The organism is Actinosynnema sp. NPDC002837 (genome assembly GCF_040295345.1).
Lineage (GTDB): Bacteria > Actinomycetota > Actinomycetes > Mycobacteriales > Pseudonocardiaceae > Actinosynnema.
In genome coordinates, this window is sequence record NZ_JBEOVG010000059.1 from 1 (window position 1) to 56,495 (window position 56,495).

The 56,495-nt window shown below is 71.4% G+C and carries 49 protein-coding genes; 31 read left to right on the forward strand and 18 right to left on the reverse strand.

The genetic code is table 11. The features are described 5' to 3' along the window. Nucleotides 1-129 precede the first annotated feature (129 nt). Nucleotides 130-1,560 (reverse strand): LVIVD repeat-containing protein, encoded by a 1,431-nt coding sequence (locus ABTZ99_RS30625; RefSeq protein WP_498778939.1) that lies wholly within the window; start codon nucleotides 1,558-1,560, stop codon nucleotides 130-132. 223 nt (nucleotides 1,561-1,783) lie between these two features. Between ABTZ99_RS30625 and ABTZ99_RS30630 the strand changes: the two genes are divergently transcribed. Further along, nucleotides 1,784-2,407, forward strand: a complete 624-nt coding sequence (locus tag ABTZ99_RS30630) for a DUF305 domain-containing protein (RefSeq protein WP_499616160.1) — start codon at nucleotides 1,784-1,786, stop codon at nucleotides 2,405-2,407. A 6-nt stretch (nucleotides 2,408-2,413) separates the two neighbouring features. Here ABTZ99_RS30630 and ABTZ99_RS30635 read toward each other — a convergent pair whose 3' ends face one another. Beyond that, entirely contained in the window at nucleotides 2,414-2,728 is a 315-nt protein-coding gene (locus tag ABTZ99_RS30635) for an antibiotic biosynthesis monooxygenase family protein (RefSeq protein WP_499616163.1), read from the reverse strand. Between the two features lie 81 nt (nucleotides 2,729-2,809). Here ABTZ99_RS30635 and ABTZ99_RS30640 point away from each other — a divergent pair, with 81 nt between their 5' ends. From ABTZ99_RS30640 to ABTZ99_RS30660, 5 genes are all read left to right on the forward strand, one after another. Continuing rightward, nucleotides 2,810-3,391: a TetR/AcrR family transcriptional regulator gene (locus ABTZ99_RS30640; RefSeq protein WP_498778874.1), complete on the forward strand. Its 582-nt coding sequence runs from the start codon at nucleotides 2,810-2,812 to the stop codon at nucleotides 3,389-3,391. Between the two features lie 148 nt (nucleotides 3,392-3,539). Next, on the forward strand, nucleotides 3,540-4,448 hold the full coding sequence (locus ABTZ99_RS30645) for an ABC transporter ATP-binding protein (RefSeq protein WP_498778872.1): 909 nt from the start codon (nucleotides 3,540-3,542) through the stop codon (nucleotides 4,446-4,448). A 4-nt stretch (nucleotides 4,449-4,452) separates the two neighbouring features. Further along, the gene (locus tag ABTZ99_RS30650) at nucleotides 4,453-5,178 is read left to right on the forward strand and encodes an ABC transporter permease (RefSeq protein ID WP_498778871.1); all 726 of its coding nucleotides are present in this window, start codon (nucleotides 4,453-4,455) and stop codon (nucleotides 5,176-5,178) included. A gap of 12 nt (nucleotides 5,179-5,190) precedes the next feature. Next, nucleotides 5,191-6,387: a sensor histidine kinase gene (locus tag ABTZ99_RS30655; protein ID WP_498778870.1), complete on the forward strand. Its 1,197-nt coding sequence runs from the start codon at nucleotides 5,191-5,193 to the stop codon at nucleotides 6,385-6,387. Beyond that, nucleotides 6,384-7,001, forward strand: coding sequence for a response regulator (locus ABTZ99_RS30660; RefSeq protein ID WP_498778869.1), 618 nt, complete (start codon nucleotides 6,384-6,386; stop codon nucleotides 6,999-7,001). The genes ABTZ99_RS30655 and ABTZ99_RS30660 overlap by 4 nt, the downstream gene beginning before the upstream one ends. Here ABTZ99_RS30660 and ABTZ99_RS30665 read toward each other — a convergent pair. The 7 genes from ABTZ99_RS30665 to ABTZ99_RS30695 all read right to left on the reverse strand — a co-directional run bounded on the left by ABTZ99_RS30665 (nucleotide 6,974) and on the right by ABTZ99_RS30695 (nucleotide 14,838). After that, complete coding sequence (locus tag ABTZ99_RS30665) at nucleotides 6,974-7,369, reverse strand: allophanate hydrolase-related protein (RefSeq protein WP_498778866.1); 396 nt, start codon at nucleotides 7,367-7,369, stop codon at nucleotides 6,974-6,976. The two genes, ABTZ99_RS30660 and ABTZ99_RS30665, sit on opposite strands and share 28 nt — an antisense overlap. A 362-nt stretch (nucleotides 7,370-7,731) precedes the next feature. Continuing rightward, nucleotides 7,732-9,156: an NCS2 family permease gene (locus ABTZ99_RS30670; protein ID WP_498778865.1), complete on the reverse strand. Its 1,425-nt coding sequence runs from the start codon at nucleotides 9,154-9,156 to the stop codon at nucleotides 7,732-7,734. Nucleotides 9,157-9,324: 168 nt separating this feature from the next. Further along, the gene (locus ABTZ99_RS30675) at nucleotides 9,325-9,807 is read right to left on the reverse strand and encodes a nucleoside deaminase (protein WP_498778863.1); all 483 of its coding nucleotides are present in this window, start codon (nucleotides 9,805-9,807) and stop codon (nucleotides 9,325-9,327) included. An 81-nt stretch (nucleotides 9,808-9,888) separates the two neighbouring features. Then, a complete protein-coding gene (locus ABTZ99_RS30680) occupies nucleotides 9,889-12,114 on the reverse strand; it encodes a xanthine dehydrogenase family protein molybdopterin-binding subunit (RefSeq protein ID WP_498778861.1) in 2,226 nt (741 codons plus the stop codon). Continuing rightward, on the reverse strand, nucleotides 12,111-13,466 hold the full coding sequence (locus ABTZ99_RS30685) for an 8-oxoguanine deaminase (RefSeq protein WP_498778859.1): 1,356 nt from the start codon (nucleotides 13,464-13,466) through the stop codon (nucleotides 12,111-12,113). The genes ABTZ99_RS30680 and ABTZ99_RS30685 overlap by 4 nt, the downstream gene beginning before the upstream one ends. Further along, entirely contained in the window at nucleotides 13,463-13,948 is a 486-nt protein-coding gene (locus ABTZ99_RS30690; RefSeq protein WP_498778857.1) for a (2Fe-2S)-binding protein, read from the reverse strand. The genes ABTZ99_RS30685 and ABTZ99_RS30690 overlap by 4 nt, the downstream gene beginning before the upstream one ends. Nucleotides 13,949-13,950: 2 nt before the next feature. Beyond that, a complete protein-coding gene (locus tag ABTZ99_RS30695; protein ID WP_499616170.1) occupies nucleotides 13,951-14,838 on the reverse strand; it encodes an FAD binding domain-containing protein in 888 nt (295 codons plus the stop codon). 174 nt (nucleotides 14,839-15,012) lie between these two features. Here ABTZ99_RS30695 and ABTZ99_RS30700 point away from each other — a divergent pair, with 174 nt between their 5' ends. Continuing rightward, on the forward strand, nucleotides 15,013-16,491 hold the full coding sequence (locus tag ABTZ99_RS30700) for a PucR family transcriptional regulator (protein ID WP_499616173.1): 1,479 nt from the start codon (nucleotides 15,013-15,015) through the stop codon (nucleotides 16,489-16,491). Nucleotides 16,492-16,555: 64 nt separating this feature from the next. Here ABTZ99_RS30700 and ABTZ99_RS30705 read toward each other — a convergent pair whose 3' ends face one another. Beyond that, nucleotides 16,556-16,909, reverse strand: coding sequence for an Imm1 family immunity protein (locus tag ABTZ99_RS30705; protein ID WP_499616176.1), 354 nt, complete (start codon nucleotides 16,907-16,909; stop codon nucleotides 16,556-16,558). A 2-nt stretch (nucleotides 16,910-16,911) separates the two neighbouring features. Further along, nucleotides 16,912-18,324 (reverse strand): DUF1996 domain-containing protein, encoded by a 1,413-nt coding sequence (locus ABTZ99_RS30710; RefSeq protein ID WP_498778849.1) that lies wholly within the window; start codon nucleotides 18,322-18,324, stop codon nucleotides 16,912-16,914. A 265-nt stretch (nucleotides 18,325-18,589) separates the two neighbouring features. Here ABTZ99_RS30710 and ABTZ99_RS30715 point away from each other — a divergent pair, with 265 nt between their 5' ends. Further along, a complete protein-coding gene (locus tag ABTZ99_RS30715) occupies nucleotides 18,590-20,662 on the forward strand; it encodes a tetratricopeptide repeat protein (protein WP_499616179.1) in 2,073 nt (690 codons plus the stop codon). A 117-nt stretch (nucleotides 20,663-20,779) separates the two neighbouring features. Here ABTZ99_RS30715 and ABTZ99_RS30720 read toward each other — a convergent pair whose 3' ends face one another. Further along, nucleotides 20,780-21,928, reverse strand: a complete 1,149-nt coding sequence (locus tag ABTZ99_RS30720; protein ID WP_499616181.1) for a hypothetical protein — start codon at nucleotides 21,926-21,928, stop codon at nucleotides 20,780-20,782. A 353-nt stretch (nucleotides 21,929-22,281) separates the two neighbouring features. On the opposite strand from ABTZ99_RS30720, the gene ABTZ99_RS30725 reads away from it, so the two are divergent. From ABTZ99_RS30725 to ABTZ99_RS30750, 6 genes are all read left to right on the forward strand, one after another. Next, nucleotides 22,282-25,173, forward strand: coding sequence for an ATP-binding protein (locus ABTZ99_RS30725; protein ID WP_499616184.1), 2,892 nt, complete (start codon nucleotides 22,282-22,284; stop codon nucleotides 25,171-25,173). A 723-nt stretch (nucleotides 25,174-25,896) separates the two neighbouring features. Continuing rightward, on the forward strand, nucleotides 25,897-26,826 hold the full coding sequence (locus ABTZ99_RS30730; protein ID WP_499616187.1) for an SMP-30/gluconolactonase/LRE family protein: 930 nt from the start codon (nucleotides 25,897-25,899) through the stop codon (nucleotides 26,824-26,826). 211 nt (nucleotides 26,827-27,037) lie between these two features. Continuing rightward, nucleotides 27,038-29,458, forward strand: coding sequence for a sensor histidine kinase (locus ABTZ99_RS30735; RefSeq protein WP_498778841.1), 2,421 nt, complete (start codon nucleotides 27,038-27,040; stop codon nucleotides 29,456-29,458). 41 nt (nucleotides 29,459-29,499) lie between these two features. Continuing rightward, nucleotides 29,500-29,937 (forward strand): roadblock/LC7 domain-containing protein, encoded by a 438-nt coding sequence (locus ABTZ99_RS30740; protein WP_230565585.1) that lies wholly within the window; start codon nucleotides 29,500-29,502, stop codon nucleotides 29,935-29,937. After that, nucleotides 29,937-30,308, forward strand: coding sequence for a DUF742 domain-containing protein (locus tag ABTZ99_RS30745; protein WP_498778839.1), 372 nt, complete (start codon nucleotides 29,937-29,939; stop codon nucleotides 30,306-30,308). Before ABTZ99_RS30740 ends, ABTZ99_RS30745 begins: the two co-directional genes overlap by 1 nt. Then, nucleotides 30,289-30,882, forward strand: coding sequence for a GTP-binding protein (locus ABTZ99_RS30750; protein WP_499616191.1), 594 nt, complete (start codon nucleotides 30,289-30,291; stop codon nucleotides 30,880-30,882). Before ABTZ99_RS30745 ends, ABTZ99_RS30750 begins: the two co-directional genes overlap by 20 nt. Before the next feature lie 58 nt (nucleotides 30,883-30,940). Here the strand turns inward: ABTZ99_RS30750 and ABTZ99_RS30755 are convergent, their stop codons facing one another. The 3 genes from ABTZ99_RS30755 to ABTZ99_RS30765 form a co-directional block, all read right to left on the reverse strand. Further along, nucleotides 30,941-32,308 carry a tryptophanase gene (locus ABTZ99_RS30755; protein ID WP_498778838.1) on the reverse strand — a complete coding sequence of 456 codons (1,368 nt, stop codon included), beginning with the start codon at nucleotides 32,306-32,308 and terminating at the stop codon, nucleotides 30,941-30,943. A 9-nt stretch (nucleotides 32,309-32,317) separates the two neighbouring features. Continuing rightward, nucleotides 32,318-33,412, reverse strand: a complete 1,095-nt coding sequence (locus ABTZ99_RS30760; RefSeq protein WP_498778836.1) for a tryptophan dimethylallyltransferase family protein — start codon at nucleotides 33,410-33,412, stop codon at nucleotides 32,318-32,320. Between the two features lie 431 nt (nucleotides 33,413-33,843). Beyond that, nucleotides 33,844-34,707, reverse strand: a complete 864-nt coding sequence (locus ABTZ99_RS30765; RefSeq protein WP_498778834.1) for a 3-hydroxybutyryl-CoA dehydrogenase — start codon at nucleotides 34,705-34,707, stop codon at nucleotides 33,844-33,846. Between the two features lie 118 nt (nucleotides 34,708-34,825). Here ABTZ99_RS30765 and ABTZ99_RS30770 point away from each other — a divergent pair, with 118 nt between their 5' ends. Continuing rightward, nucleotides 34,826-35,848 (forward strand): serine hydrolase domain-containing protein, encoded by a 1,023-nt coding sequence (locus tag ABTZ99_RS30770; protein ID WP_499616224.1) that lies wholly within the window; start codon nucleotides 34,826-34,828, stop codon nucleotides 35,846-35,848. Between the two features lie 50 nt (nucleotides 35,849-35,898). Then, nucleotides 35,899-39,078 (forward strand): NACHT domain-containing protein, encoded by a 3,180-nt coding sequence (locus ABTZ99_RS30775; RefSeq protein WP_498778832.1) that lies wholly within the window; start codon nucleotides 35,899-35,901, stop codon nucleotides 39,076-39,078. A 50-nt stretch (nucleotides 39,079-39,128) separates the two neighbouring features. Here ABTZ99_RS30775 and ABTZ99_RS30780 read toward each other — a convergent pair whose 3' ends face one another. Next, the gene (locus tag ABTZ99_RS30780) at nucleotides 39,129-39,590 is read right to left on the reverse strand and encodes a CAP domain-containing protein (RefSeq protein ID WP_498778830.1); all 462 of its coding nucleotides are present in this window, start codon (nucleotides 39,588-39,590) and stop codon (nucleotides 39,129-39,131) included. Between the two features lie 94 nt (nucleotides 39,591-39,684). Further along, complete coding sequence (gene eat / locus ABTZ99_RS30785) at nucleotides 39,685-41,100, reverse strand: ethanolamine permease (protein WP_498778828.1); 1,416 nt, start codon at nucleotides 41,098-41,100, stop codon at nucleotides 39,685-39,687. A gap of 178 nt (nucleotides 41,101-41,278) precedes the next feature. Here eat and ABTZ99_RS30790 point away from each other — a divergent pair, with 178 nt between their 5' ends. From ABTZ99_RS30790 to ABTZ99_RS30810, 5 genes are read left to right on the forward strand one after another with little or no spacing between them, the layout of a single operon-like run. Further along, nucleotides 41,279-42,619, forward strand: a complete 1,341-nt coding sequence (locus ABTZ99_RS30790) for a glutamine synthetase family protein (protein WP_499616195.1) — start codon at nucleotides 41,279-41,281, stop codon at nucleotides 42,617-42,619. Then, complete coding sequence (locus ABTZ99_RS30795; RefSeq protein ID WP_499616198.1) at nucleotides 42,600-43,325, forward strand: gamma-glutamyl-gamma-aminobutyrate hydrolase family protein; 726 nt, start codon at nucleotides 42,600-42,602, stop codon at nucleotides 43,323-43,325. The genes ABTZ99_RS30790 and ABTZ99_RS30795 overlap by 20 nt, the downstream gene beginning before the upstream one ends. Continuing rightward, nucleotides 43,322-44,680: an aldehyde dehydrogenase family protein gene (locus tag ABTZ99_RS30800; RefSeq protein ID WP_498778824.1), complete on the forward strand. Its 1,359-nt coding sequence runs from the start codon at nucleotides 43,322-43,324 to the stop codon at nucleotides 44,678-44,680. Before ABTZ99_RS30795 ends, ABTZ99_RS30800 begins: the two co-directional genes overlap by 4 nt. A gap of 11 nt (nucleotides 44,681-44,691) precedes the next feature. After that, the gene (locus ABTZ99_RS30805; protein ID WP_498778822.1) at nucleotides 44,692-45,459 is read left to right on the forward strand and encodes a 3-oxoacyl-ACP reductase; all 768 of its coding nucleotides are present in this window, start codon (nucleotides 44,692-44,694) and stop codon (nucleotides 45,457-45,459) included. After that, complete coding sequence (locus ABTZ99_RS30810) at nucleotides 45,459-46,157, forward strand: FadR/GntR family transcriptional regulator (protein WP_499616201.1); 699 nt, start codon at nucleotides 45,459-45,461, stop codon at nucleotides 46,155-46,157. The genes ABTZ99_RS30805 and ABTZ99_RS30810 overlap by 1 nt, the downstream gene beginning before the upstream one ends. Nucleotides 46,158-46,159: 2 nt before the next feature. On the opposite strand, the gene ABTZ99_RS30815 is transcribed toward ABTZ99_RS30810, so the two are convergent. Then, entirely contained in the window at nucleotides 46,160-46,834 is a 675-nt protein-coding gene (locus ABTZ99_RS30815; RefSeq protein ID WP_499616204.1) for a hypothetical protein, read from the reverse strand. A 144-nt stretch (nucleotides 46,835-46,978) separates the two neighbouring features. On the opposite strand from ABTZ99_RS30815, the gene ABTZ99_RS30820 reads away from it, so the two are divergent. From ABTZ99_RS30820 to ABTZ99_RS30865, 10 genes are all read left to right on the forward strand, one after another. Continuing rightward, nucleotides 46,979-47,191 (forward strand): helix-turn-helix domain-containing protein, encoded by a 213-nt coding sequence (locus tag ABTZ99_RS30820; protein ID WP_498778818.1) that lies wholly within the window; start codon nucleotides 46,979-46,981, stop codon nucleotides 47,189-47,191. Nucleotides 47,192-47,194: 3 nt separating this feature from the next. Further along, nucleotides 47,195-48,175: a hypothetical protein gene (locus ABTZ99_RS30825; protein ID WP_498778817.1), complete on the forward strand. Its 981-nt coding sequence runs from the start codon at nucleotides 47,195-47,197 to the stop codon at nucleotides 48,173-48,175. A gap of 121 nt (nucleotides 48,176-48,296) precedes the next feature. Further along, nucleotides 48,297-50,345, forward strand: a complete 2,049-nt coding sequence (gene thrS, locus ABTZ99_RS30830; RefSeq protein WP_499616208.1) for a threonine--tRNA ligase — start codon at nucleotides 48,297-48,299, stop codon at nucleotides 50,343-50,345. After that, nucleotides 50,342-50,890, forward strand: coding sequence for an HIT family protein (locus ABTZ99_RS30835; protein WP_498778814.1), 549 nt, complete (start codon nucleotides 50,342-50,344; stop codon nucleotides 50,888-50,890). The genes thrS and ABTZ99_RS30835 overlap by 4 nt, the downstream gene beginning before the upstream one ends. Nucleotides 50,891-50,982: 92 nt before the next feature. Then, complete coding sequence (locus tag ABTZ99_RS30840; protein ID WP_499616212.1) at nucleotides 50,983-51,843, forward strand: alpha/beta fold hydrolase; 861 nt, start codon at nucleotides 50,983-50,985, stop codon at nucleotides 51,841-51,843. Between the two features lie 230 nt (nucleotides 51,844-52,073). Then, entirely contained in the window at nucleotides 52,074-53,585 is a 1,512-nt protein-coding gene (locus tag ABTZ99_RS30845) for an amino acid adenylation domain-containing protein (protein ID WP_499616215.1), read from the forward strand. After that, the gene (locus ABTZ99_RS30850) at nucleotides 53,582-54,796 is read left to right on the forward strand and encodes a hypothetical protein (RefSeq protein WP_498778808.1); all 1,215 of its coding nucleotides are present in this window, start codon (nucleotides 53,582-53,584) and stop codon (nucleotides 54,794-54,796) included. The genes ABTZ99_RS30845 and ABTZ99_RS30850 overlap by 4 nt, the downstream gene beginning before the upstream one ends. Before the next feature lie 9 nt (nucleotides 54,797-54,805). Further along, nucleotides 54,806-55,630 carry an enoyl-CoA hydratase/isomerase family protein gene (locus tag ABTZ99_RS30855; protein ID WP_499616218.1) on the forward strand — a complete coding sequence of 275 codons (825 nt, stop codon included), beginning with the start codon at nucleotides 54,806-54,808 and terminating at the stop codon, nucleotides 55,628-55,630. A 15-nt stretch (nucleotides 55,631-55,645) separates the two neighbouring features. Further along, nucleotides 55,646-56,155 (forward strand): sigma-70 family RNA polymerase sigma factor, encoded by a 510-nt coding sequence (locus ABTZ99_RS30860; protein ID WP_498778937.1) that lies wholly within the window; start codon nucleotides 55,646-55,648, stop codon nucleotides 56,153-56,155. Beyond that, on the forward strand, nucleotides 56,152-56,495 hold a 344-nt coding region (locus ABTZ99_RS30865; RefSeq protein ID WP_499616221.1), incomplete at its 3' end, for a zf-HC2 domain-containing protein. The genes ABTZ99_RS30860 and ABTZ99_RS30865, both read left to right, overlap by 4 nt.

Sequence of the window (56,495 nt, forward strand, 5' to 3'; positions counted from 1 at the left end):
CGCCGTGATTGCGGTTTTGTATGTTGCTTATATGGGGGTTATTTGCTGGGGGCGCCCCGCGGGGTGTCCGACGCGCCCGCCGGGGGCGCGCGGGGCCCTCCTGGTGTCACGACGGTCGGACCGTCCGGGCTAGCGCGGGAACAGGTCCCGGTAGGAGCCCTGCGTCTGCACGTTCAACTCGCCGACCCGGACGAGCTTCGCCGTCGCCGTCCGCGGGTCGCGGATGTCGAGGACGTCGAAGCCCTTGGCCATGTCGGACGAGAAGATGTAGCCGTTGTAGTAGTACGCCGACCACGAGCCGCCGCCCGCGCCGTTGGGCAGCGGACCGCGCTCGAACCAGCCGATCTCCTTGGGGTTGCGGGAGTCGGTGAAGTCCCAGATCGAGATGCCGCCCTGGTACCACGCCTGGACCATGATGTCGCGGCCCTGGACCGGGATCAGCGAACCGTTGTGCGCCACGCAGTTCTCCGTGTCGCCCTGGGTCCGGGAGATCTTGTAGTACGAGCGGAACTCCAGCTCGCGATCGTCACCGCGACCGGTGATGTCGTAGATGCCGTCCGCGCCGCGGGTCGGGCCGATCTTCTCGTTGCAGGTCGGCGCGCCGCCGCCACCGAGCTCGTCGGTGAAGACGACCTTGGTGCCCTCGTTGTTGAAGGTGGCCGAGTGCCAGAACGCGAAGTTCACGTTGTCCTGGACGCGGCTGATCTCGCGGGGCTTCTCCCGGTCGGAGATGTCCCACAGCACGCCGTCGCCCATGCAGGCGCCGGCCGCGAGGTCCTTCGACGGGTACACGGTGATGTCGTGGCAGCCCGAGGTGGCGCGGACGTAGCCGTCCTCGATGGTGCCGTCACGGCCGGGGTTGCCGCCGTCCGGGAACAGCACGGTCTCCGACAGCACGGAGGCCGACGCCGGGTCCTTCAGCGGCACCTTGACGATGCTGATCAGGTCGTGCGGCGTCTTGCAGTCGGGGAAGGTGTCGTTGGGGCCGTACGACGAGACGTACAGGTAGGCGTTCTTGCCCTTCTTGTCCGGCACCAGCGTGTGCGTGTGCGAACCGCACTTGGTCTCGACCGCGGCGACGTACTTCGGGTTCTTCTTGTCGCTGATGTCGAAGATCTTGATGCCCTCCCACGCGTCCTTGTTGGTCGCGGAGAGCGGCGTGCTGGCGCAGGAGTTGTCGCTGCGCGACGAGTCCGTGGACAGGAAGAGCAGGTTGTCCTTGACCGAGATGTCGTTCTGCGAGCCCGGGCACCAGACCGTGCTCACGATGGACGGCTTGTGCGGCTGGCGCACGTCGTAGATGACGAAGCCGTCGTAGTTGCCGTCGAACGCGTAGCCGTTCTGGAACGCCAGGTCGGACCACGTGGACGAGGCGGTGAACGGGGCCGGCTTCGGCAGGTTCGCCAGGTGCTTGACGTTGCGGCTGTTGCGGATCTCGTCGACGCCGGGGATGCCGGTGGCCGGCTGCTCCTGGCTCGACAGCTGGGTCTCGGACAGTCCGGCCAGGTCGGCGTCGTCCGGCGCGGCGGTCGCCTGAGGCGCCCAGGCCACGACCGACAGGCTCAGCGCGAACGCCCCCAAGACCGCGGCCGGCGTTCTGCGCCGGCGGGTCAAATCGCGTACTTCCACTTCAGGTTCCCCTTCCAACCCACTGCAGGGCCCGCAGTATCACCCCTTCGCATGGCTAAGGACCAGACCCGATCGTCGGAAACTTTCTCCGCTTCCGGCCGGTGGAACGGCCGGGTACGTTGACGGCCGACCGGAGGTTCTAGGGGGTAGCGGGATGCGGATGGTGTTCGTCGCGGTGTTGGTGGCCGTCCTCGCGGGCTGTACGTCCCAGTCGGACGACCAAGCTCCGATCATTGCGCCGCAAGGGCCGGGCGAGCAAGCGAAAACCCTGGCCCCGGAGGATTTCGGCACGGATCGGTGGGTCGCGCCGAGCGAGGCGGACCTGAAGTACGTCGCCGGCATGATCGTCCACCACAAGCAGGCGCTGGAGATGACCGCGCTGGCGCCGGAACGCGCGCAGCACGAGACGGTGCGCGGCCTGGCGTCGCGGATCCACGACACGCAGGGCCCCGAGATCGCGGCGATGGAGCAGTGGCAGCGGCAGTACGCGGAGAGCGCGCCCGCGCACGGCCACACCGCCGACCTGCCGGAGGTCGACCACGGCTCGATGCCCGGCATGGCGACCGACGAGCAGCTGGCCGCCCTGAAGGCCGCCCGTGGCGCGGACTTCGACCGGCTCTTCCTCCAGTTGATGATCGCCCACCACGAGGGCGCCGTGCGGATGGCGGTCGAGGTGCTGTCCTCGGGCAGCGACGTGCGGGTCGAGGAGATGGCCAACGACGTCTCCGTCACCCAGACCGACGAGATCGAGCGGATGAGGGCGATCACGATCCCCTGACCGCGGTCACGGGCTGAGCAGCAGGTCTTCCGACGGTCGGAAGGTCTCCGCCGCGTTGCCCGTCACGTGGCGGGCGATGCCGGCGTTGCGCCGGTGCGCCTCCTTGAAGGAGTCCGACGCGACCCAGGCGCGGAAGTCGTCCTCGGTGTCGAACTCGTTGACCGACACGTACGGCTGGTCGGGGCGCGTGGGGCGCAGCAGCGTGCTGCGACGCAGGCCCGGCACGCCGGGCAGGTGCTCGCGCATGGAGCTCCGGAAGTGCGCCTCGAACTCCTCGGCGCGTTCGGCGGGGACGAACAAGCGGTTGGTCGCGATGAACACCCGGCACCTCCGTGGTTCCCGACGCTGCGTAGGGAACTATTCCAACGGTGCGTAGGCAAGGCAAGGGCTAGGATCGGGCGAGTGCCCAGGATCAGCGCCGACACGCTCGCGGAGCACCGCGCGAACCGGCTGCGGGCCCTGCTGGACGCGGGGCGCGACATCGTCGCGTCGGAGGGCGCGGACGCGCTGACCCTCGCGTCGCTGGCCCGTCGCGTCGGTCTGTCGCGGCCGAGCCTGTACGAGTACTTCCGCTCCCGCGAGGAGCTGGTCGCCGCGATCGTGTCCGACGAGCTGCCCGAGTGGGGCCGCAGGCTGGCCGAGGCGGTGCGCTCGGCCCACGGGCTCGAGGCCAAGGTCGAGGCCTACCTCCGCACCGAGCTGGAGATCATCGCCGACGGTCGCCACGGCGCGGTCGTCGCCCTCTCCGCCCACGCGCTGCCCGACGCCGCCCGCAGCGCGATCCGCGCCGAGCACGACAAGCTGCTCGCCCCCTTGGCGGACGTCCTCGCCGAGGCCGGCATCCCCTCACCGGGGTTGCGGGCCGTCCTGGTCCACGGCGCCGTCGAGGCCGCCTCCCGCACCCTCCGCCCCGGCGACACCGCCCACAACGACCAGGTCGTCACGGCCCTCGTCACCCAGGTCCTCCACGGCCTCCACCCCTGACCCCTGTCTCGGACCCCCGGGCTCAACGCTCAGGGTGCGTCCCTGAGGGTGGATCAGGGTGGTCTACGGGAAGATCAACCGATCGGTTGATGCGAGGTGTGGCCCGCCGTGTGATCCGGTCGAACGCCCCGGCGACGACGCTGGTGGCATGGCAATCATCGAGGTGGTCGACCTCGTCAAGACCTACGACCGGAAGGTCGCGGTGGACGGTGTCTCGTTCTCCGTCGACGAAGGGGAGATCTTCGGGATCCTCGGCCCGAACGGGGCCGGGAAGACCACGACCGTCGAGTGCATGGAGGGTTTGCGCTCCCCGGACGGCGGCACGATCCGGGTCGACGGGCTGGACCCGCGACGTGACCGGGCGGAGTTGCGCACGCGACTCGGCGTCCAGCTCCAGCAGAGCGAGCTGCCCGACCGCATCCGGGTCGGCGAGGCCCTGGACCTGTACGCGTCGTTCTACCGCGACCCGGCCGACTGGCGGGAGCTGCTGGCACGCCTGGGCCTGGCCGACCGCGCCAAGACCGAGTACCGCAAGCTCTCCGGCGGCCAGAAGCAGCGCGTCTCCATCGCGCTGGCGCTGATCGGCAAGCCCAAGGTCGCCGTGCTGGACGAGCTCACCACGGGCCTGGACCCGCAGGCGCGCCGCGACACGTGGAGCCTGGTCGAGCAGGTCCGCGACGCCGGCGTCACGGTCGTCCTGGTCACCCACTTCATGGAAGAGGCCGAGCGGCTGTGCGACCGGATCGCGGTGATCGACGCGGGCAAGCTCGTCGCGGTCGACAGCCCCGCCGGGCTCGTGTCCCGCGTGGACGGTGAGCAGCGGGTTCGGTTCCGGCCGACCGCGCCGCTGGACGTGAAGCTGCTCGAAGAGCTGCCCGAGGTCTCGGACGTCGAGCAGCACGGTCCGCAGCTCGTCGTGACCGGCACGGGCAACCTGCTGCACGCCGTCACGTCCGTCCTCGCCCGCAACCAGATCGTCGCCGCCGACCTGCGCATCGAGCAGGCCGGCCTGGACGACGCCTTCATCCGCCTCACCGGCCGCGCGCTCACGGAGTAGCAGAATGCTGAAGATCGTCAACACCGAGTGGAAGCTGTTCCTGCGCGAGCCGAGCATGGTCGTGTTCGCGGTTCTCTTCCCCACCATCCTGCTCCTGGTGCTCGGCGCGATCCCCGCGCTGCGCACCCCCGACCCGAACTTCGGCAACCAGCGGTTCATCGACGCCTTCATGTCGTCGCTGGTCGTGACCACGCTGGCGTTCCTCGGCCTGAACAAGCTGCCCGCCACGGTCGCCACCTACCGCGAGAAGGGCGTGCTGCGCCGCTTCTCCACCACCCCGGTCCACCCGGCGCGCCTGCTGGTGGCGCAGGTGCTCGTCAACCTGGTCGCGGGCGTGATCGCGATCGTGCTGCTCGTGGTCGTGGCCCGGGCGGTGTTCGACATCGACCTGCCGCACCACCCGCTCTGGTTCCTGGTGACGTTCCTGCTGGGCATGCTGTCGCTGTCGGCCATCGGCCTGCTGGTCGCGGCCTGGGCGCCGAGCGCGCGGTCCGCCGGCGGGTGGGCGACCGTCGTGTTCATGCTGGTCATGTTCTTCGGCGGCGTGTACCTGCCCCGGTTCCTGCTGCCGGACTTCCTCAACGTCATCGGCGCGTACCTGCCGCCGGGCGTCGAGGCGTTGCAGCAGTCGTGGCTGGGCGCCGCCCCGGACCCCGTCCACCTCGGCGTGCTGACGCTGGTCACGGTGGTGGCGGGTACCGTCGCGGCGAAGTCGTTCCGCTGGGAGTAGGAGTTGCGCGCGATGGACGTGCTGGACGCGTGGGAACGGCGGCTGGACGTCGCCGGGCACGTCATCCCGTACTTCGTGCTCGTGCTGACGACCGGCATGTACCTGGTGGTCGGGACGGACTCCGGCTCGACCACGGCGGTCAACGTGGGGATCGCGGCGGCGACCGGCCTGTGGATGCTGTGGTGGCACACCCTGCACCCGGGCTGGCGCTCCCGGACCGGCCTGATGGCGCTGTTCTTCGTCGGGATCCTGGTCTCGTACGCGTTGCTGGGGCTGCGCGACCCGATGTTCGGCTTCTTCTCCTTCGCCGGGTACATCTACGCCATCGACGTGCTGCCCGGCCGGTGGAAGCTCGTCGGGGTGTCGGCCACCGGTGTCCTCGCGGCGACGTCGCTGTACGGCGGCTTCCCGCCGGCGGAGCTCGGGCCGATCGTGGTGTACCTGTTCATCGTGGTGTTCATCGTCGTCATCGCCTGCACGTTCACCGCGTTCGGCCACATCACCTCCGAGCAGTCCCGGCGCCGCAAGGAGCTGGTCGCCGAGATGGCGGCGATGATGAAGGAGAACGCCGGCCTGCACGCCCAGCTGCTGATCCAGGCCCACGAGGCGGGCGTGCTGGACGAGCGGCAGCGGCTGGCGCGGGAGATCCACGACACCCTCGCCCAGGGCTTCGCCGGCATCATCACGCAGCTCCAGGCGGACGAGGACCCGCCGCGGCACGTCGAGACGGCGTTGCGGCTGGCGCGGGAGAACCTGGCCGAGGCCCGTCGCTCGGTGCACGCCCTGCGCCCGCCCGCGCTGGTGGACGCGAACCTGCCGGACGCGCTGGCCGAGGTCGCGGCGGGGTGGACGGACCAGACGGGCGTGGCGGCGTCGATCAGCACGACGGGCGCGGCACGGCCCCTGCACCCCGAGGTTGAGGTGACGTTGCTGCGCGCCGCGCAGGAGGCCTTGTCGAACGTCGCCAAGCACGCGCGCGCGTCGCGGGTCGGGCTGACGTTGTCGTACATGGAGGACGTGGTGACGTTGGACGTGCGGGACGACGGCGCGGGGTTCGACCCGGAGGCGAGGACGGACGGGTTCGGGCTGGTCGGCATGCGCCAGCGGGTGTCACGCCTGGCGGGCGCGCTGGTGGTGGAGTCCGAGCCGGGCGGCGGCACGGCGGTGTCCGCGTCGGTGCCCGCGATCCCCGCCGAGGTGGCGCCGTGATCCGCGTGGTGATCGTGGACGACCACCCCGTCGTGCGCGACGGGCTGCGCGGGATGCTCGCGAGCGCCGGTGACGTGGACGTGGTGGGCGAGGCGGCGGACGGCGCGGAGGCGGTCACCGTGGTGCGGGCACTGCGGCCGGACGTCGTGCTGATGGACCTGCGGATGCCCGGCGTGGACGGCGTCACGGCCATAGAGCGGCTGCGCGGCTGTCCGACGAAGGTGCTGGTGCTGACGACGTACGACACGGACAGTGACGTGCTGCCCGCGATCAAGGCCGGCGCCACGGGGTACCTGCTGAAGGACACCCCGCGTGACGAGCTGTTCCGGGCGGTGCGTTCGGCGGCCAGGGGAGAGGCGGTGCTGTCGCCGTCCGTGGCGACCCGGCTCGTGGGCCAGGTGCGGCAGCCGATGGCGGAGCCGTTGAGCGACCGCGAGGTGGAGGTGCTCGGGCTGATCGCGCGCGGGTGCACGAACCGCGAAGCGGCGGCGAAGCTCTTCATCAGCGAGGCGACCGTGAAGACGCACCTGGTGCACGTCTACGCCAAGCTGGGCGTGAAGGACCGCGCCGCCGCCGTCGCGGTGGCCTACGAGCGGGGACTGCTGGGCGCCTGACCCGGGGCCAGGTAGGCCCGCCAGTCGCCGATCCGGGTGATGTCCGTCAGCTCCGGGCTGTCGAGGCAGGCGTCCCGCAGCACGGTGGCCAGCGCGGCGCTGCCGTCCGCCAGCTCGATCACGCCGAGCTCCAGCTCCGGCGGCTCGGCGGGCAGCAGGTGGTCGCGCAGCACGGTCAGCGGCACGTCGTACAGCTCGCCCACCACGCGGCCCGAACCGGAGGCGTGCATCGCGGGGAACCGGTCGCCCACGGAGAAGTAGCGGTACCTGGGGGCACTGCGCGCCACGCACAGCAGCGGCGTCCCCTGCAACTGGTGGTGCAGCGGGCCGCCGCGCATGCCGCCGCCGTTGAGGAAGATCAACGCCATCGTGGGCCTCCTTGCGGATCGGGGAGTAGGTCCAGTTGCCGGGCACTTGTCCACAGTCGCGAAGACAGGTCGGGCATCGCGCACCAAGACGTGGTACTCCAGGAACTTCGTGGTAGAGCCGCGATCGAGCGCGGTCGACGGCGCGGAGCACCAGCGCTCGCGGAGCCGTTCCCCGTTACTCCACAAGGGAGTTGTCCACAACCGAGGAAGAAGTTGCTGCGAAGGTCGGGAATCGCACCGAACCTGGGCCCATGGCCAACGACCACGACGACACCACCGGACGCCCTTCGACCGTGAGATCGACCGCGAGCGGCCCGGTCCACGCCGGCACCGAAGCGGCCGACAAGCGCACCCCACCCTCCCTAACGCAGGACGGCGGTGAACCCCTCGACCCCGAAGTACAGGACGAACAGCACCGCGATCACGGTCATCAGCCAGCCGACCGAGCGCCACTGGCCCTTGCAGGTCTTGATCACCACGTACGACACGAGGCCCGCGCCGATGCCGTTGGTGATCGAGTAGGTGAACGGGATCACGGCCGCGGTGAGGAACACCGGGATCGTGTAATCCGCGTCGTCCCAGGGGATCCGCCGGCACTGCGCCATCATCAGACCGCCGATCACCACGAGTGCCGGTGCGGCGGCCTGCGCGGGCACCACCGCCGCGAGCGGGGTGAAGAGCAGGGTGGCGGCGAGCATCGCCCCGGTCACCACGCTCGCCAGACCGGTCCGGGCCCCTTCGCCGACGCCCGCGGCCGATTCGAGGAACACCGTGTTGGGCGACGACCCGGTGACCCCGCCCGCGACCGCGCCGAACCCGTCGACCAGCAGGATCCGACCCATGCCCGGCACCTTGCCGTCCCGGGTGAGCCCGGCCTCGTCGGACACGGACGTGATGGTGCCCATGGCGTCGAAGAACCCGGACAGCACCAGCGTGAAGAGGAACACCGTCGCGGTGATCGCGCCCGCCGAGGCGAACCCGCCGAACAGGTCCACCTCGCCGAACAGCCCGAAGTCCGGCGCGGCCACCACCGAGTCCGGCACGTCGGGCGTCACCAGGCCCCACCCGGGCACGTCGAACACCGCGTTCACGACCACGGCCAGCACGGTGGCCACCGCGATGCTGATCAGCACCGCGCCGGGCACCCCGCGTGCCATCAGCACGATCATCAGCAGCAGGCCGAGGCAGAACACCGCGATCGGCCAGCCGACCAGGTGGCCGTCCAGCCCCATCCGGACCGGCACGGTGGAGCCGGCCGCGTCCGGCGTCCGGGTCACGAACCCGGCGCTGACCAGGCCGACCAGCGCGATGTAGAGGCCGATGCCGATGGTGATGGCGGTCTTGAGCGGCGCGGGGATGGCGTTGATGATCCGTTCCCGCACCCCGGACGCGGCCAGCACGACGATGCACAGGCCCTCCAGCACCACGAGCCCGAACGCCTGCGCCCAGGTCATGGTCGGCGCGAGCTGGAAGGCCACCACGCCGTTCACCCCGAGGCCCGCGGCCAGCGCCAGCGGCGCGTTGCCGACGACACCCATGAGGATCGTCATCACGCCCGCGGCCAGCGCGGTCGCCGTCGTGACCTGTTCGACGGTGAGGCGGGCGCCGGTGATGTCGGCCGAGGCGCCCAGGATCAGCGGGTTGAGCAGGACGATGTACGACATCGCCACGAAGGTGGTGATACCGCCGCGCACTTCCCGGCCGATGGTGCTGCCGCGCGCACTGACGCGGAAGAACCGGTCGAGTCGGGTGGTCCGCGTGGGGATGCCATCGGTGATCCGGGTCATGACGTCCTTCCCATGCCGGTGGGCGCGTTCGGCCGGGCGAGGCCGTCGAGCACGGCCCCGCCGAACGCGTTCGGGTCGGTGTTCTCGGTGCTCCGGTCAGCACCAGCGGCTCGTGGCCGCGCCGGGATCCGCCGCCTGCTCCGGTTCCGCCTTCCGGGTTTCCTCCGGCTAGTAGTCGACGCGGTCGGTCCGGGACAGCCACGCGGTGAACGGCGCGGTGTCCTCGCCCGTGGAGACCTGGTGCACCGGCAGGCTCCACGTCTCGCGCGGGCGGCCGAACAGCTCGTAGAACTCGCGGTCGTCGAAGCCGGCCGCGGCGGCGTCGTGCCGGTCCGCGGCGTAGACGACCCGGTCCACCCGCGCCCACAGCGCCGCGGACAGGCACAGCGGGCACGGCTCGCAGGAGGACACGAGCACGCAGCCGGTGAGCCGGAAGTCGCCGACGACCCGGCACGCCGCCCGGATGGCGACCACCTCGGCGTGCGCGGTCGGGTCGAGCGTCGTGGTGACCTGGTTGGTGCCGGTCGCGATCACCTCGCCGGCCCGGATGATCACCGCGCCGAACGGGCCGCCGCCCGCGGCGACGTTGCGGGTGGCGAGGTCGATCGACTCACGCAGCCAGGCGTGGTCGGGGGACACGGACGTGGTCATGGGGTGCTCCTCAGGGCGTGCGCGAGCGCGCCACGGCGGCCGTGGCGGGTGCGCGGTTCGGTGCGGGGGCCTGTGCGGGGGTCAGGTGCCGGTGATGTGCTCCGGTCGCACGGGCACGCGGGTCAGGGCGAGGCCGGTGGCGGCGCGGATGGCCGCGACGATGGCCGGGGTGGACGAGATGGTGGGCGGCTCGCCGACGCCCCGCACACCGTACGGCGCGTTCGGGTCGGCGAGTTCCAGCACGTCGATGCTCATCGGCGGCATGTCGAGCACGGTCGGGATGAGGTAGTCGGTGAACGACGGGTTGCGCAGCTTGCCGCCCTGGGTCTGGATCTCCTCCATCACCGCGAGGCCGAGGCCCTGCGCCGACCCGCCCTGGATCTGGCCGAGCACGGCCTGCGGGTTGAGCGCCTTGCCGACGTCCTGCGCGCAGTCGAGCTCGACCACCTTCACCAGGCCGAGCTCCACGTCCACGTCCACCACGGCGCGGTGCGCGGCGAACCCGTACTGCACGTGGGCGTTGCCCTGCCCGGTCTCCGGGTCGATGGGCTCGGTGGCGCGGTGCCGCCACTCCACCGTCTCGTCGATCACGTCGTCGCCCAGCAGTTCGACGAGGTCCACGGTGGACGGGTCGCGGCCACCGGCGAGCTTGGTCAGCTTCTCCCGCACGGCAGCGCACGCGGCCTTCACCGCGCCGCCGGTCACGTAGGTCTGGCGGGACGCGGAGGTGGAGCCGCCGTTGCCGATGGTGGTGTCCATCGGCAGGATCGTCACCCGCTGCACGCCCAGCTCCGTGCGCACGATCTGCTGCATGATCGTCACCAGGCCCTGGCCGACCTCGGCCGCCGCCGTGTGCGCGAGCGCGGCCGGTTCGCCGTTGATGACCTGCAGCCGGACGCGGGCGGTGGAGTAGTCGTCGTAGCCCTCGGAGAAGCAGATGTTCTTGATGCCCACGGCGTACCCCACGCCGCGCACCACGCCTTCGCCGTGGGTGGTGTTGGAGACGCCGCCGGGCATGTCGCGCAGGTCGACCGCGGTCGCCTGCGGTGGCATGGGCTTGTCCTTCACCAGCTTCAGCAACTGCGCGACGGGCGCGGCCGAGTCGACCACCTGACCGGTCGGCATGACCGAGCCCTCGCTCATCGCGTTGACGATCCGCACGTCGACCGGGTCCATGCCGAGCGCCTCGGCGAGCTTGTCCATCTGGGACTCGTAGGCGAAAGCGGACTGCACCGCGCCGAACCCGCGCATCGCGCCGCACGGCGGGTTGTTCGTGTAGACGCCCCAGCAGTCGACCGTCACGTTGTCCACGTCGTAGGGCCCGACGCCGAGCGTCGCCGCGTTCGCCACCACGGCGGAGGTGCTGGAGGCGTACGCGCCGCCGTCGAGGTGGATCCGGGCCTTGACGTACACGAGCTTGCCGGTGCGGTCGGCGCCGTGCTCGTAGTGCAGCACCGCCGGGTGCCGGTGCACGTGGCCGTAGAACGACTCCTCGCGGTTGTAGACCATCTTGGTCGGCTTGCCGGTGCGCAGCGCCAGCAGGCACGCGTGCACCTGCATGGACAGGTCCTCGCGCCCGCCGAACGCGCCGCCGACGCCGGACAGCGTCAGCCGCACCTGCTCCAGCGGCAGGCCGAGGGCCGCCGCGACCTGGCCCTGGTCGACGTGCAGCCACTGGGTGGCGATGTAGAGGTCGACGCCGCCCTCCTCGTCGGGCACGGCGAGCCCGGACTCGGGTCCGAGGAACGCCTGGTCCTGCATGCCGACCTCGTACCGGCCGGTGACCACGACCTCGGCCCGCGCGTGCTGGTCGCCCCGCCGCACGGGCACGTGCCGCACGAGGTTGCCTCCGGGGTGCAGCGGCGTGTCGTCGATCGCCGTCTCCATGTCCACGACGGGGGTGAGCACCTCGTACTCCACCTTGATGCGCTTCATGGCGCGCTGCGCGGTCTCCGGGTGGTCCGCGCCGACCAGGGCGACCGGTTCGCCCTGGTAGCGGACGACGTCCTCGGCGAGCACCGGCTGGTCCTTGTGCTCCAACCCGTACCGGTTCCGGCCCGGCACGTCCTCGTGCGTGAGCACGGCGTGCACACCGGGCACCTTGAGCGCCTCGGTCAGGTCGATCGAGAGGATCCGCGCGTACGGGTGCGGGCTGCGCAGGGTCGCGCCCCAGATCATGTCCTCGTGCCACAGGTCCGAGGCGTAGGCGAACTCGCCCCGCACCTTGAGGCTCCCGTCGGGCCGCTGCGGGCTGGAGCCGATGCCGCCGGTCACGGCGGAGGTCAGTTCGGCGGGGGTGAGGCTCATCGCGTCCCCTTCAGTCGCTCGGCGGCGGCGCGCAGGTCGCGCGCGAGATCGGTTTCGGAGGCGGTGCGCAGCTCGCCGTCGTCCACCACGGTCCGGCCGCCCACCAGCAGGAGCTTCAGCTTCGGCAGCGGTCCGAGCACCAGGGCGGCGACCGGGTCGTCGATGCCCGCGTGGTCGAGACCGTCGAGCCGCCACACGGCCAGGTCGGCGAGCTTGCCGGGTTCGATCGAGCCGAGCTCCCGGTCGCGCCCGAGGCAGCGCGCGCCGCCCATGGTGCCCAGCCACAGCGCTTGGCGGACGTCCAAGGCCTTGGGGCCGCCGCGCTGCCTGGCCTGCAACAGGGCCTGGTGCAGCTCCTCGACCATCCCGCCGGACTCGTTGGACGCCGCGCCGTCCACGCCGAGGCCGACCGGGGCGCCGGCGTCGAGCAGGTCGCGGACGGGGGCGATGCCGGTGCCGAGCCGGCCGTTGGAGGTGGGGCAGTGGGCGCTGCCGGTGCCGGTCGCGCCCAGCCGCTTCACCGCGTCGGGCGACAGGTGCACGGTGTGCGCGAGCCACACGTCGTCACCGAGCCAGCCGAGGCGTTCGGCGTACTCGGTGGGCGTGCAGCCGTACTCGGCCTGGCACTGGTCCTCCTCGTCGACCGTCTCGGCGAGGTGGGTGTGCAGCCGGACGCCCTTGGCGCGGGCCAGCCGCGCCGCGCCGGTCATCAGCTCGGCGCTGACCGAGAACGGCGAGCACGGCCCGACGGCCACCCGGATCAGCGCGTCCGGGCTCGGGTCGTGGTGGTCGTTCACGGCCTGTTCGGTGGCGACGAGCGCGGCCTCGGTGTCCTCGACCAGGTTGTCCGGCGGCAGGCCGCCGTGCGACCGGCCGCGGTCCATCGAGCCGCGGATGGCGTGCAGGCGGAGGCCGACGCGCTTGCCCGCCTCGACCAGGGCGGCGAACTGGTCGCCGCCGTCGCGCGGGTAGACGTAGTGGTGGTCGGCGGCGGTCGTGCACCCGGTGGTCGCGAGCCTCGCCAGCCCGGCGGAGGCCGCCGAGTGCGTGATCTCGGCGTCCAGGCCGCCCCACACCGGGTACAGCGTGGTCAGCCACTCGAACAGCGTGGCGTCCTGGGCGAGGCCCCGGGTGGCCCACTGGTAGAGGTGGTGGTGGGTGTTGACCAGGCCCGGCGTGACCAGGCAGCCACTGCCGTCGACCCACGTGTGTGGGCCGGTCGGCTTGGGCGCCTGGCCCGCGCCCACCGCGGTGATCCGGCCGTTCTCGATGACGACGTGGCCGAACGCGTGCTCGGTGCCCGCGGCGTCCACCGTGGCCACCGCGACACCGTCGAGGATGGTCGGCGTCATCGGGCCGCGGCCTCCGGGTCCGCCTTGCGGGTCGCGGCCAGGCGCACGGCGTCCAGGATCTTCTCGTACCCGGTGCAGCGGCACAGGTTCCCGGCGAGGGCCTCGCGGATCTCCGGGTCGCTCGGCCGCGGCACCCGGTCGAGCAGGTCGTGCGCGGCGACCACGAGACCGGGCGTGCAGAACCCGCACTGCACCGCGCCCGCCTCCACGAACGCCTCCTGGACCGGGTCGAGCCGATCGCCCTCGGCCAGGCCTTCCACCGTCCGAACCTCGCGGTCCTGCACCTGGCCCGCGGCCACCAGGCAGGAGCACACCGGCGTGTTGTCCAGGTACACCGTGCACGAGCCGCACTCGCCCTGCTCGCACGCGTTCTTCGAGCCGGGCAGACCCAGCCGCTCGCGCAGCAGGAACAGCAGGCTCTCGCCCTCCCACACGTCGTCGGCCTGCCTCGGCTCGCCGTTCACCGTCACGTTCACGCGCATGGTCAGGCCACCTTCTCGGAGTAGTCGCGCCAGGCCCAGTCGAGCGTGCGGCGGGCCAGCACGGAGAGGGCGTGCTTGCGGTACGCGGCCGAGCCGCGGACGTCGTCGATGGGGCTCGCGGCCTCCGCCACGAGTTCGCCGAACCGCCGTTTCACCGAGTCCAGCAATGGTTTCGGCGAATCCCACTGGTTGGTGGCGGTCAGCTCGGCGGACAGGAACTCCTCGGCCGCCGACGCACGGCGCGGCGTGGGCGCGGCGCTGCCGACCGCCGCCCCGACCCGCTGCCGCGCCGGGTGCAGGGCGACCGCGAACGAGCACACCGCGATCACCATGGCGTTGCGCGTGCCGACCTTGGCGAACTGCTGCGGTGCCCGCGTGACCGGCACGTGGACCGCCGTGATCAGTTCGTCCGGCTCCAGCGCGTTGCGCTTCACGCCCAGGTAGAACGCGGTGGCCGGGATCAGCCGGGTGCCCCTGGTCGAGGCGGCCTCCACGGTGGCGTCCCCGGCCAGCAGCACGGGGTGCGTGTCACCGGCGGGTGACGCGGCGCCGAGGTTGCCGCCGACCGTGCCCCGGTTGCGGATCTGCGGCGAGCCGACCGTGCGGGACGCCATCGCCAGCCCCGGCAGGCGGTCGCCCAACTCGTCGATGATCCGCGTGTACGGGACCCCGGAGCCGATGCGCACCGTGCCGCCGTCCCCGTTGCCGCCCTCGGAGTCCCAGGAGCGGAGTTCGGCGATCCGGGTCAGGTCGAGCAGGGCGGCCGGGCGGCGGTGGTCGAAGTTCAGCTCCACCATCACGTCCGTGCCGCCGGCGATGGGCACGGCGTCCGGGCGCTGCGCCTTGAGGGCCAGCGCTTCGGCGAGTGTGTCGGGGCGGAGGAAATCCATCGGCTACCTCGGTGGGTGGAGTGCGCGGTGTGTGAGCCAGTACACAGACCCGGGGCGGTGATCGGCTAGAGCGGTGTGGATGAATCCCAGGCTCCTACGACGAGTGGATTTGTGCTTTCCTACAAACACGATCGGACGAAGGTAAACCGGTCGGATGACGTGGAGGGGGCGCCTGTGTTGCTGGTTCGGAGCCTGCTCGGGATGCCGGAGCTCCGGCTCCGCCTCGTCAGCGGCGCCGAGTCGTTGGACAGGCCCGTGACCAGGCTCTACGGCACCGAACTGCCCGATCCGGCCCGCTACCTCTCCGGTGGCGAGCTGGTGCTCTCCGGGCTGTTGTGGCACCGGACGGCCGCCGATTGTGAAAAGTTTGTCGCTTCCCTGGCGGCGGCGGGAGTCGCCGCGTTGGCGGCCAGCTCGCCCGACGCGGCCGAGTTGCCCGAAGCGCTGGTGCGGGCGTGCGAACAATACGGCGTTCCGCTGCTGGAGGTGCCGGTCGACCTGTCGTTCGCGGCCATCACCGAACGGGTGGTGTCGGAGCTGGCGGCCGAACGGGTCGGCGACGCGGGCGCGCTGCTGGGCAGGCACCGGCGGCTGCTGACCGTGGTCGCCGACGGCGGCGGGCTGTCCGAACTGGTGGCGGCGGGCGCGTCGGAACTGGGCGTGCCCTGCTGGGTGCTGTCGTGCACCGGTCACGTCGTCGCCGGGCCCGAGCTGCCGGAGGCGGCGGCGCTCGTGCGGGAGTACCTGCTGGCCGACCGGCTGCCCCGGGTCGTGCGCGGCACGACCTTGCTGCCGGTGTCCGCGCGCGGGGGTTCGCGGCTGACGTCGTGGATCCTGGTGGTCTCCGGCGACCGCGCGCAGGACGAGGTGGCCACCGAGCTGGCCAGCCTGGTCGGCGTGGAGCGGGCGCGGGTCGTGCAGGGGCGGGAGATCGAGAACCGCGCGGCCGGGCCGCTGCTGCGGCAGGTGTTCGCGGGCGGTGACCTCGCGGCGCGGATCGCGGCGGTCGGGTGGGACCCGGACGCGCCGCTGCGGGTGCTGGCCGCCTCGGTCTCGGACGGGCAGGTGGAGCAGGCCGTCGCGCTGGTGGAGGAGGTGCTGGCGTCGGTCACGTCGGCGTTTCTGGTGTCCGCCGTCGACGGGGAGGTGTACGCGCTGGTGCCGTCCGGGGCGTGGGCGGACGGTGTGCGGTCGGCGTTGCGGACGCTGGAACCGGGCCTGCGCTCGACCAGGGTGCTGGTCGGGATCTCGTCACCGGTCGGGCACTCGGGGCTGCGCGGCGCGGCGGAGGAGGCGTCGCACGCCCGGCGGCTGGGCGAGCGGCGGACCGGGCGGACGTGCGTGGTGGCGGGGGAGGAGATCGCCCTGCACCAACTGCTGCTGGCCGGCGTGCCGGAGGAACTGCGCCGCTCGCTGCGCCGCCGGCTCCTGGGCCCGGTGCTCGACTACGACGCCGAGCACGGCTCGGACCTCGTCGGCACGCTCCGGGTGTTCTTGGACTGCTCCGGCTCGTGGACCACCGCCGCCGCGCGCCTGCACGTCCACGTGAACACCCTGCGGTACCGGGTCGGCCGGGTCGAGGACCTGCTGGGCGTGGACCTGTCGGACTTCACCGAACGGGTGGACCTGTACCTGGCGTTGCAAGCCGGCTGAACCCGGTCCGCGCACGAGCGCCGTCCCCGACCCGCCGCCGCGCGGGTCGGGGACGACGTCCTCCTCACCTCACCTGCTGCCACGGGACGAGCGTCGGGCGCTGTCCGGTGGCGAGGAACTCCTCGATCGCGACCGCGAGGTCGGCGACCGGGATCTCGCAGTGGGTGGGGAAGCGGACCCCGGCGTACCGGGGGCGTCGGCGCGGGCCCTCGCCGAGGCTGGCCCACGAGCCGGTGATCACGTCGGTGAACAGCATCGCACCGCGGTCACCGCGCACGCCGACCCACACGCGGTGGTCCGGGCGGTCGCCGTGCACGAGGGTGGCTTCGCGCGCCACCGCGAGGCGGTCGAGCAGGCGGCGCACGTCGCCCGCGGCGCGCAGTTCGTCCACACCGGACGCGAAGTTGGCCTGGATCATCGTCACTCCTTGCACCGGCGACCGGAGTTCACGCACTGCACCAGTCGGTTCATGATCTCCTCGGACATCACGTTCGCGAAGTCGTCGTGGTCGGAGAACGGGTTGTGCTCCTCCTGCGGGAAGGCGTCGACCGCGTACTGCCCGGCGACCTGGACGTCACGGGGGATGTTGTAGGTCAGGCTGATCCGCAGCTGCGGCACGGCCTTGAACCCCTTGGGGCACTTGCCGTCCTGGTTCGGCGCGACGATGTGGTCGCGGTGGTTGGCGCTGTCGGTGTTCTTGCCGTCCCAGCAGCTGTTGAAGTCGTGGATGCGCTTGACCTTGCTGCCCTCGGGGCAGATCGGGTACTTGTTGATCAGCACCTTGTCCTCGAACCCCGTGCAGGTCCACGAGTTGCGCGCGTTCTTCGGGCCGTTCGTGGAGACCTTCGCGTCGCCGTAGAGGATCCGCAGGAACTGCGGCATCGGCTCGACCTTGCCGACGGGGCTGCCGCGGAAGGTGATGTCCACGACCTCGGGGCGCTGGATCTCGCCCTCGTTGCCGGGCAGCTCGTTCTCGTCGCTGGCGCTCTTGCCGTCACCCTTCTCCGGCGCGTCGGCCTCGGCTTCCTGCGCCGCCTCGGCGACCTGGGCGTCGTTGGCGTCGCCGTCCTTCACCGTGCACGGCGCGAGCCTCTTGAGCCCTCGCGGTCGTTCGGCGACCCGGTCGACGGCCTGCACGATGCGGTCGATCGTCGCGGTCCGCTTGTCCCGCAGCGGTCGCAGGACGGCGTTGTTGACGAAGCCGGGGTCGTCGACGTTCGCCGCCGCCTTCAGCCTGGTGTTGGCCTCCGCGATCTGGTCCTTCAACGCCTGGAGGTTGCGGTCGACCTCGGCCTTGGCCTGGCGCGGCACGTTGCGCAGCTTGCGCTGCACGTCGGGGCACTCGACCTCGGCGCCGGCCGGCTCGCCCGGCTCGTCGTCCTCGTTCTCGCGGTCGATCCGGACCACGGGCCAGAAGTAGGCGGACTTGTCGCCGTTCTTGCAGGTGGTGTCGGCTTCGAGCAGGCTCTCGTCGGTGGAGTCGGCGTCGGTCGACACGTTGCCCACGTAGTCGTGCAGGTGCTCCGCGCCGTTGCGGACACCCGGCTGCGCGATGAAGTTGTCCGGGTTGAAGTGGCCGTTCTCGTTGCGGCCGCAGTCCACCGTGAACGTGCCGGTGCTCGCGCCCCGTTGCGGCCGGGGCGCCCGCACGTTGCGCTGCTGCTTCGTGATGTCGACGAACAGGGAGATGTCGGCCCCGTCCGCCTGGGCGGTGCCCTGATCACCGGTGGTGCTGATCGCGACGGCCAGGCCGATCGTGAGCGCCAACCCGGTCACGCCGGCAGTCAGCTTCGTGCGCCGGGAGAAGCGGTGCCGCCCCTGGTTTCGCGTCATGGATGTGTCACCTCGTCGTAGGTACGCGCCTGTGTGCGTTGAACCCCGACCGCCGGTGGGCGGTGGACACAGTGGCATACGTACCGAACCCAGTCCGCGACCTGACCGTTACCTTTTCGTTATCCGAACCGACCCCTAACCTTCCCGTCGGCCCGGTCGTCGGGACCACGGGTCCCGATCCTTGCGGCTCACCGCTCGCTGCGGCGAGCATTCCTGCCATTTCTGTGACACTCGAACCACGTTGCGTACACGGGAGGAGTGCACGTTGACGCAGGGTAGGGACAACGTGGTGTCCGGCACGGCCCATGGCCCGGTGGTTCAGGCGGGGAGCATCGGGGAGGTGCACTTCCACGACCAGCGACGGGAGCCGTTGATCCCGTACCAACTGCCGCCCTCTCCGAGGTTGTTCACCAGCCGGGTGAGGGAACTGGAGGCGTTGGACGGCTGGCTGCTGGAGAACGGGCGACATCCGCTGGTCGTCGTGGTGAGCGGCCCGGGAGGGGTGGGGAAGACCTCGTTGGCCTTGCGCTGGCTCCACGACACCCGGTCGAAGTTCCCGGACGGGCAGTTGTACGTCGACCTCGCCGCGGTCACCGGCGACGGACCCATGACGCCGGACGAGGTGCTCGAGTGGTTCCTGCTGGCGCTGGGCGTGCCCGCCGCCGACATCCCGTGGGGCCTACCGCGAAGACAGGCCGCGTTCCGCTCCCTGACCGCGGACCGGGCGATCTCCGTCCTGTTGGACAACGCGGTCTCGGCGGCCCAGGTGCGGCCGCTCCTGCCGACCTCGTCGCACAGCGCCGCCGTGGTGACCAGCCGATGGCGGCTCAGCGGCCTGGCGGTCGACGGCGCCCGGTTCGTGGAGGTCGAGTCGTTCGACGAGGACTCGTCGTTGGAACTGCTGGAACGGGCCGTCGGCACGCGCGTCACGTCCGAACCCGACGCGGCGCGGGAGCTGGCCCACCTGTGCGCGGGCCTGCCCATCGCGCTGTCGGTGGTCGGGGCCCGGTTGTCCACCCACCCCCGGCGCTCGCTGTCCACAGAGGTCGGTTCGCTGCGTGCCGAACGCCTCGGCACGCTGACCTTGGCCGACGGGGCGTCGGTCGAGGCGGTGTTCGACGTCTCGTACCTGGAGTTGCCGCCCGGGCACGCGCGGGCGTACCGCCTGTGCGCCTTGCACCCCGGGGCGTCGTTCGGCGTGGAAGTGGCGGCCGCCGCGGTGGGCGAGCCGCCGGAGGACGTCGAACCGGTCCTGTCGGACCTGGTGGAGAAGAACCTCCTGAGCGAGGTGGAGGACGAGCGCTTCCGCTACCACGACCTGCTGCGCTTGCACGCCCGCCGGCACGCGGAGTGGGACTCGGCGACCGAAGGCGACGCCGCCGTGCGCCGCATCGTCGAGTGGTACTTGGACCGCGCGGTGGCCGCCGACCTGGCCGTGGTGCCGAACAGACCTCGGGTCGGGCCGCGCTACGAGTCGGTGGACGCGGTGTTCGACCACCTCGCCGGCGCGTTGGACTGGCTGGAGGTGGAACGCGTGAACCTGGTCAAGGCCATCCGCGAGGCGGCCGACCGGGAGTGGCACGCGCTCGCGTGGCAGGTCGCGGAGACCTTGTTCGGGTTCTTCCTCCACCGGCACCACTTCGCCGACTGGATCTCGGCCTTCGAGACCGGGGCGGAGGCGGCGCGACTCGACCGGCACGACGTGGCGGAGTCCCGGCTGCGCATGCAGTTGGCGATCGGGTACCTGAACGTGGGACGGCGGACCGACGCGTCGCGCGCGGTATCACGGGCGCTGGAGCTGGCCCACCGGGCGGGGGACTTCGCCTCGGTGGCCACCGCTCTGCGCCAACTCGGGCGGATCTGCCGCGATCGGGGCGACGCCGAGGAGGCGCTGGCGTACTTCCGGCGGTCGCTGGAGGTCGAGTCGGCGCTGGGCAGGCGGCGCGGCGAAGCGCTCGCCCACCGCAGGATCGGTGAGGCGTTGACCGACCTGGCACGGCACGAGGAGGCGGTCGCCGCGCTCACCACCGCCGCGACGATCATGGCGGAGCTGGGCCAGCTGCTCGAACTGGCCCGCATCCACACCGTGGCGGCCGTGCCGGCCCTCGCTCTGGGCCGGGTGGACGACGCGGCCCGCCTGCTGGACTCCGCGTTACCCGTGATGGTGGAGTCCAAGTCGCCCGATTACATCGCCGACGTGCTGCTGCTGTTGGCCGACGTCGCGTCACGTCGAGGTGACCGGAAGCAGGAGCAGGACCACCTCAAGGCGGCGGAGGCGGCGTACACCCAGGCCGGGCAACCGGTGCCGGAACGCGTCAAGTCACGCCTGGCCGGGTAGATGACCGCATCGGCCACCGCCACCCACCGCCCGGTGGCCACACGGTCCTCCGCCACGACGAACCCGTCCCACGGGCCGCCGACGACCCGCCACACGCCGGGCGCCTCGGCCCGCCACTCACCCCACGACACGGGGCACCGCCACCGGCGACACGGGCACCGCTCGTGCGGGCTCGGACAGGCCCATCAGGCGGTACATCGTGCGGCGCAGGATCGCACCGGCCCGATCGGGGCACGAGGTGATCGCCTCGGTCATCCCGGGAACCAGCGCGGCGTCGTCGAGCGACGGGCGGCGCGGGTCGAGCACCGGTGCCTGTCGGTACACGAGGTCGGCCAGGCTGCCCTCGCGCAGCAGGCCGTCGGGCAGCGGCACGACCGCCACCCGCTTGCCGACGGCCGCCGCGTACTGCGTGCACGACCCGTGATCCCCGACCACGACGTCGGCCGCCACCACCGCGGCCCGCCAGCCCTCGTCGGGTGGGATGACGAGCAGTCCGCGCGGCAGCCACGCACGAACCTGGCGCGCGCCGTGCACGCTCCAGATGTTCGGGTGGAGCACGGCCGCCACCGGCCCGCCGGTGGCCAGGAGCCGTTGGTACAGCTCGACGTGCGCGCCGAACGTCGAGTGGGGCGTCCAAGTCGAGCAGACGGTGACCAACCGCTGATCCGGCGTCACGCCCAACGCCCGACGGTAGTGCTCGCGGTACGGCGTGCTCGCGCGCATCCGGTCCAGGCAGATGTCCCCGGCGACCACGGCGGCGGACTCGGCCTCGGGGCACGATTCCCGCAACGCGTCGAGTTCGTCGTCGTGCGACAGCGCGATCGCCGCGGCGACGACGCGACCGTCGCGGACCAGCTGCTCTCGCGTCAACCCGTGCGTGGGGAGCGCATCGCGTCGGCGCGGCCGTGACCGCGACTTCAACGCCCCCGCGCCGTGCGGCACGACCAGCACGTCACCGTGCACCTGGTCGATGCCGCGGAAGCTGGCCGCGAGCACCAGGTCGAACCGGTGCCGTGTCGCCTGGCCCCACGGCACGACGTGACCGCCGAGCCCTCGCACGAACTCGTCCGTCCCGTGCACCGCGCCTTCCGTCGTGAACAGCACCTGCACCCGGTGGTCGGCCTCCAGCAGCGGCACCAGGTCCGCCAACCTGGTTCCCGCGACCACGTGCGGCACCACCAGCAGCACCGACTTGCACCCCGCCCTCGTCACTCGGCTCTCCGCGCCGATGCCGATCGGCCCATTCGTCCACAGGTCCCCGGTCACGTGGCACCTCCGATCAGGTTCGCTCGACCAGTTGGCACGAGAATCGACGACCGACCTGTCGGAGCGCTCCACGGTGATCTTCCAAAACCGTTGAACCGCTGTTCAGGGCACTGTTGCACGTGCGGTTCCGCAACCTTGCGGGCTGGCCTGTCAGGTATCTGTCAAACATCTGTCGGGCATCGAATAGCGATTTTGCAACGGTAATTGCCAGCTGGTCGCGCGTTGCACCAGACTCCGACTGGACGTCAGCGAGGGGTGGCGCTGTGACCTTCTTGTTCTCGATCTTGGGCGAAACGCGAATACGCATCGGCTCCCGGTTGGACAGGGGTTGGGCGGCACCGAAGACCCGGGGGATGCTCGGTGTGCTGTTGACCAAGCCGGGCAGCTGGTTCACCACTTCCGAACTCGTGGAATGGATGTGGGAAGAGGACGACAAACTGCCCCGGAACCTGGCGCAGACGTTCTACAACTACTCCGGTCGGATCAGGCACGCGTTGCAATTGATGAACGCCGGCGTGGAATTGGAGAATCGAAAGGGCGGCTATCGGGTGACCGCCCTCCGGGGGAACGTCGACTACTTCTTATCGGCTCAACTGCTCGACCGGACGCGCGAGGCCGGCGAGCCGCGGGACACCACGAAGGTGGTCCGAAGGGCGATGGAGTACTGGGCCGACGACATCCCGCTCGCCGACCTCCCGGGCGAACCGGCGCTGGCGTGGCGCCGCCAGGCGCACGAGAACGTCTGGCTGCCGATGCAGAGCGTGTTGTGCTCCAGCCTGTTGGCGGACAACGACTTCCGCGGCGTGATCTCGCACATCGACGGCCTGCCGCCCGCGGACTCGGCGTACCTGCCACTGGTGATGCACCGGCTCGAGGCCATGCACGGGCTGCACCTGCGCAGTGAGATGGACGCCTACTACTACGTCATGAGACGTCGGCTGCAAGACGAGTTCGAGGACGCTGCCGCGGCGACGCTCAAGAAGTTCTACGAAGGTCTGGCAGAGCACGCACAGGTACGACCGCGCGGATCCGGGCGGACGTTCACTGTGCCGCGGCGACTGCCCCACGACATCGAGGACCTGGTGGGGCGTGACGCCCTGCTCGCCAAGATCGACGCGGTGACGGGGTGCGCCAAGGAGGAGCCCCGGCCCGGTGTCGTCCTGCTGCACGGCGCCGCGGGCGTCGGCAAGACCGCCCTCGCGTTGCACTGGGCGCACCGGGTCGTCGACATGTTCCCCGGTGGCGCGCTGCACTGCGACTTGAAGGGGTTCGCGGCGGACCAGGCGTTGGACGCGAGCGTGGTGGTCGATCGCTTCCTCGAAGCACTGGGCGTCGACGTGGACCACCTGACCACCGCCGACCGGCGGGCACGGCGGCTGGAGTCCACCTTGCAGGACCGCCGGACGCTCGTCGTCCTGGACAACGTGCGCGGACTGCCTCAGGTGTCCCCGTTGCTGCCGCTCCTGCGCGACTGCACCGTCCTGGTCACCAGTCGCAACCGGCTGCCCGGTTTGGGCCCCCGGGCGTTTCCGGTGGCTCCGCTGGGTCCGTCGGAAGCCGCTCGGATGCTCGAAGGCCGGATCGGCGACCGGGCCGTCCGCGATCAGTGCGCGGTGGAGGACCTGGGCGCGCTGTGCGGCGGCCTGCCCTTGGCGATGGAGATCGTGGCCCACCGGATCGCCGCGAGCCCCGGCGCGGCGCTCGCCGAGTTCGTCGCCCAGTTGAGGGACGAGCGCCGGCTGTTGAACCTCGGCAATCACGGCGCCGACGGCGACATCAGCCTGAAGACGGTGTTCTCGTGGTCGTACCGCGCGCTGACCGGCCTCGACCGTCGCGCGTTCCGGCTGCTGGGCCTGCACCCCGGACCCGACTTGAGCATCGACGCGGTCACCGCCGTGCTCGGCACGACGCGGTCGGCCGCGTTGGACTGCCTTGAGCTGCTGACTTCGGCCCACCTCCTCGAACAGCCCGGTCCCCTGCACCGCTACCGCTTCCACGACCTCCTCCGCGACTACGCCGAGGAGTGCGCGCGAGTGGACGAGACGGAGCGGGAACGCGGGCTCGCCGAGCACCGGCTCGCCGACTTCTTCCTGCACACCGCGAAAGCGGCGGACTCGGTGGCGTTCCCGTTCCGCGAGGGCGTTCCGGTCGGTGATCCGGTGCCCGGCGTGGTGCCGCTCGACTTCGCCCACGACCGGGCGGCACAGGACTGGTTCATCGAGGAGCGGGCCAACCTCTGCGCGGTCATCGACTTGGCGGCCCGCCGCGGCATGCACTCCCGGGTGTCCCGGATGGCCCACGTGTTCGCCGACATGTTCCGCAGGTGCGGCTACTACGAGGAGGCGCGTGCGGTCCTCACTCTCGCGGTCGGATCGGCGCAGTTGGAGGGCGACGCCGACGCGGAGGCCGCGGCGTACAACGACCTCGGCTTGGCGTACTTCCAGCAGTCGGCCTTCCTCGAGGCGCGCAAGCACTTCCACCGCGCGCACCTCATGGCCAAGTTGATCGGGAGCGAGCACGGCATCGCGGTGTCGTTGCACTCGCTGGCCCGCGTCGACGTGGCGGAAGGCCGGATCGACGACGGAGTCGCCCGCTACCGGGAGGTCCTGCGCATCGCGAGCGACGGGCACCACGGTGACCTGGAAGCGGGCACCCTGCACCGGTTGGGCGTGGTGGCGGTGGACCGGAACAACCGCGTTGACGCCGCGAAGCTGTTCCACCGGGCGCTGGACCTGCGTGAGCGACTAGAGAACCTGGCGGGACAGGCGGACACCCTCGGCGAGCTGGCCGAGCTGCACCGCAGGCAGGGCGAACTGCGCACGGCGGAGGACTACGCCAACCGGGCGATCAGCCTGCACATGCGCACCAGGGACCAGGCGGTGGCCGCGCGTGCGTGCGAGGTCCTGGCGATGATCTGGCGCGACCGCGGTGACCTGGTCGGCGCCACCGAGGCCGCGCGCCGCGCCGTCCAGCTCCACGACCGGGTGGGCAACTCGAAGCTGAAGGCCGAGGCGCTGGTGCTGCTCGGCGAGCTCAGGTGGTCCGCGAAGGCACGGGCGGCGGCTCTGGACGGGTGGGAGCAAGCGTTCTCGATCTTCGAGGACGCCGGCGACCCCCGCGCCGCGACAGTGGCGGCCAGGCTCGACCCGTTCGACGGTGAACGCACCGTTCCCACCGCCAGGAGCCCTCGTTGGTCGCCGGATCGGTCGGCCGAGGAGTCCGGGATGGGACGCGAGATCCAGTAAGCGGAAGGATTCCGCGTCCACCAAGACGGACGTCTGGCTTTGGATTGGCAGCGACCGCGTTTTTCGTGTCGACGACGTTTGAGTAGCAGATCGGCGAGCCGGGTGATGCTCAGGCCGCCACGGCTGGGTCACGTTGGCGCATTCGATCACTCAAGGTGATCATGCAGTTGGCCGAGTCTTACGGCATTCGGGGCCTCCTCGCAGGCCTTCGAGGGCTGCTCAGGCCGGGGCGGGTAGCCCCATCGGTACGAAGATCACTCTTTCGTGGACGGTCGATGCGGGTCTTCGGCCGACCGGGTTACCTGCGCAATTCCACCCCGCAGGGGGCGCCATGTGCTGCCGTGCAAGACTTTCGCTCCCTCGGGCATTGGCCAGAGGGGCCAAGATAAGCGAAAGGTAATAGGATCAACGTGCTGGTTCTAGTAGCGCGGGCGATCGCCGCCCTGACCCTTTTGGGTGTGGTTGCGAGCCCGATCGGGACCGACTACTGGTCGATCAACGAGGTCGACAGCGACTACTGGTCGATCAACCAAGCTTGACGAGGTCCCGGTGAAGCTCGGCGCCTGATGCCGTGCAGCCGCCTCGGGCCCGTGGGGAGGCCCGAGGCGATCGGTGCGCGGGAGGCGCGGCCTACTCATCCTGTCGGTTCGCTGTAGAGGCTTCACCTCGCGCTGATCGCTGCGAAACACTCGCCGGACCGCCGCAACGCGAGAAGGAGTGTTCATGCAACGCACACTCGGTGCGCTGGCCGCCGTGGTGCTCGGGGTCTCCCTCGTCACCGCCGCGCCCGCCACCGCCGCGCAAGCACACCCGTTCCCCACGGAGTTCCCCCTGCCCGACGGGTTCCTGCCGGAAGGCATCGCGATCGGGGACGCGCCGACCGCCTACTTCGGGTCGCGGGCCGATGGGGACCTGTTCCGCGTCGACCTCCGCACCGGACGCGGGGAGGTGTTCAGCCAGGGGCCCGGCACGGCTTCGGTCGGGGTGAAGGTCGATCGGCGCAAGCGGCTGTTCGTGGCCGGTGGCGCGGGTGGTGACGGGCGGGTCGTCGACGCTCGAACGGGAGTGATCCTCAAGTCCTACCGGTTCGCGGCGGATGCGAATACTTTCGTCAACGATGTCGTGATCACCGACGACGCCGCCTACTTCACCGACTCGCGGAAGGCGGTGCTCTATCGCGTCCCGTTCGGCCGGCACGGGTCGTTGCCGGACTCGCACACCGCGATTCCGCTGACCGGCGACTTCGTCCTGACCCCCGGCGTGAACAACGCCAACGGGATCGCGGAGACGCCCGACGGCAAAGCGCTGCTGGTCGTCCAGAGCAACACCGGTCAACTGCACCGCGTCGACGCGCGCACGGGCGTGACGACCGCCGTCGACCTGGGCGGCGAGGTGCTGACCAACGGCGACGGGCTGCTCGTCGAGGGCCGCACGCTCTACGTCGTGCAGAACCGGCTCAACACCGTCGCGGTGTTTTCCCTGGCCAAGGACGGGTCGAGCGGCGCGCTCGTGACCAAGATCACCGACGCGCGGTTCGACGTGCCGACCACGGTCGCGTCGTTCGCCGGCCGGCTCTACCTGCCCAACGCCCGCTTCACCACGCCGCCCACGCCCACGACGACGTACAACGCCGTTTCGGTGCCGAAGCCGTGAAACACAGGGGGCCGGTGGCGAGAAGTTCACATCGGCCCCCTGTTCGTGGCATCACTCGACTGGGTAACCTCATCGTCGCGTCGCGCAAGTGATCGCTGTCTCTTCGTAATAATGATCTTGAGTGTTACCGTTCCGTCGCCGATCGGGTGAAGAAGAGTCAGCGTTCCTAGTGCTGCGCCTGACCTGGCAACGGACGAGGCTGCGGAGCGCTGTGAAGCAGAAGAGCACCACGGAGACGAACTACAAGACGATCCGCTCACGACTCACCGGTGTCGTCGTCGTCCCCAGCATCGTCCTGCTCATCATGTGGGCGCTGTTCTCGTCGTACACCCTGTTCGACGGCTTCTACCTCCGCGCGGTCGCCTCCGGTGTGAAGGACGCGTCGATCCCGGCGGTCCAGACCTTCGCCGCGCTGCAGAAGGAGCGCGAGCTCAGCATGACCGCGCTGAGCCAGCCCTCGCTCGGCACCAGCAACCTCGAGGTGCAGCAGGCCGAGACCGACCGCGCGGTCGACGGGATGCGCGCGGCGTTCGACGAGCTGGCGTCCCAGGCGCCGCAGGAGATCGTCGACAAGATCAACGCGCTGAACGTGCTGCTGGACCAGCTGCCGCAGCGCCGCTCGGCCCTCGACGCCGGACGCGCCTCGAAGTCCGAGATCTACACCTACTACAACAGCCTCCTCGACGCCGGTGACGCGCTGTTCAGCGTGCAGGCGCGCGTGGTGCCCGACCACGAGTCCGTGAAGGGCGCCATCACCGCCGAGGAGTACTTCAAGGCGGCCGACTGGATGTCCCGCGCCACGTCGCTCGCGTCGAGCGCCCTGGCCGCCGGGCAGTTCACGCCCGAGGAGCACATCGAGTTCGCCAACCTCGTCGGCGCCTACCACTCCTCCTACGACTCGATCGCGCCCTACGCCCAGCCGGAAGTGCGCGAGCACTACCAGTTCATGATCGAGGGCGACCAGTGGAAGCGGCTGGTCGAGTTCGAGGGCAGATTGATCCAGAACGGCTCGAAGCCGAGCAACGCCGGGTCGCTGCAGGAGTGGCAGAACGTCAGCGGCCCCATCTCCGACGAGCTGACCGCGCTGGTCAGCGAGCAGGCGTCGAGCGCGGTGAACGTGACCATGGGTCGCGGCGAGAGCAAGTTCCGCACCGTGCTGATCGGCAGCCTGGTCGCGCTGCTCGCCGTGATCATCGGGATCCTGATCGCGATCCGCACGTCGAACCGCCTGGTCAACCGGGCCCTGATCACGCGCCTCACCGCGTTGAAGAAGGACTCGCTGACCCTGGCGCACGAACGGCTGCCCGACATCGTCGACCGGCTCCGCGAGGGCAAGCACGTCGACGTCGAGGTCGAGGTGCCGCCGCTGGACTACGGCAGCGACGAGATCGGCCAGGTGGCGGACGCGTTCAACGCCGCCCAGTACACCGCCGTCGCCGCGGCCGTCAAGGAGAGCCAGGCCCGCGAGGGCGTGAACCGGGTCTTCCTCGACATCGCGCACCGCAACCAGGGCCTGGTGCACCGCCAGCTGAAGATCCTGGACAAGCTGGAGCGCGAGGAGGAGAACCCCGAGCAGCTCGACGCGCTGTTCCAGCTCGACCACCTCGCCACCCGCGCCCGCCGCAACGCGGAGAACCTGATCATCCTCGCGGGCGAGCAGCCCGGCAGGCAGTGGCGCAAGCCCGTGCGCCTGCTCGACGTGCTGCGCGCCGCGGTCGCCGAGACCGAGCAGTACGTGCGGGTCAAGGTGAACCCGGTGCCGGACACCGCGCTGGTCGGCGCGGCCGTCGCCGACACCATCCACCTGATCGCCGAGCTCGTCGACAACGCCACCGCGTTCTCCTCGCCGCGCTCCCAGGTGCAGGTGCACGCCAGCGAGGTACCGCAGGGCATCGTGGTCGAGATCGAGGACCACGGCCTCGGCATCAACCCCGAGGACCGCGAGCAGCACAACGCGATGCTGGCCGACCCGCCGGAGTTCGACGCGATGCGCCTGCGCGGCGAGTCCCGGCTCGGGCTGTTCGTGGTCGCCCGGCTGGCCGCCCGCCGCGGCATCCACGTCGAACTGCGCGACTCGCCCTACGGCGGCACGCTGGCGCTGGTGCTGATCCCGTCCGCGATCGTCGCGGGCCCCACCACGGCGACGGAGCCCGCCGAGACCCGGCAACTGCCCCGCCGCTCCTTCCACGACATCCCGGAGCAGGGCGACGACTCAGTGCGAGACGCCAGGTTTCCCGACAGTTCCCGAGACCTCGAGGGGTTCTGGGCCCAGGCCGAGGCCGCGGCCAACGAGCATCCCCTTCCAGAGGTCGAACGACTGAGCGGCGGGCTGGACCTGTCGCAGCGCAGCGGCGAGCTCGACCTGCCGCAGCGGAAGCGGGCCACGTCCGAGTGGCCCGCGGACGAGCCGGAGTCGGCCGCCGCCGTCGCCGACCGACCCGAACTGCCACGCAGGCGCCGTCAGCAGAACCTGGCGCCGCAGTTGGTGCGCAACGATTTCCACCCTTCGCCCGAACCGCTCCCCGAGGTCGACCCCGAGAAGTCCGCCGAGAGGGTCCGCAAGGGCCTGTCGGCGTTCCAACGGGGCACACGCGACGCCCGTCGGACACCCGCCGACGACCTCGAACCCTGACCAGCAGTGGCCGGACGACTGGAAACCGGAAAGGCAACCCGATGAACGACATGACCAGCCAGCACAACGAACTGAACTGGTTGTTGGAGGACTTGGTCAACCGGGTGGTCGGAGCTCGGCACGCGGTGGTCCTCTCGGCCGACGGTCTGCTGCTGGGCCGCTCGCCCGGGCTGTCGAAGGACGACTCGGACCACCTGTCCGCGATGGCCTCGGCGTTCCAGAGCCTGGCCCGCGGCACGGGACGGCACTTCGGCGGCGGCGCGGTGCGGCAGACCATCGTCGAGATGGAGCACGCCTACCTCTTCGTCACCGCGGCCGGCCACGGCGCCTGCCTGGCCGTCCTTGGCGAAGAGGACTCCGACATGGGCATGATCGCCTACGAGATGAACATGCTCGTCAAGCGCGTCGGCACGTACCTGTCGTCGGCGCCGCGCGGCACCGCCGCGGCGAGCCTGCCGGCCGCTCGAAGGTCCTCCTGATGGCGGGCCGCGAGGACTGGTGGTACGACGAGGCCGCGGGCCCGCTCGTCCGCCCGTACGCGATGGTGCGCGGTCGGACCCGCCCGCTGCGGCCGGAGCTGCACCTGGTGACGCAGGTGCGCGCGATGCCGTCGGCGTCGGACCCGGACGCGTTGTCGGTCGAGCACCTGGAGATCATGGAGCTGTGCCGGCGCCCGTTGTCGGTGGCGGAGGTCGCCGCGTACCTCGATGTGCCGCTCGTCGTCGTCAAGGTGTTGTTGAGCGATCTCATCCAGCGCGGTGACGTCGTGATCCGAGACCCCTCCCGAGTCCCGCAAGTGCCGGACCGGAACCTGCTCCAGGCGGTGTTGGATGGTGTCCGTGGAATCTGAGCGGCCGGGTGGGGAACTGCTCGTACCCACCCCAGTGAAGATCGTCATCGCCGGTGGCTTCGGCACGGGGAAGACGACGATGGTCAACTCGGTCAGCGAGATACCCCCGCTGCACACCGAGGAGCTGCTCACCGAGGCCGGTGTCGGCGTCGACGACGTGCTGGGCCTGGAGTCCAAGGAGACGACCACGGTCGCGCTGGACTTCGGCCGCATCACCATCAACCCGGAGGTGGTGCTGTACCTGTTCGGCACCCCGGGCCAGAACCGGTTCTGGTTCATGTGGGACGAGCTGGCCTACGGCGCGATCGGCGCGGTGATCCTGGTCGACACGCGGCGGCTGGACAGCAGCTTCCCGTCGATCGACTTCTTCGAGCGGCGCGGCATCCCGTTCATCATCGCGGTGAACTGCTTCGAGGGCGCGCACAGCTACGAGATGGACGAGGTGCGCCGCGCGCTGGACGTGGACGCCGCCATCCCGCTCGTGCTGTGCGACGCGCGGGACCGCGAGTCGGCCAAGACCGTGCTGGTGAGCCTGATCCAGCACACCATGGACCGGCTCGACGCCATGGCCTGACCGGTCGACGGCCACCGCGGCCGGAGGCGGGTGACCGGGACACCGGTCACCCGTCCGCCTACACCACCGGTTCGAGCCTGCAGTTGAAGTGCCGCAACAGCTTCGGCACGTGCGTCAACCGGTAGCCGGGCACCCGCTCGGGGTCCTTCGCGATCTCCGCCAGCGTCTCGCCGACGTACTCCAGGTGGCTCTGGGTGTAGACCCGGCGCGGGATGGCCAGGCGGACCAGCTCGTACGGCGCGGGCTTGACCAGCTCACCCGCGTCGTCCAGCTCGCCGAGGTACAGCGAGCCGAGCTCGGCGCACCGGATGCCGCCCGCCAGGTACAGCTCGGTGGCCAGGGCGAACCCCGGGAACCGGCTCGCCGGCAGGTGCCGCAGCAGGCGACCGGCGTTGAGGTACACCGCGTGCACGCCGGTCGGCCGCACGCTGTCCACCCCCGCCGCCCGGGCCAGCTCCGCCACGTACGCGGTGGCGTCCGCCCGGGCCCGCAGGTACTCCGGCTCGGTCACCTCGAGCAGGCCTTGCGCCAGCATCTCCAGGTCACGGCCGGAGAGACCGCCGTAGGTGCGGAAGCCCTCGGTCGCGATCAGCAGCAGCTCGCACTTGGCGGCCAGCTCGGGGTCGCGGAGGGCGAGCAACCCTCCCATGTGGACGATGGCGTCCTTCTTCAGGCTCGCCACGCACCCGTCGGCCAGCCGGAACGCCTCCTCCGCGACCTGCCGCGGTGTGTGGTGCTCGTAGCCGGGCTCCCGCTGGGTGACCAGCCACGCGTTCTCCGCGAAGCGCGCCGCGTCGAGGAAGAACGGCACGCCGTGGCGGCGGGCGATCCCGGCCGCCGCCTTGAGGTTGGCCATCGACACCGGCTGCCCACCACCACCGTTGTTGGTGATGGTGAGCAGCACGACGGCGACGTCTTGCGGGCCGGACAGGATGGCTTCCAGCGCGTCGAGGTCGATGTCGCCCTTGAACGGCGCGTCGTCGTCGAGGTCCTTGGCGGCCTGGCACGGCAGGTCGACGGCCTGGCCGCCGAGGATCTCGACGTTCGCCCGCGTGGTGTCGAAGTGCGTGTTGCTGACGCTGACCTGGCCCGGCTTGAGCAGGGCGGTGAACAGGATCCGCTCGGCCGCACGCCCCTGGTGGACGGGGAAGGCGTGCGGGTAGCCGGTCAGGTCGTGCACCACGTCGTGGAAGCGGTAGTAGGAGCGCGCACCGGCGTAGGTCTCGTCACCACGCAGTCCCGCCGCCTGCTGCTCCGCGGACAGGGCGCCGGTGCCCGAGTCGCTGAGCAGGTCGATCGTCACGTCGGTGGCGGCGAGGTTGAACGGGTTGTACCCGGCTGCGGCCAACGCCCGTTCGCGGTGTGCGCGCGTGGTGATCGGGATGGGCTCCACGACCTTGATGCGGTACGGCTCCATCGTGGGCATGGGTGACTCCTAGCCTGCCAGGCTGACCGAACGGGGCGAGGCCACGTCGTAGGCCTCGGACGAGAGGTAGACGGTGATCCCGGGGCGGGGCCTGCCCATGCGCAGCGACACGTGGGCGATCAGGCCGACGCCTTCGTCCAGCGGACGTCGGGCGATGGTGCGCAGCGCGCTGTCGAACTGCGTGGGGTCCAGGTCGTACTTGGCCATCACCGCGAGCACCCGGCGCCGGGCCTCTTCGTCGTCGGCCACGTAGTCCCGGATCGGCACGTACAGGGAATAGCCGCTCGGCGCGTCCGCGTCGCCGTCCAGGAACGTGTAGCTGGAAATGAGCGGACGCTTGTCGAACGTTCCGGTGCTGCCGCCGGTGAGCAAGCAGAAATCGGGCACCCTGTCCACATCGACACCCCGGGCGGCGCTCGCCGCACGCGTGACGTCCGTTACATCGGCGGCGTGGTGGGAGATGTAGACCTTCACCCGCGCCCGCCGTTGTTCGACCAGGTCGAGTGCGAAGAAGGAATACTTGTCAAGTCCGGGCCTGGTGACCGCGTGGGAGCGCAGGGTCGGGAAACCGGCGGCGAAACCGGTCCGCTCCAGGCCTTCGCGCACCAACTCTTCGGCGACCGCCTCGCCGCGCACTTCCGGGTTGAAGTAGACCTTCACCGCGGGTGCCTCGTCGCGCCGGAAAACCAGTGAGTACCAGAACGTGAAATCGCTTTCCGGGTGCTCCGGCAGGAACAAGCTCCTGACCGCGTCGAAACGACTGGTGTCCAGGTCGCCGCGGCGCTTCATCCGGTCGAGCGCGGCGAGCGCCGCCGACGTGTTGGCCGCACGGGAAGGCCTGGTCGCGGTGGGTTCGACGATGGTGCGCAGGGTCGGGGACTCACCCGCGGCGAACGCCGTCGAGAACTCGACCGGGGTGTGGTCGTCGGCGACGTCGGAAGGCCAGGCCGGGCTGGTGGAAACCGGCCGGAGGCCGCCGGGTCCGAGGGCGTCCGCGAGCAGTCCCACGGAGTTGAAGCTATTTTCGGTGATACCCAGCGAATGCAACAGGGCGCTGAGCTGGCGGCCCGTGAAATCGCGTATGGATACTTTTTGAGGGTCCAAGGCGGGGTTCTCCTCGTGGGGGGCGAGTCGAAAGTTACGCTAGGCGAAGCAATCTTGTCCACCAGGCGGCCGTAGCGTGACGTAGGGCACTCTAAAGGCAGGTCACAGGTCCTGTCGATCAGTAACCCCGAGGAAGACGACGGTAATCAAGGATACTCCGAACGGCCTATTGACGAGGTGTGCGTCAGTCTTTCGCACTAATGACCCGGCGCGGACCGATGACGGATCGTGTTATTTTGTACCGACCGTTACCCGAAGCGCGGTCGATCGTTTGCCGGCTAATATTGTTAGCCATTCAAGACGCTGCTGTTAATTGTTCGCGGCGCGTTCGGCGTGACGGCGGCGACCGCGGTGTGGTAAAGCGACCCGGACACGCGGACGGGGCCGCCGATCACCAGGATCGACGGCCCCGCGGGCTCCCGGCGCCGGGTTCAGGACGCGTAGTTGTGGAACCCGCGCCCGCTCTTCTTGCCCAGCAGCCCCGCGTCCACCATGCGCAGCAACAACGGCGGCGGCGAGTACAGCGGCTCCTTGAACTCCTCGTACATCGACTCGGCGATCGCCTTGGTGGTGTCCAGGCCGATCAGGTCGGTGAGGCGCAGCGGACCCATCGGGTGCGCGCAGCCGAGCACCATGCCGTTGTCGATGTCCTCGGCGCTGGCGAACCCGGACTCCAGCATCCGGATCGACGACAGCAGGTAGGGGATCAGCAGGGCGTTGACCACGAACCCGGCCCGGTCCTGCGAGCGGATGACCTCCTTGTGCAGCACCCCGGTCACGAACGCCTCGGCCCTGGCCCTGGTCTTGTCGCCGGTCAGCAACGACGGCACCAGCTCCACCAGCTTCAACACCGGCACCGGGTTGAAGAAGTGCACGCCGATGACCTGCTCGGGACGGCTGGTGGCCATGCCCAGCTTCATGATCGGGATCGAGGAGGTGTTGGACGCGAAGATCGCGTCCGGGTCCACGACGATCTTGTCCACCGCCGCGAACACCTCGGTCTTGACCTGCTCGTTCTCCGCGACGGCTTCCACGACCAGGTTCCGGTCGGCGAAGTCGGCGAGGTCGGTGGTGAACCGCAGGCGCTCCAGTGCGGCGTCCCGGTCCTCAGCGGACAGCTTGCCGCTGCGCACACCCCGGCCGAGCGAAGAGGCGATCCGCCCCCGCGCGGCCTCCGTGGCGTCCGGGCTGACCTCGGCCACCAGCACGTCCAGCCCGGCCCGCGCGCAGACCTCGGCGATGCCGGAGCCCATCAGGCCCGATCCCACCACTCCAACACGTTGAATGTCACTCACGCCCCGATCCTGCCAGGGGCGCCGGTCGGGGGCACATCACCACTGGGGTTTTCCACAGCCGACCGGGTGGTGCTCCTCATGGTCGGCCGTCGCGGTGACGCCTAGCGTCGACCGCGTGATGATCAACACTGCGATTGCCGGCGTGCTGCTGGCCATGACCGGCACGTTCCCCGCCCTGGACGGGTGGGTGGAGCAAGGATGGGCCTCCAGCGCCCTGCTCACCGTGGAGGACTCCGCCGGGACCCGCGCGGACGCGGCGGGCGAGGCCGTGGTCGGCGGGCACTTCCGGATCGGCAGCGCGACCAAGACGTTCGTGGCCACCGTCGTGCTGCAGCTCGTGGACGAGGGCCGGGTCGGGCTGGACGACCCGGTGGACCGGTACGTGGCCGGCGTGCCGAAGGGCGACCTGATCACGGTGCGCCAGGTGCTCAACCACACCAGCGGCCTGTACGACTACGCGCACGAGGAGGGCTACTCGACCAACCGGTGGCGCGGCGCCGACCGGTTCCGCACCTACCAGCCCCGGCAGCTGCTGGACGTGGCGTTCGCCGGCACGCCCTACTTCGAACCCGGCGAGGGCTGGCACTACTCGAACACCAACTACATCGTCGCCGGGATGCTGATCGAACGCGTGACCGGCCGGACCTACGGCGACGAGGTGCGTTCACGCATCCTCCGCCCCCTCGGCCTCACCCGCACCACCGTGCCGGGGTGGTGGCCCGGCCTGCCCCTCCCGCACGCCCGCGGCTACACCGAGGTCGACGGCCGACTGGTCGACGCGACCCTGATGAACCCGACCCTGGACTGGGCGGCGGGCGAGATGATCTCCACCGCCGACGACCTCAACCGGTTCTTCGACGCGCTCCTGGGCGGTCGGCTGACCAGCGCGGCGTCCCTCGCCGAGATGCGGCGGACGGTGGACGACACCGGCACGATCTTCGCCTACGGCCTCGGGCTGCAGCGGTTCGACCTGCCGTGCGGCCGTTCGGTGTGGGGTCACGGCGGCGAGCTGATCGGCTACCTCACCTACGCCACCCGCGCCGACGACGGCACGCGGGCCACGTTGTCCTACAACCCGTTGCCGGCCGAGGTGCCCGGGGAAGCCGTCATCGGCCTGTTCGGCTCGGTCTACTGCCGGTAGATGACCGGGTCCGGCACCCGTCGGCGACGGCGGGTGCCAGGCTGGTCGCCATGGGCCTCGAAGTGGCGCTGATCCCGTTGGGCGCGTCGGTGGTGCGCAGCGCGCTGAAGCTGTGGTTGGGGGACAAGTCGATCACGGCCGCCGTCGGCGGCACGGGGGTCGACCTGCTCGAGAAGCGGCTCACCGGCGCGCTCGACCAGCGCAAGCTGCGGCGGATGGGCGAGCAGTTCACCGACGCCGTGGTCGAGCGGGTGCAGCCGATCATGGACACCGAGTACCGCCGATTACCCGAGCACGAACGGCTCGCCGCGATCGAAGCCGTGCGCGAGACCTTCGAGCGGGCCGCGCTGGACGACGACGACCTGTTCGCCGCCGACCTCGACGCGCGGCGGCTCGACCGGCACCTGCGCGCACGCGCGGCCGACGCCCTCGACGGCCTGCCGGCGGACGGCGTCCAGCTCTACGGCCTGCTGCTGCGCGAGTGCGCCGGGTACGTCATCGAGATCGCGCGCGAGCTGCCGCCGTTCGGCCCGAGCGCGTTGACCGAGATCCTGCGCCGGGAGACCGAGGTCATCGCCGGCATCCGCGACGTGCTGGCCCGGTTGCCGCAACGGCGCAGCTCCACCGACTTCTCCTACGACTACCGGCAACTCGTCGCCCGCACGCTCGACCAGGTCGAGATGTTCGGGGCGACGCTGTCCGAGGCGAGCCGCCGCTACCCGCTGTCGGTGGCCTACCTCAGCCTCACCGCCGACGGCCGGGCCACCGACCACTTCACGCCCGGCCGCCGGGTGGAGGACCTGCTGGCCTCCGGCGACCGGATCTTCATCCGCGGCGAGGCCGGGCTGGGCAAGACGACCCTGTTGCAGTGGATCGCGGTCCGCAGCGCCCAACGGGACTTCGCCGAGCCGTTGACCAGGTGGAACGACACCGTCCCGTTCTTCGTCCCGCTGCGCCGCTACGCCGACCGCGAGCTGCCGCCGGCCGAGCGCTTCCTGGACGAGGTGGGCCGCCACATCGCCGACGAGATGCCACCGGGCTGGGTCCAGCGGCAACTGCGCTCCGGCCACGGCCTGATCCTGGTCGACGGCGTGGACGAGCTCGCGCCGCACCGCCGCCAGGAGGCCCGCGAGTGGCTGCGGTCGCTGGTCCTCGCGTTCCCCGCCGCGCGGTTCGTGGTGACCTCGCGCCCGAGCGCCGTCGACCCGGACTGGCTGGCGGCCGACGAGTTCGCGGTCGCGTCCCTGCAACCGATGACGTCGACCGACGTGCGGGTGTTCGTCCAGCGCTGGCACGACGCCATGCGCTCGCACCTGTCCGACGACCTGGCCCGCGCCGAGCCGGCGGACTACCAGGAACGGCTGCTGGAGCAGTTCCGCGCGCGGCACCACCTGCGCAAGCTCGCCGGGTACCCGCTGCTGTGCGCGTTGCTGTGCGCCCTGCACCGCGACCGGCGCGGCCACCTGCCGGACAGCCGCATGGAGCTGTACGACACCGCGTTGCAGATGCTGCTGGAACGCCGCGACGCCGAGCGGCGCATCGAACCGCTGCCGGGCCTGTCCCGGACCCGCAAGATCATCCTCCTGGGCGACCTCGCCTACTGGTTCATCCGCAACGACCTCACCGACGCGCCGGTCGACCGCGCGATCGGCCAGGTCGAGCGCCGGTTGACCTCGATGCCGGAGGTCGAGGCGTCCGCCGAGGAGGTGTACCGGCACCTGCTGGAGCGCAGCGGCCTGCTGCGCGAGCCGGTCGAGGGCCGGGTCGACTTCGTGCACCGCACGTTCCAGGAGTACCTGGCGGCGGGCGCGGCGATGGACGTGGACGACATCGGCACGCTCGTGTCCCACGCGCACCTGGACCAGTGGCACGAGGTCGTCGTGATGGCCGCGGGCCACGCCTCGCGCGGTCGGCGCGACGAACTGCTCGACCAGGTCCTGACCCGCGGTGACGCGGTCAAGGCGCACCGCGCCACCCTGCACCTGCTCGCGGTGGCGTGCCTGGAGACCGCGCCGGAGCTGACACCGGGCATCCGCGACCGCATCCAGGACCGGGTCGCGCGCCTGCTGCCGCCGCGCTCGGTGACGGCGGCCAAGTCGTTCGCCTCGGCGGGCGCGTTCGTGCTGGACCTGCTCGCCGCCTCCCGACCCCGCACGGAGGTCGAGGTGGCGGCGACCATCCGCGCGGCGGCCGCGATCGGCCTGGACGACGCGTTGCCGCTGCTGGCCGCGTACCGATCGGATCCCAGGGCACGGGTGCGGCAGGAACTGGTGCTGGCGTGGAGCAACTTCGACCCGGAGACCTACGCGGCGACCGTGCTCGCCGACGTGCCGGTCCAGTCCGTCAGCCTCACCGACCCCGACATGACGCGCGGGCTGCGCCACCTGACGCACGTGCGCCGGGTGTCGTGCGTCGCGCCGCGGGGTGCGCTCGACTTCGTGCCGCCCCAAGTCCACGTGCTCGAACTGCTCGCACAGGGCGAGGTGGACCTGGCTACGTTGGACACGCCGTCGTTGACGCACCTGAGGATCGTGCGCCCCGGCAGGCTGGACCTCGCGCCGCTCGGGCTGCTGCCCGCGCTGCGCTCGGTCCGCGCGACGGCCGCCGAGACCACCGGTCTCGACGGCCTGCGCCGCAGGGCGGACCTGTCCCGCCTGAACCTCATCGGAGGCTGCGACGCCACCGAGCTGGCCTCGCTGAAGCGTGGTTGGGGGTTGCGGGTGCTGAAGCTGGCGAGCGTGCGCGGCCTGCGCGACCTGCACCCGTTGGCGTTCCTGGCGGGTCCGGGGGAGCTGCGGATCGAGGACGCGCCCCTGGTGGACGTCGACGCGGTCGAGCGGTGGGCCGGGACGCTGCTGCACCTGGTGCTGCGCAAGTGCGGCACCCTCGACATCGGACCGATCGCGGCGTTGCGGAACCTGGTGAAGCTGGACCTGGCGCACACGACGGTGTTCGACCTGCGGCCGTTGGCCGGGCTGTCGCGGTTGGAACGGCTGGTGGTCGGCTCCGCGCGGGACGCGCGGGCCTTGGCGCCGATCGCCGGGTTGCCCAACCTGAAGGAGATCTCCTTCACCGAGGGCAGTCCGGTGAACCTGGCGGCGTTCGCCGGGCGGCGCGGGCTGGTGGTGAAGGTCCAGGGCCTGCTGACGAAGGTGGTCGGGGCCGAGCTGCTCGGCGAGGGCAGCGCCGTCGAGGTCGTCTCGTCGGTGTCCCAGAAGGCCAGTCCGTGACGCGCCTGCCTCGTGACGCGCCGGCCCGTGACGTGTCAGCCGGTGACGTGTCAGCCCGTGACGCCGAAGTCCTGCGTCCAGTAGACCTTGTTGCTGCCGTCCACGGCGTGGGCGACGCCCAGGTCGCGCAGTTCGCAGTTCACGATGTTGGCCCGGTGGCCCTCGCTGTTCATCCAGGACCGCACGACCTCCTCGGCCGTGCCCTGACCAGCGGCGATGTTCTCCGCCATCAGCCGGAAGTGGTACCCCGCATCGGTGACGCGCTGCCCCGCTGTGCTGCCGTCCGTGCCGGTGTGGCTGAAGTTGCCGGTGCGCGCCATGTCGTCGCTGTGCCGCTTGGCGGCGGCGGCGAGCTGGGCGTTCGAGGCGAGGGCCGGGCAGCCCACTGCGGAGCGTTCCCCGTTTGTCAGGGCCAAAACCTGCTCTTCGAAGGTCGGCGCGGCGATCGCGGGCGTGGTGGCGAAGAGCAGTGCCGCGACCGCCGAGCCGACCGTCACCGTGCGGTATTTCATGATCGTCCTTCCGTCGTGGGGTGAACCCTTGCTGTCAAGGGATTCCCACGGCCGGAAGGACTTGCCTTACACGATCGGTTGAACGTGCTTACGGTCAGTCCTTCAGTTCCTCCTCGGCCTGCGCGATGGCCGCGAACTCCTCCTCCGGCGCGGCGGCGACCAGGTGGTGGCGGCTGTAGAACCAGAAGTACGCCAGCGCCACCACGACGATGCCCGCGGTGATCCCGGCGGCCAGCTCGTCCACGAAGAACGTCGCCACGACCGCCGCCACCGCGAGCACCAGGGCCACCCCGGTGGTCACGACGCCGCCCGGCGTCCGGTACGGCCGCGCCAACCCCGGCTCGCGCACCCGCAGCACGATGTGCGACACCATCATCAGCACGTACGACAGCGCCGCCCCGAACACCGCGATGTTGATCAGCGTCGCGCCGCTCTTCAGGATCGCCGCGAGCACGAACCCGATGGTGCCGGGCACGATCAGGGCCAGGTACGGCGTCTTGCGCTTGCCGGTCCTCGACAGCCAGCGCGGCAGGTAGCCCGCCCGGGACAGCGCGAACAGCTGCCGCGAGTACGCGAAGATGATCGAGAAGAACGACGCCACGAGCCCGGCCAGGCCCACGTAGTTCACGACCTGCGCCAGCACGTTGTCGCCGCCGTAGGCCGCGCGCACCGCCTCGGGCAGCGGGTTGCCGGACGACATCAACGCCGCCGAACCCGCACCGCCCGGCGCGAACACGAGGATCAGCGCCGCGAACACCAGCAGCGCCACCAACGCGCCGATGATGCCGCGCGGCATGTCCTTCTTCGGGTCACGCGCCTCCTCGGCCGCCAGCGGCACGCCCTCGACCGCGAGGAAGAACCAGATCGCGTACACCAGCGCGCCCAGCGCACCCGTGACGCCGAACGGCAGGAACCCGCCGTCCCCGATGTCGAACAGCTTGGCCGAGTCGAACTTCGGGATCATCCCGGCCACGAACGCGATCAGCGCGACCACCGCGACGCCGGTGATCACGAACATCAGCCGCAGCGCCTCGCCGACGCCGTACAGGTGCACGCCGACGAAGATCGCGTAGCAGACCAGGTACACCGGCCACGAGCTGGTGAGCCCGAACAGCCCGAGCGCCTGCACGTAGTCGCCGATGAACACGACGATCGCGGCCGGCGCGATGGCGTACTCGACCAGGATCGCGACGCCGGTCGCGAAACCGCCCAGGGGGCCCAGCGCACGGCGCGCGAAGCCGTACCCCGCGCCGGCCACGGGCAGCGCGGCGGCCAGCTCCGCCAGGCCGAACACCATGCACGTGTACATGGCGCCCATCAGGATCGTCGCGACCAGCAGGCCGCCCCAGCCGCCCTGGGCGAGCCCGAAGTTCCACCCGGCGAAGTCGCCGGAGATGACGTACGAGACCCCCAGGCCCGCCAACAGCACCCAGCCCGCGGCGCCGCGCTTGAGCTGCCGGTGCTCCAGGTAGTCGCTGCCCACCTTCTCGTACTCGACGTGTTTGGCCATCTGCGCTCCCTAATGGGTCAGTCGCGCTCCTTTGCAGGGAGAGTGGCGCGCGTCACCGGATCGTGTCAACAGCCGTTCCGCCGGAACGGTCGGGCGGCGAGGGTGTGGCGGCCTTCACTCGAAGGTGTCAAGATGAGGCGTCCAATGGCTCGCTGACATACCTTTGGAGGTACTGCGGATGCTCGCCGTGGAGGAGTTGCGCGTGCTCGTGGACGCCGGGGAGATCGACACGGTGCTGGTCGCCGCGGTCGACATGCAGGGCCGCCTCCAGGGCAAGCGCTGCGCCGCCCGCTACTTCGTCGACGAGGTCCTGCCGCACTCCGCCGAGGGCTGCAACTACCTGCTGGCCGTCGACGTGGAGATGAACACCGTCGGCGGCTACGCGATGTCCTCGTGGGACAGCGGCTACGGCGACTTCGTGATGAGGCCCGACCTGTCCACGCTGCGCCGCGTGCCGTGGCACGAGGGCACCGCGCTGGTCCTGTGCGACCTCGTCTGGGAGGACGGCGCGCCCGTGGTCGCCTCGCCGCGCCAGATCCTCAAGCGCCAGCTCGACCGGCTCGCCGAACGGGGGCTGCGCGCGTTCGTCGGCACGGAGCTGGAGTTCATCGTCTTCGACAACACCTACGAGGACGCCTGGGACCGCGGTTACCGCGGCCTCACCCCGGCGAACCAGTACAACGTGGACTACTCGCTGCTGGGCACCGCGCGCGTCGAGCCCCTGCTGCGCGCCATCCGCAACCACATGGCGGGCGCGGGCATGGTGGTCGAGTCGGCCAAGGGCGAGTGCAACCCCGGCCAGCACGAGATCGCGTTCCGCTACACCGAGGCGCTGGCGACCTGCGACAACCACAGCATCTACAAGACCGGCGCCAAGGAGATCGCGGCGCAGCAGGGCAAGGCGCTGACGTTCATGGCGAAGTACAACGAGCGCGAGGGCAGCTCCTGCCACATCCACCTCAGCCTGCGCTCGGTCGACGGCGAGCCGGTGTTCGCCGAGGGGCACGGCAGGTCGAAGCTCATGGAGCACTTCATGGCGGGCCAGCTCGCCGCGCTGCGCGAGCTGACCTACTTCCTGGCCCCGAACATCAACTCCTACAAGCGGTACGCGCAGGGCAGCTTCGCGCCGACCGCGGTGGCGTGGGGCAGGGACAACCGGACGTGCGCGCTGCGGGTGGTCGGGCACGGCCAGTCGCTGCGGTTCGAGAACCGGGTGCCGGGCGCGGACGTGAACCCGTACCTGGCCGTCGCCGCGCTGATCGCGGCCGGTCTGCACGGCGTGGAGAACGAGCTGCCGCTGGAGGAGGAGTTCACCGGCAACGCCTACACCTCCGACAAGCCGACCGTGCCCGCCACGCTGCGCGACGCCGCCTCCCTGCTGGCCAAGAGCGAGCTCGCGCGCGAGGCGTTCGGGGCGGACGTGGTCGAGCACTACCTCAACGCCGCCCGGGTGGAGCTGGCCGCGTTCGAGAAGTCGGTGACGGACTGGGAGCGGATCCGTGGTTTCGAACGGCTCTAGGGCACGGCCGTTGATCGGCGTCACGACGTACCTGGAACGCGCGAGGTTCGGCGTCTGGGACGTGGAGGCGGCGGTGCTGCACCGCGACTACCTCGACTCCGTGGTGCGCGCCGCCGGCAACCCGGTGCTGCTGCCGCCGGTCGGCACGTGGGACGCCGACAGCGCCGCCTTCCTCGACGGCCTGGTGCTGGCGGGCGGCGCGGACGTCGACCCGGCGCGGTACGGGCGGCCGCGTGACCCGCGCACCGGACCGGCGCGGCCCGAGCGCGACGAGGTCGAGCTGAGCCTGGCCCGCGCGGCGCTGGAGCTCGACCTGCCGCTGCTCGCGGTGTGCCGCGGCATGCAGGTGCTCAACGTCGCGCTGGGCGGCACGCTGGTCCAGCACGTCGACGGGCACAACCCGGCGCCCGGCGTGTTCGAGCACACCGGGGTCGCGGTCGCGCCCGGTTCGGCGCTCGCCGGGATCGTCGGCCTCGCCACCACCGTGTTCTGCCACCACCACCAGGCGTTGGACGTCCTCGGCGACGGCCTGCGGGTGGTCGCGAGCGCGCCGGACGGCACGGTGGAGGCGGTCGAGCTGCCGGGCGCGCGGTTCGTGCTCGGCGTGCAGTCGCACCCGGAGGCCGACACCGAGGACGACCGCTTGTTCGCCGCGCTCGTCGGCGCGGGTCGGGACCGGGCAGCACGGGACAGGGGAGCGAAGTGACAACGTTCGACGTCATCAACCCGGCCACCGAGGAGGTCGTCCGCTCGGTACCGCTGGCGACGCTGGAGGAGACCGACGCGGCGATCGCCCGCGCGTCGGCGGCGCTGCCCGCGTGGCGCGCGGTCGCGCCCGGCGACCGGGCCCGGCTGCTGCGGCGGTTCGCCGAGGCGGTCGACGGCGCGGTGGAGGAGTTGGCGGCGCTGGAGGTGCTCAACGCCGGGCACACCGTCGGCAACGCGCGGTGGGAGGCCGGGAACGTCCGCGACGTGCTGCACTACTATTCGGCCGCGCCGGAGCGGTTGTTCGGCAAGCAGATCCCGGTGCCCGGCGGGCTGAACGTGACCTTCCACGAGCCGGTCGGCGTGGTCGGCGTGATCGTGCCGTGGAACTTCCCGATGCCGATCGCGGTGTGGGGCTTCGCGCCCGCGCTGGCGGCGGGCAACACGGTGGTGCTCAAGCCGGCCGAGCTGACGCCGCTGACCGCCCTGCGGTTGGCCTCGCTGGCGTTGGAGGCAGGCCTGCCGCCCGACGTGTTCCAGGTGGTGCCGGGCGCGGGGCCGGTGGTGGGGCAGCGGTTCGTCACGCACCCGGACGTGCGCAAGGTCGTGTTCACCGGTTCCACGCGGGTCGGCAAGCAGATCATGGCCGGCTGCGCGGAGCAGGTGAAGCGGGTCACGCTGGAGCTGGGCGGCAAGTCCGCCAACATCGTCTTCGCCGACGCGGACCTGGAGCGCGCCGCGGCCACCGCGCCGTACGGGGTGTTCGACAACGCGGGCCAGGACTGCTGCGCGCGGTCCCGGATCCTGGTGCAGGCGTCGGTCTACGACCGGTTCATGGAGCTGCTGGAGCCCGCGGTCAAGGGCGTGGTGGTCGGCGCGCCGGGTGACGAGGCCACCGAGATGGGGCCGTTGATCTCGGCCGCGCACCGGGAGAAGGTCGCGTCCTACGTGCCCGCCGACGCGCCGGTGGCGTTCCGCGGCTCGGCTCCGTCGGGCGCGGGTTTCTGGTTCCCGCCCACGGTGCTGGCGCCCGTCGCGCCCGGTGACCGCGCCGCCGTCGAGGAGATCTTCGGCCCGGTGGTGGCGGTGCTGCCGTTCACCGACGAGGAGGACGCGGTGCGGTTGGCCAACGACAGCGCCTACGGCCTGTCCGGGTCGATCTGGACGCGGGACGTGGGGCGGGCGCTGCGCGTCTCGCGGGCCGTCGAGGCGGGGAACCTGTCGGTCAACTCGCACTCCTCGGTGCGGTACTGGACCCCGTTCGGCGGGTTCAAGCAGTCCGGGCTGGGGCGCGAGCTGGGGCCGGACGCCCTCGACTCGTTCACCGAGACCAAGAACGTCTTCATCGCTCACTGATTGGGAGAGACATGGTTCAGCGACTTGAGGGCCGGGTTGCCGTGATCACCGGCGGTGGCAGCGGCATCGGCCTGGCCTCGGTGCGGCGGCTGGCGTCCGAGGGCGCGCGGGTGGTCGTCGCGGACGTCGACGCGGAGTCCGGCAAGGCGGCGGCCGACGAGGTCGACGGGCTGTTCGTCCAGGTCGACGTGACCGACGAGGAGCAGGTGTCGGCGCTGTACCAGACCACTGTGGACACTTACGGCTCGGTGGACGTCGCGTTCAACAACGCGGGCATCTCGCCGCCGGACGACGACTCCATCCTGACCACGGGCATCGAGGCGTGGGACCGGGTGCAGAAGGTCAACCTGACGTCGGTGTACCTGTGCTGCAAGCACGCGATCCCGCACATGCTCGAGCGCGGTCGCGGTTCGGTGATCAACACGGCGTCGTTCGTGGCGACGATGGGCGCGGCGACGTCCCAGATCTCGTACACCGCGTCCAAGGGCGGTGTGCTGGCGATGAGCCGCGAGCTGGGCGTGCAGTTCGCCCGGCAGGGGGTGCGGGTGAACGCCCTGTCACCCGGACCGGTGAACACGCCGTTGCTGCGGGAGCTGTTCGCGAAGGACCCGGAGCGGGCCGCGCGGCGGTTGGTGCACGTGCCGCTGGGCCGGTTCGCCGAGCCCGCGGAGATCGCCGCGGCGGTGGCGTTCCTGGCCAGTGACGACTCGTCGTTCATCACCGCGTCGAACTTCCTGGTGGACGGCGGTATCGCCGGTGCCTACGTGACACCGCTGTGATGCCGCTGCGGGACGCGTTGTTCCGCCCCGTGCGGGCGGGCAACGCGTTCGAGGAGACGGTGGAGCGGCTCGTGCAGGCGATCCGGCTCGGCGTCGTGGGTCCGGGGGAGAGGCTGCCTGCGGAGCGTGACCTGGCGGCCCGGCTGGGTGTCAGCCGGGTGACGTTGCGGGAGGCGATCCGGTCACTGCAGGACGCCGGGTACGTCGAGTCGCGGCGCGGCCGGTACGGCGGGACGTTCGTGAACTCGCCGTTGCCGGTGGTCGCGCCGGACCGCCGGGTCGACCCCGGTGAGCTGGCGGACGCGTTGACGCTGCGTGCGGCGGTGGAGGCGGGCGCGGCGGAGTGCGCGGCGGGTCGTGCGCTGGGCCCGGTGGAGCGGCGCAACCTGCTGGCGCGGCTGGCCGAGTGCCGTGACGCGTCGGTGGACTCCTACCGGCGCAAGGACTCGCGGCTGCACCTGGCGATCGCCGAGGCGACCGGGTCGCCGTCGCTCACGGCGGCCGTCGCCGACGCCCGGACCAGGGTCAACGCGCTGCTGGACCGGATACCGCTGCTGCCGCCGAACCTGGCGCACTCCAACGACCAGCACGAGGTGATCGTGAGCACCATCCTGGCCGGCGACCCGGAGGCCGCGCGGCGGGCGATGGCCGAGCACCTGGACGGCACGGCCCTGCTGCTGCGCGGCTTCCTGTCCTGACCTCAGCGCTCGAAGTCGCGGTCCGGCACGCGGTCCGGACCGCGTTCGCCCCGCTCGCCCCGGTCTGGTCGGTCTCCCCGGTCTCCCCGGTCTGGCCGGTCGCCGCGCTCGTCGAACCGCGAGTGCCCGGGCCGGTCGGAGCCGACGCCGTAGCGGGGGTGGTGGTCGCGGTCGGCCAACGCCACGATCCCGCCGCCCAGGACGAGTCCGAGCAGGCCGACGGCGACGAGCTGGGTGGCGCGGTGCTTGACGACCCGGCCGACCGCCGCGCCCTTGCCGGGCGGTGGCGGGTAGTGGCCGGGGTGCGGCGCGCCGGGTGCCTGGTGGGCGGCAGCGGCCGGTTGGTCGGCAGCGGTGGGCCGGCCGGACGCTTGGTCGGTGGCTGCGGGCTGTTCGGCGGTGGGCTGCGCGGAGGCTTGCTTGCCGGCGGCGGGCTGCGAGGCAGCGGCGGGTTGTGCGCCGGCGTCTGCGGGCTGCGCGTCTGCGGGCTGCGCGGCCGGTTGGCCAGGGGCGCCGGTCGGGCTCGGGTGGGTGGGGTCCGGCGTCGGGCTGGCCATGGGTGTGGTGGCCATGGGTGTGGTGGCGTCGGCGGGCGGCTGGTTCGCGGCGGGCGGTGCGGGGGGAGTCCGGTCCGCCGGGTCGGGGTCGGCGTGCGGTGGCTGGTTCGGGTCTGACATGGCGGAACTCCTGCTCTCCCGTGCTGGTGTCCGCCATGGTGCGCGACCGACCTGAGCAGAGCCTGATGGCCGGCTGTTCGTCAGCTGTGAACCTGCCGTCAGCATGTGTTGACGATCGGTCGAGCGTCAGCATATGTTGACGACATGGCTTCGATCGCCGATCTCGACCAGGCCGCGCACGGTTCCGACCCGGACGCCGGGCTGCGCGCCGTGGCCCGCCTGCGCCGACTGGTCGAACAGCTGGAAGCCGAGCACGTCGCCGCCGCCCGCCGGGCCGGCTGGTCGTGGCGCGACATCGCCACCCGCCTGGGCGTGACCAAGCAGACCGTCCACCGCAAGTACGGCCGAGAGGACTGACCGGTGTTCCGAGGCGACCACCCCGACCTGAACCGCACCATCGGCCGCGCGCTCAAGCTGGCCTTAGAGCTCGGCCACCCGCGCACCGGCAGCGAGCACCTCTTGGCCGCCCTGGCCACCGGCTCCCTCGCCACCAGTCCGCTCGCCGCCGGTCCTGCCCCCACCGATCCGCTCGCCGCCGGCCCTACCGCCGCCGGTCCGTTCGCCACTGGCCCGACTGCCACCGGCCCTGCCGCGACCGGTCCGTTCGCCGCTAGCCCTGCAGACTCCGGCCCCACCGCCGCCGGCCACGGTGAAGCCGGTCCGGTCGGTGACAGCGCTCCCACCGACGATCCGCCCAGCGCGACCCCATTCGCCGACCGAGCCACCGCAGGCGGACCGACCCCGGGCGGCACCCCGACCGGCGGAACCGTCGCCGCAGTCCTGCTCCGCCACGGCGCGACCCCGGACGCCATCCGGCACGCCGCCCACCTCGCGGCCCCGCTCGGCGCGGGCGGTGCGGTGGATCGGGCCGTGCTGGCACCGCTGGGCGTCGACCTCGACCGGCTGCTGGGCGGCACACCCGCCCTGGACCGGCCGCCGGGCCGTGAGCCGCTGCTCCCGCTCGGCGCGGCGAAGGCACGCGCGCGCTGCGCCCGCCTCACCCCGCCGCTCGGCCTGGACGCCCAAGCGGCCTACTCGGCGTCGCTGCGCCTCGCCCTGGCCCGCCGCGAACGCGAGCACCGCCCCGAACACCTGGCCCTCGCCCTCACCGCCCTGGACCCCGGCGTCGCGTGGGTGCTCAAGACCGCCGGCGTCGACCGCCGAGCCCTGCTCGCCGACCTCGCCGCGACCTTCCCGCCGCCGCGCCGCAACCCGCTGCTCGCCGTCGAACGCAGGCTCGGCCACCGCGTGCGCCACCGCGACCTCGTCCGCCGCTACCAGCGCACCACCGGACGTGCCGTGACCTCGGCCGACGCGCTGCCCGCCCTGATCCGCGGCTGAGCACCCACCCGACCGGGTGATGCGCGGGAAACCGGACCGGCCGACCCGGTGCGCCGGAAAACGACTCGGTGAGCACCGATAACATCTCGGGCAAAGGACCGACGCACACCGAGGAGTCACCGTGTCCGAACCGCGCCCCGCAGCCGCCCCGAACCCACCGCGCGTGGTGGTGACGGCGGGGACCACCGCGGGGACGGCGGTGCGTGAAGCGGGACTCCCGGGCAAGGGGCCGGACGCCGTCGTGGTCGTGCGCGACCCAGAGGGCCACCTGCGCGACCTGTCGTGGGCCCCGCAGGTCGACGTCGAGGTCGAGGCGGTCGCCGCCGACACCGCCGACGGCCGCAGCGTGATCCGGCACTCCGCCGCGCACGTGCTGGCGCAGGCCGTGCAGCAGCAGTTCCCCGACGCCAAGCTGGGCATCGGCCCGCCGGTCAAGGACGGCTTCTACTACGACTTCCGGGTCGACAAGCCGTTCACGCCCGAAGACCTCCAGGCGCTGGAGAAGCGCATGAAGTCGATCATCAAGGGCGCGCAGCGGTTCAACCGCCGCGTGGTCGAGTCGGTCGACGCCGCCAAGGCCGAGCTGGCCGCCGAGCCGTTCAAGCTCGAGCTGGTGGACATCAAGAGCGATGTCGACACCGCCGAGGTGATGGAGGTCGGTGGCGGCGAGCTGACGATCTACGACAACCTCGACCCGCGTTCCGGCGAACGGGTGTGGGGCGACCTGTGCCGCGGCCCGCACGTGCCGACGACCAAGCACATCCCGGCGTTCAAGCTGACCCGCGTCGCCGCCGCGTACTGGCGCGGCAACGAGAAGAACCCGCAGCTGCAGCGCATCTACGGCACGGCGTGGGAGTCGCAGGAGGCGCTGGACGCGCACCTGGAGCTGCTGGCCGAGGCCGAGCGGCGCGACCACCGCAAGCTGGGCGTGGAGCTCGACCTGTTCAGCTTCCCGGACGAGATCGGCTCGGGCCTGGCGGTGTTCCACCCGCGTGGCGGGATCATCCGCAAGGCCATGGAGGACTACTCGCGCGCCCGGCACACCGAAGAGGGCTACGAGTTCGTCTACTCGCCGCACATCACCAAGGGCAACCTGTTCGAGACGTCCGGTCACCTCGACTGGTACAAGGACGGCATGTACCCGGCGATACACCTCGACGCCGAGTACGACGACGACGGCAAGCTGCGCAAGCCCGGCCAGGACTACTACCTGAAGCCGATGAACTGCCCGTTCCACGACTTGATCTTCAAGTCGCGCGGGCGGTCCTACCGCGAGCTGCCGCTGCGCATGTTCGAGTTCGGCGGCGTCTACCGGTACGAGAAGTCCGGCGTGATCCACGGCCTGACCCGCGTGCGCGGCATGACGCAGGACGACGCGCACATCTTCTGCACCCCCGACCAGGTGCAGGACGAGCTGAAGTCGCTGCTCGGCTTCGTGCTCGGGCTGCTGCGCGACTACGGCCTGGACGACTTCTACCTGGAGCTGTCCACCCGCAACCCGGAGAAGTCCGTCGGCTCCGACGAGGTGTGGGAGCAGGCGACCGAGGCGCTGCGCGTCGCGGCCGAGGACTCCGGCCTCGACCTGGTGCCGGACCCGGGCGGCGCGGCGTTCTACGGGCCGAAGATCTCCGTGCAGGCCAAGGACGCGCTGGGCCGCACCTGGCAGATGTCCACCATCCAGGTCGACTTCAACCTGCCCGAGCGCTTCGGGCTGGAGTACACCGGCCCGGACGGCGGCCGGCAGCGCCCGGTCATGATCCACCGCGCGCTGTTCGGCTCGGTGGAGCGGTTCTTCGGCGTGCTGACCGAGCACTACGCGGGCGCGTTCCCGGCGTGGCTGGCGCCGGTGCAGGTGGTGGGCATCCCGATCGCGGACGAGCACGTCGACCACCTGCTCGCGGTGGCCAAGGAGCTCAAGGCGAAGGGCATCCGGGTCGAGGTCGACGCCTCCGACGACCGGATGCAGAAGAAGATCCGCAACCACACCACGCAGAAGGTGCCGTTCATGCTGCTCGCGGGCGGCAAGGACGTGGAGCAGGGCGCGGTGTCGTTCCGGTTCCGCGACGGCACGCAGATCAACGGCGTGCCGGTCGAGCGCGCCGTCGAGACGGTGGTCGACTGGGTGGCGCGGCGGGAGAACGCCTCGCCCACGGCGGACCTCGTCCAGTGACCGACCAGTACGAGGAGCAGGACGGGGTCGGGGTCGACGACGCGTTGCAGCGGTTGTGGACCCCGCACCGCCTCTCGTACGTGCGCGGTGAGGGCAAGGCCGTCGGCGACGAGCCCGAGGGGTGCCCGTTCTGCCGGGTGATCGGGCTGGACGACGCCGAGGGCCTGATCCTGGCGCGCGGCGAGCTGGTGTTCGCGGTGCTCAACCTGTACCCGTACAACCCCGGCCACCTGATGGTGCTGCCGTACCGGCACGTGCCCGACTACACCGACCTGACCCCGGCCGAGACGGCGGAGTTCGCCGCGTTCACCCAGAAGGCTATGCGGGTGATCCGGTCCGCCGCCTCGCCGCACGGGTTCAACGTCGGCATGAACCAGGGCGTGGTGGCGGGCGCGGGCATCGCGGCCCACCTGCACCAGCACGTGGTGCCGCGCTGGGGCGGCGACGCGAACTTCATGCCCGTGATCGGCCACACCAAGGTCCTGCCGCAACTGCTCGGCGAGACCAGGCAGCTCCTGGCCGACGCCTGGGCGGGCGCGGACTGACCCGGGCCGGGTGAGGTTTACCCGGGAGCGACCCGTGCAACGGGACAAGGGTGACTTCACCGAACACGCCCGCCCCGGTGGCCCATCGGACGATGCAGGTCGACGGGACCGACATCTTCTACCGCGAGGCAGGGCCACCGGACGCCCCGGTGGTGCTGCTGCCCCACGGTTACCCGTGCTCGTCGTTCCAGTACCGCGACTTCATGGCCGCGCTCGGCGACCGGTGGCGCCTGATCGCGCCGGACTACCCCGGCTTCGGGTACAGCGGCACGCCGGACCGCAGGCGCTTCTCCTACACCTTCGACGGCTACGCCGAGTTCCTCCGGCGGTTCACCGAGGAGGCCTGCCTCACCCGGTACGCCATCTACCTGCACGACTACGGCTCCCAGTTCGGGCTGCGGCTGGCCATGCACGCGCCCGAGCGGGTCGCCGCCCTGATCATCCAGAACGGCGACGTCTACGAGGACCAGCACGGCCCGAAGTACCGCCCGCTCAAGGAGTACTGGTCCGACCCGACCGAGGAGGGGACGTCCAGGCTCTACGCCGCGGTCAGCGCGGACGGCTTCCGCGACGAGTTCGTCGGCGAGATCCCCGAGCGGCTGGTCGAGCGCGTCTCCCCGGACCTGTGGACGTTGTCCTGGGCGCTGCTGGGCACGCCCGAGCGACGGCGGAACCTGGTCCACCTGCTGGCCGACCAGGTGAGCACGCTCGACTGGTTCGAGCGGCAGCAGGCGTACCTGCGCGAACACCGACCGCCGACGCTCATCGTGTGGGGTCCGCACGACGGCTACATGCCCGAGGGCGCGGCACGGGCCTACCTCCGCGACCTGCCGGACGCCGAGCTGCACCTGCTCGACGGCGGTCACTGGGCGTTGGAGACCGACCTCGACGAGGTCGTCGCCCTGGCGCGGGACTTCCTGGACCGGGTGCACCCGCCCGTCTCGACTGGGTGACGTCGACGGCCCGGCCCGTTCGACGGCCGCATCCCGGGCGTTCGACTCGGAGGTCCTGGGTGTTCGACCTGCCGGTCCTGGGCGTTCGACACGCGGGCACCGGGTGTTCGACACGCGGATGGGAGAAAGTTCAACCTTTTTTGGGTTCGGCTTGAACGGACGGTGGGGCTGTCTCGTTCAGACCGGGTGTCCACGCCCGGCTGACGAGAGGTGCACACCCTGTGACGGCCATGACCGAGCCCGACGCTGTGCTGGCGCTGCCCCCGGACGACCGCCCCCTGTTCCGCCGATTCGGCCGCGGCCCGAGCGCGACGCCGCCGTTCCGCCGGATCCACCACGCCTTCGAGTCGCACGCGGCACGATCGCCGCACGCGCGGGCGGTCGAGCACGAGGGCGTCTGCCTGACCTACGGCGAGCTCGACCACCGCGCGAACGTGGTCGCCGCCGAACTCCTGGACGCGGGCGTGCACCCCGGTGATCACGTCGGCGTCTTCTTAACGCGCTCGGTCCACCTCGTCGTCGGCATCCTCGCGGTGCTCAAGGTCGGCGCGGCGTACGTGCCGCAGGACGTGCGGATCACGCCGAAGGCCCACCTCGACCACGTCATCCGCACCGCCGACATCGACGTCGTGCTGACCACCGACGAGCACGCCCGGCACGTGCGCGGCCTCGCCGCGCCGAAGGTCCTCGCCCTCGACGCGCTCCCGGACCGCCGCGTCGGCCCGCCGCGCGCGGAGCCCGGCGACACGGCCGTCGTCATCTTCACCTCGGGCACGACCGGCGTGCCCAACGGCGTCCGCGTCACCCACGCGAACCTGTGCAACGTCCTGCTCACCGCACCGGGCGACCTCGGCATCCGACCGGGCGACCGGGTCGCGCAACTGCTCAACATCGCGTTCGACATGGCGGTGTGGGAGCTGTTCGGCGCGCTGGCCCACGGCGCCACGTCCGTCATCCGCGGTCGGGACATCGGGGAGACGGCGAAAACCGCCACCGTCCTCATCGCGACACCGGGCGTCCTGTCCACAGTGGACCCCGACGCGTGCCCCGACGTGCGCACCGTCGCCGTGGCCGGAGAACGCTGCCCCAAGCCCCTGGCCGACGCCTGGTCCGCCCGCGCCGCGTTCCACAACGCCTGCGGCCCCACCGAAGTCACGATCGTCAACACCGTGCAGCGCTACGACCCGGCGACGGGCCGCCTCACCATCGGCCGCCCCGTGCCCAACAGCACGGTCTACGTGCTCGACCAGGACCTGCGGCCGTGCCGGATCGGCGAGGTCGGCGAGATGTGGGCGGGCGGCGCCTGCGTCACGGCGGGCTACCTCGGCAACGACGTGCTGACCGCCCAGCGCTACCGCCCCGACCCGTTCCTCGGCGGCGACCACCTCATGTTCCGCACCCGCGACCTGGGCCGGTGGACGCCGGACGGCGAGCTGGAGCACCACGGCCGCACCGACGACCAGGTCAAGGTCCGGGGCTTCCGGGTCGAGCTGGACGCGGTCACCTCCGCCCTGGAGACCACGCCCGGCTGCGCCCGCGCGACCACCGTCCTGCACGACGGCAGGCTCGTCGGGTTCGTCAGCCCCGCCTCCGTCGACCCCCGGGCGGCCACCGACGCGGTGGCGGCCGCCCTGCCCTACTACTGCGTGCCGTCACTGGTGGTCGCGGTGGACGACCTGCCGATGACCGCGCGCGGCAAGGTGGACCGGGCCGCGCTGTCGTCGCTGGTGACCGTCGCATGACGACCACGCGCACCGACACCCCGTCCGCGCTGGGGCTCAGGCTCCGCAAGCGACCGTTCACCCACCACAACCGGCTCGCCGCCGCCGTCGTCCTGGTCAACGTGATCGCGGCGTTCGGGGTGGACGACGCGCGAGCGCTCGCCGACCTGGTCGTCGCCAACGTCACCTTGGCCGTCCTGATCCGCCAGCAGCACGTGATCAACCTGCTGTTCCGGCTCGCCACGAGCGCGCCGACGACGTGGCCGCTGCGGGTCCGCTGGACGCTGGGCAAGGTCTACCACTTCGGCGGCCTGCACGTGGGCGCCGCCCTCAGCGCCACCGCGTGGTTCACCGCGCTCGCCGTGGTCCGACCCGACCCGCTCACGTGGACGATCCTCGCCCTGATGGTCGCGATGGTGGTCTTCGCCCTGCCCGCCCTGCGCGCACGCCGGCACGACGTGTTCGAGCGCGTGCACCGCTTCGCCGGCTGGACCGTGCTCGCCCTGTTCGCCGCGCACTCCTCCCGGCAGCCCGGTTTCGTCGGCTCGACCCAGTTCTGGCTGCTCCTGCTGGTCGTCGCGAGCGTCGCGCTGCCGTGGACGCGGCTGCGTCGCGTGCCGGTGCGGATCGCCAGCCCGTCGCGGCACGTCGCCTTGGTGTCGTTCGACTACGGCGTGACGCCGTTCGCGGGCTCCTCCACCGCGGTGAGCCGCCACCCGCTGCTGGAGTGGCACTCGTTCGCCAACGTGCCCACGCCCGGCCGCACGGGGTTCCGGCTCACCATCTCGCGCGCGGGCGACTGGACCGGCTCGCTCATCGACGACCTGCCGAGCCACCTGTGGGTCAAGGGCGTGCCCACCGCGGGCGTCGGCAACATCGACAAGCTGTTCACCAGGGTGGTGTGGGTGGCCACCGGCAGCGGCATCGGGCCGTGCCTGCCCCACCTGCTGTCGCGGGAGACGCCGTCGCGCCTGGTGTGGTCCACCCGCACACCCCGCGACACCTACGGCGACGAACTGGTCGACGAGATCGAGGCCGTGCAGCCGGACGCGCTGGTCTGGGACACCGTCCGCGACGGCAAGCCCGACCTGGTGGAGCTGGCGCTGCGCGCGCACCGGGAGTTCGACGCCGAAGCCGTCATCTGCATCTCGAACAAGAAGACCACCTGGCACGTCGTCGAGGAGCTGGAAGCGCGGGGCGTGCCCGCGTTCGGCGCCATCTGGGACTCGTGAGGAGACTTCGTGGACTACTCGACCTTGGTCGTCGAAGAGCAGGACGGCGTCACGACGGTCACCGTGTCCCGGCCGCGGGCGCGCAACGCGCTGTCCGGCCGCGTCCTGGCCGAACTCGACCACTTCCTGTCCGGCGTCCTCACCGGACCGGCGCCGCGGGGGATCATCCTCACCGGAGCGCCCGGTCCGGCGTTCATCGCGGGCGCGGACATCCGCGAGATGGCCGCGATGACGCCGGACGAGGGCGCGAGGTTCGGGGAGCTCGGCCAACGCGTCACCCGGCTGCTGGAGGAGGCGCCGTGCCCCGTCGTCGCGTGCGTGGACGGCTACGCGCTCGGCGGCGGGTGCGAGATGGTGCTGGCGTGCGACTTCGCCTACGCGACCCGGAACGCCGTGTTCGGCCAGCCCGAGGTCGTGCTCGGCCTCATCCCGGGCTTCGGCGGCTGCGTCCGGCTCCAGCGCCTGGTCGGGCCCGCGGTCGCCCGCGAGCTGATCTACACCGGCAGGCACGTCGACGCGCCGGAGGCACTGCGGCTCGGGCTCGTCAACGCGGTGTTCGACGACCGCCATGAGATGCTCACCGCCGCACGCACCGTGCTCGGCCGGGTCGCCGGCAACTCGGCCACGGCGGTGTCGCTGGCCAAGGCCGCGGTCAACGCGACCAACGGCACGACCGTCGCCGCCGGCCTGGCACTCGAGCTCGACGCGTTCCGGGAGGCGTTCACCACCGACGACATGCGGGAGGGCACGGCGGCCTTCCTCGCCAAGCGCCCGCCCGCCTTCGCGGGCCCGACCCCGCTGGGCACGACCCGGGAACCGCTGCTCCACGACTAGCCGAGGAGGTGCGCGATCAACGACACTCACATCGCCCTGCTGCGCTCCCTCCACGACGAGCACGCGCCCGCCCTGTGGCGGTACGTGCGCCGGCTGACCGGGGACGACGAGCTGTCCCGCGACGTGGTGCAGGAAGCGCTGCTGCGGGCGTGGCGCAACCCCAAGGTGCTCGAACAGGGCGCGACGGCGGCTCGGGCGTGGCTCTACACGGTGGCGCGCAACGTGGTGATCGACGAGCGTCGCAGCGCACGCGCGCGCTGGGAGATCGGGTCCGAACGGCTGCCCGAACGGGCGCGCGACGACCACAGCGACTCCGCGCTGGACGCCTGGCTGGTGGCCGACGTGCTCACCCAGTTGACGCCGGAGCACCGCGCGGTGATCGTGCGTGCGTACTACATGGGGCAGTCGGTCGCCGAGCTGGCCGTCGCGCTGGACCTGCCGGAGGGCACCGTGAAGTCCCGGCTGCACTACGGTCTGCGGGCGCTGAGGGTGGCGCTGGAGGAGAAGGGGGTCACCGGACGTTGAGCTCGCCAGTCGATCCGTACCGGGACTGGGGTGCCGCGTACGTCCTCGGTTCGCTGTCGCCCGGCGAACGGCGGGAGTTCGAGGGGCACCTCCCGGGGTGCCCGGAGTGCTCGGGTGACGTCGCGTCGTTCGCGGGCGTGCCCGGCATCCTCTCGGCGGTGCCCCGTGACCGTGCGCTCGACCTGCTCGAACCCGAGGCCGCGGCCACCGAGCCGCCGCCCGCGGTGCTCGTCGGCCTGCTGGCCGCGGAGCGGGCGCGACGGTGGCGCGCGCGGGTCCTGGTGGCCGCCGCGCTGGTCGTGGCGGCGTTGACGGGGGCGGCGGTCGCGACGGCCGTGCG

Excerpts from the sequence above, each read along its gene's own strand:
- ABTZ99_RS30815 (WP_499616204.1), bottom strand. The coding sequence starts at position 46,834 with ATGTCAGACCCGAACCAGCCACCGCACGCCGACCCCGACCCGGCGGAC.
- ABTZ99_RS30675 (WP_498778863.1), bottom strand. The coding sequence starts at position 9,807 with ATGACCACGTCCGTGTCCCCCGACCACGCCTGGCTGCGTGAGTCGATC.
- ABTZ99_RS30645 (WP_498778872.1), top strand. The coding sequence starts at position 3,540 with ATGGCAATCATCGAGGTGGTCGACCTCGTCAAGACCTACGACCGGAAG.
- ABTZ99_RS30805 (WP_498778822.1), top strand. The coding sequence starts at position 44,692 with ATGGTTCAGCGACTTGAGGGCCGGGTTGCCGTGATCACCGGCGGTGGC.
- ABTZ99_RS30740 (WP_230565585.1), top strand. The coding sequence starts at position 29,500 with ATGAACGACATGACCAGCCAGCACAACGAACTGAACTGGTTGTTGGAG.
- ABTZ99_RS30685 (WP_498778859.1), bottom strand. The coding sequence starts at position 13,466 with ATGACGCCGACCATCCTCGACGGTGTCGCGGTGGCCACGGTGGACGCC.
- ABTZ99_RS30665 (WP_498778866.1), bottom strand. The coding sequence starts at position 7,369 with ATGGCGTTGATCTTCCTCAACGGCGGCGGCATGCGCGGCGGCCCGCTG.
- ABTZ99_RS30695 (WP_499616170.1), bottom strand. The coding sequence starts at position 14,838 with ATGGATTTCCTCCGCCCCGACACACTCGCCGAAGCGCTGGCCCTCAAG.
- ABTZ99_RS30730 (WP_499616187.1), top strand. The coding sequence starts at position 25,897 with ATGCAACGCACACTCGGTGCGCTGGCCGCCGTGGTGCTCGGGGTCTCC.
- ABTZ99_RS30650 (WP_498778871.1), top strand. The coding sequence starts at position 4,453 with ATGCTGAAGATCGTCAACACCGAGTGGAAGCTGTTCCTGCGCGAGCCG.
- ABTZ99_RS30690 (WP_498778857.1), bottom strand. The coding sequence starts at position 13,948 with ATGCGCGTGAACGTGACGGTGAACGGCGAGCCGAGGCAGGCCGACGAC.
- ABTZ99_RS30755 (WP_498778838.1), bottom strand. The coding sequence starts at position 32,308 with ATGCCCACGATGGAGCCGTACCGCATCAAGGTCGTGGAGCCCATCCCG.
- ABTZ99_RS30850 (WP_498778808.1), top strand. The coding sequence starts at position 53,582 with ATGACGACCACGCGCACCGACACCCCGTCCGCGCTGGGGCTCAGGCTC.
- ABTZ99_RS30655 (WP_498778870.1), top strand. The coding sequence starts at position 5,191 with ATGGACGTGCTGGACGCGTGGGAACGGCGGCTGGACGTCGCCGGGCAC.
- ABTZ99_RS30810 (WP_499616201.1), top strand. The coding sequence starts at position 45,459 with ATGCCGCTGCGGGACGCGTTGTTCCGCCCCGTGCGGGCGGGCAACGCG.
- ABTZ99_RS30710 (WP_498778849.1), bottom strand. The coding sequence starts at position 18,324 with ATGACGCGAAACCAGGGGCGGCACCGCTTCTCCCGGCGCACGAAGCTG.
- ABTZ99_RS30725 (WP_499616184.1), top strand. The coding sequence starts at position 22,282 with ATGCTCGGTGTGCTGTTGACCAAGCCGGGCAGCTGGTTCACCACTTCC.
- ABTZ99_RS30780 (WP_498778830.1), bottom strand. The coding sequence starts at position 39,590 with ATGAAATACCGCACGGTGACGGTCGGCTCGGCGGTCGCGGCACTGCTC.
- ABTZ99_RS30770 (WP_499616224.1), top strand. The coding sequence starts at position 34,826 with ATGATCAACACTGCGATTGCCGGCGTGCTGCTGGCCATGACCGGCACG.
- ABTZ99_RS30790 (WP_499616195.1), top strand. The coding sequence starts at position 41,279 with ATGCTCGCCGTGGAGGAGTTGCGCGTGCTCGTGGACGCCGGGGAGATC.
- ABTZ99_RS30845 (WP_499616215.1), top strand. The coding sequence starts at position 52,074 with ATGACCGAGCCCGACGCTGTGCTGGCGCTGCCCCCGGACGACCGCCCC.
- ABTZ99_RS30745 (WP_498778839.1), top strand. The coding sequence starts at position 29,937 with ATGGCGGGCCGCGAGGACTGGTGGTACGACGAGGCCGCGGGCCCGCTC.
- ABTZ99_RS30680 (WP_498778861.1), bottom strand. The coding sequence starts at position 12,114 with ATGAGCCTCACCCCCGCCGAACTGACCTCCGCCGTGACCGGCGGCATC.
- ABTZ99_RS30630 (WP_499616160.1), top strand. The coding sequence starts at position 1,784 with ATGCGGATGGTGTTCGTCGCGGTGTTGGTGGCCGTCCTCGCGGGCTGT.
- ABTZ99_RS30705 (WP_499616176.1), bottom strand. The coding sequence starts at position 16,909 with ATGATCCAGGCCAACTTCGCGTCCGGTGTGGACGAACTGCGCGCCGCG.
- ABTZ99_RS30840 (WP_499616212.1), top strand. The coding sequence starts at position 50,983 with ATGCAGGTCGACGGGACCGACATCTTCTACCGCGAGGCAGGGCCACCG.
- eat (WP_498778828.1), bottom strand. The coding sequence starts at position 41,100 with ATGGCCAAACACGTCGAGTACGAGAAGGTGGGCAGCGACTACCTGGAG.
- ABTZ99_RS30670 (WP_498778865.1), bottom strand. The coding sequence starts at position 9,156 with ATGACCCGGATCACCGATGGCATCCCCACGCGGACCACCCGACTCGAC.
- ABTZ99_RS30820 (WP_498778818.1), top strand. The coding sequence starts at position 46,979 with ATGGCTTCGATCGCCGATCTCGACCAGGCCGCGCACGGTTCCGACCCG.
- ABTZ99_RS30775 (WP_498778832.1), top strand. The coding sequence starts at position 35,899 with ATGGGCCTCGAAGTGGCGCTGATCCCGTTGGGCGCGTCGGTGGTGCGC.
- ABTZ99_RS30750 (WP_499616191.1), top strand. The coding sequence starts at position 30,289 with ATGGTGTCCGTGGAATCTGAGCGGCCGGGTGGGGAACTGCTCGTACCC.